40 protein-coding genes (2 of these 40 running past the window's edge) are annotated in these 57671 nt (G+C 70.5%); 22 read left to right on the forward strand and 18 right to left on the reverse strand.

Going from position 1 to position 57671, the window contains the following annotated elements; all coding sequences use genetic code 11:
* From WMF45_RS19150 to WMF45_RS19160, 3 genes are all read right to left on the reverse strand, one after another.
* Positions 1 to 275 carry the 5' end (the start) of a sugar ABC transporter substrate-binding protein gene (locus tag WMF45_RS19150; protein WP_437718318.1) on the reverse strand. It extends 889 nt beyond the left edge of the window, so 275 of the gene's 1164 nt are visible here — the first part of the coding sequence; its start codon is at positions 273 to 275; its stop codon lies off the left edge, out of view.
* A 367-nt stretch (positions 276 to 642) separates the two neighbouring features.
* Complete coding sequence (locus WMF45_RS19155; RefSeq protein WP_437718319.1) at positions 643 to 2049, reverse strand: DUF1552 domain-containing protein; 1407 nt, start codon at positions 2047 to 2049, stop codon at positions 643 to 645.
* A 35-nt stretch (positions 2050 to 2084) separates the two neighbouring features.
* Positions 2085 to 3722: a DUF1592 domain-containing protein gene (locus WMF45_RS19160; protein ID WP_437718320.1), complete on the reverse strand. Its 1638-nt coding sequence runs from the start codon at positions 3720 to 3722 to the stop codon at positions 2085 to 2087.
* A gap of 63 nt (positions 3723 to 3785) precedes the next feature.
* On the opposite strand from WMF45_RS19160, the gene WMF45_RS19165 reads away from it, so the two are divergent.
* The 3 genes from WMF45_RS19165 (at position 3786) to minE (ending at position 5350) form a co-directional block, all read left to right on the forward strand.
* A complete protein-coding gene (locus WMF45_RS19165) occupies positions 3786 to 4034 on the forward strand; it encodes a hypothetical protein (protein WP_437718321.1) in 249 nt (82 codons plus the stop codon).
* A gap of 158 nt (positions 4035 to 4192) precedes the next feature.
* On the forward strand, positions 4193 to 5020 hold the full coding sequence (gene minD / locus WMF45_RS19170) for a septum site-determining protein MinD (RefSeq protein ID WP_437718322.1): 828 nt from the start codon (positions 4193 to 4195) through the stop codon (positions 5018 to 5020).
* A gap of 12 nt (positions 5021 to 5032) precedes the next feature.
* On the forward strand, positions 5033 to 5350 hold the full coding sequence (gene minE, locus WMF45_RS19175) for a cell division topological specificity factor MinE (protein ID WP_437553500.1): 318 nt from the start codon (positions 5033 to 5035) through the stop codon (positions 5348 to 5350).
* An 8-nt stretch (positions 5351 to 5358) separates the two neighbouring features.
* Here minE and WMF45_RS19180 read toward each other — a convergent pair whose 3' ends face one another.
* Complete coding sequence (locus tag WMF45_RS19180) at positions 5359 to 6288, reverse strand: SWIM zinc finger family protein (RefSeq protein ID WP_437718323.1); 930 nt, start codon at positions 6286 to 6288, stop codon at positions 5359 to 5361.
* Positions 6285 to 9485: an SNF2-related protein gene (locus WMF45_RS19185; RefSeq protein ID WP_437718324.1), complete on the reverse strand. Its 3201-nt coding sequence runs from the start codon at positions 9483 to 9485 to the stop codon at positions 6285 to 6287. Before WMF45_RS19185 ends, WMF45_RS19180 begins: the two co-directional genes overlap by 4 nt.
* A 401-nt stretch (positions 9486 to 9886) precedes the next feature.
* Here WMF45_RS19185 and WMF45_RS19190 point away from each other — a divergent pair, with 401 nt between their 5' ends.
* The 8 genes from WMF45_RS19190 to WMF45_RS19225 all read left to right on the forward strand — a co-directional run bounded on the left by WMF45_RS19190 (position 9887) and on the right by WMF45_RS19225 (position 23568).
* Complete coding sequence (locus WMF45_RS19190; RefSeq protein WP_437718325.1) at positions 9887 to 12877, forward strand: kelch repeat-containing protein; 2991 nt, start codon at positions 9887 to 9889, stop codon at positions 12875 to 12877.
* A 192-nt stretch (positions 12878 to 13069) separates the two neighbouring features.
* A complete protein-coding gene (locus tag WMF45_RS19195; protein WP_437718326.1) occupies positions 13070 to 14692 on the forward strand; it encodes a DUF1552 domain-containing protein in 1623 nt (540 codons plus the stop codon).
* Positions 14693 to 14821: 129 nt separating this feature from the next.
* The gene (locus WMF45_RS19200) at positions 14822 to 15784 is read left to right on the forward strand and encodes an SMP-30/gluconolactonase/LRE family protein (protein ID WP_437718327.1); all 963 of its coding nucleotides are present in this window, start codon (positions 14822 to 14824) and stop codon (positions 15782 to 15784) included.
* A 528-nt stretch (positions 15785 to 16312) separates the two neighbouring features.
* A complete protein-coding gene (locus WMF45_RS19205; protein ID WP_437718328.1) occupies positions 16313 to 20095 on the forward strand; it encodes a serine/threonine-protein kinase in 3783 nt (1260 codons plus the stop codon).
* Between the two features lie 51 nt (positions 20096 to 20146).
* On the forward strand, positions 20147 to 20464 hold the full coding sequence (locus tag WMF45_RS19210; protein WP_437718329.1) for a hypothetical protein: 318 nt from the start codon (positions 20147 to 20149) through the stop codon (positions 20462 to 20464).
* A gap of 76 nt (positions 20465 to 20540) precedes the next feature.
* Positions 20541 to 20876, forward strand: a complete 336-nt coding sequence (locus WMF45_RS19215) for a hypothetical protein (RefSeq protein ID WP_437718330.1) — start codon at positions 20541 to 20543, stop codon at positions 20874 to 20876.
* A gap of 83 nt (positions 20877 to 20959) precedes the next feature.
* On the forward strand, positions 20960 to 22180 hold the full coding sequence (locus WMF45_RS19220) for a YcaO-like family protein (protein WP_437718331.1): 1221 nt from the start codon (positions 20960 to 20962) through the stop codon (positions 22178 to 22180).
* Positions 22177 to 23568 carry a TfuA-like protein gene (locus WMF45_RS19225; protein WP_437718332.1) on the forward strand — a complete coding sequence of 464 codons (1392 nt, stop codon included), beginning with the start codon at positions 22177 to 22179 and terminating at the stop codon, positions 23566 to 23568. The genes WMF45_RS19220 and WMF45_RS19225 overlap by 4 nt, the downstream gene beginning before the upstream one ends.
* 153 nt (positions 23569 to 23721) lie before the next feature.
* On the opposite strand, the gene WMF45_RS19230 is transcribed toward WMF45_RS19225, so the two are convergent.
* Positions 23722 to 25425, reverse strand: coding sequence for a S53 family peptidase (locus tag WMF45_RS19230; RefSeq protein WP_437718333.1), 1704 nt, complete (start codon positions 25423 to 25425; stop codon positions 23722 to 23724).
* A 413-nt stretch (positions 25426 to 25838) separates the two neighbouring features.
* On the opposite strand from WMF45_RS19230, the gene WMF45_RS19235 reads away from it, so the two are divergent.
* Positions 25839 to 27506 carry a sigma 54-interacting transcriptional regulator gene (locus WMF45_RS19235; protein ID WP_437718334.1) on the forward strand — a complete coding sequence of 556 codons (1668 nt, stop codon included), beginning with the start codon at positions 25839 to 25841 and terminating at the stop codon, positions 27504 to 27506.
* A 73-nt stretch (positions 27507 to 27579) separates the two neighbouring features.
* Positions 27580 to 28563 carry an asparaginase gene (locus tag WMF45_RS19240; RefSeq protein ID WP_437718335.1) on the forward strand — a complete coding sequence of 328 codons (984 nt, stop codon included), beginning with the start codon at positions 27580 to 27582 and terminating at the stop codon, positions 28561 to 28563.
* A gap of 390 nt (positions 28564 to 28953) precedes the next feature.
* Here the strand turns inward: WMF45_RS19240 and WMF45_RS19245 are convergent, their stop codons facing one another.
* The 7 genes from WMF45_RS19245 to WMF45_RS19275 form a co-directional block, all read right to left on the reverse strand.
* Positions 28954 to 30174, reverse strand: a complete 1221-nt coding sequence (locus tag WMF45_RS19245; RefSeq protein WP_437718336.1) for a hypothetical protein — start codon at positions 30172 to 30174, stop codon at positions 28954 to 28956.
* Positions 30175 to 30626: 452 nt separating this feature from the next.
* On the reverse strand, positions 30627 to 31082 hold the full coding sequence (locus WMF45_RS19250) for a nucleoside deaminase (RefSeq protein ID WP_437718337.1): 456 nt from the start codon (positions 31080 to 31082) through the stop codon (positions 30627 to 30629).
* A complete protein-coding gene (locus tag WMF45_RS19255; RefSeq protein WP_437718338.1) occupies positions 31079 to 32119 on the reverse strand; it encodes an aliphatic sulfonate ABC transporter substrate-binding protein in 1041 nt (346 codons plus the stop codon). The genes WMF45_RS19250 and WMF45_RS19255 overlap by 4 nt, the downstream gene beginning before the upstream one ends.
* Positions 32116 to 32961: an ABC transporter ATP-binding protein gene (locus WMF45_RS19260; protein WP_437718339.1), complete on the reverse strand. Its 846-nt coding sequence runs from the start codon at positions 32959 to 32961 to the stop codon at positions 32116 to 32118. Before WMF45_RS19260 ends, WMF45_RS19255 begins: the two co-directional genes overlap by 4 nt.
* Positions 32958 to 33803, reverse strand: a complete 846-nt coding sequence (locus WMF45_RS19265) for an ABC transporter permease (RefSeq protein WP_437718340.1) — start codon at positions 33801 to 33803, stop codon at positions 32958 to 32960. Before WMF45_RS19265 ends, WMF45_RS19260 begins: the two co-directional genes overlap by 4 nt.
* Positions 33804 to 33806: 3 nt before the next feature.
* Complete coding sequence (locus tag WMF45_RS19270) at positions 33807 to 34409, reverse strand: cysteine hydrolase family protein (protein ID WP_437718341.1); 603 nt, start codon at positions 34407 to 34409, stop codon at positions 33807 to 33809.
* 291 nt (positions 34410 to 34700) lie between these two features.
* Complete coding sequence (locus tag WMF45_RS19275; protein WP_437718342.1) at positions 34701 to 35675, reverse strand: PAS domain-containing protein; 975 nt, start codon at positions 35673 to 35675, stop codon at positions 34701 to 34703.
* 630 nt (positions 35676 to 36305) lie between these two features.
* Here WMF45_RS19275 and WMF45_RS19280 point away from each other — a divergent pair.
* Both WMF45_RS19280 and WMF45_RS19285 read left to right on the forward strand, forming a co-directional pair.
* Positions 36306 to 37223, forward strand: coding sequence for an SMP-30/gluconolactonase/LRE family protein (locus WMF45_RS19280; RefSeq protein WP_437718343.1), 918 nt, complete (start codon positions 36306 to 36308; stop codon positions 37221 to 37223).
* 114 nt (positions 37224 to 37337) lie between these two features.
* Complete coding sequence (locus WMF45_RS19285; RefSeq protein WP_437718344.1) at positions 37338 to 38327, forward strand: helix-turn-helix transcriptional regulator; 990 nt, start codon at positions 37338 to 37340, stop codon at positions 38325 to 38327.
* A 34-nt stretch (positions 38328 to 38361) separates the two neighbouring features.
* Here WMF45_RS19285 and WMF45_RS19290 read toward each other — a convergent pair whose 3' ends face one another.
* Positions 38362 to 39492 (reverse strand): pirin family protein, encoded by a 1131-nt coding sequence (locus WMF45_RS19290; protein ID WP_437718345.1) that lies wholly within the window; start codon positions 39490 to 39492, stop codon positions 38362 to 38364.
* Positions 39493 to 39701: 209 nt separating this feature from the next.
* Between WMF45_RS19290 and WMF45_RS19295 the strand changes: the two genes are divergently transcribed.
* The 3 genes from WMF45_RS19295 to WMF45_RS19305 all read left to right on the forward strand — a co-directional run bounded on the left by WMF45_RS19295 (position 39702) and on the right by WMF45_RS19305 (position 43777).
* Entirely contained in the window at positions 39702 to 40919 is a 1218-nt protein-coding gene (locus WMF45_RS19295) for an MFS transporter (RefSeq protein WP_437718346.1), read from the forward strand.
* Positions 40920 to 41037: 118 nt separating this feature from the next.
* On the forward strand, positions 41038 to 42834 hold the full coding sequence (locus WMF45_RS19300) for a sigma 54-interacting transcriptional regulator (RefSeq protein ID WP_437718347.1): 1797 nt from the start codon (positions 41038 to 41040) through the stop codon (positions 42832 to 42834).
* 358 nt (positions 42835 to 43192) lie between these two features.
* Positions 43193 to 43777, forward strand: a complete 585-nt coding sequence (locus WMF45_RS19305; RefSeq protein ID WP_437718348.1) for a hypothetical protein — start codon at positions 43193 to 43195, stop codon at positions 43775 to 43777.
* A 44-nt stretch (positions 43778 to 43821) separates the two neighbouring features.
* Here the strand turns inward: WMF45_RS19305 and WMF45_RS19310 are convergent, their stop codons facing one another.
* On the reverse strand, positions 43822 to 44901 hold the full coding sequence (locus WMF45_RS19310) for a hypothetical protein (RefSeq protein WP_437718349.1): 1080 nt from the start codon (positions 44899 to 44901) through the stop codon (positions 43822 to 43824).
* A 321-nt stretch (positions 44902 to 45222) separates the two neighbouring features.
* Between WMF45_RS19310 and WMF45_RS19315 the strand changes: the two genes are divergently transcribed.
* Positions 45223 to 48189: an nSTAND1 domain-containing NTPase gene (locus WMF45_RS19315; protein ID WP_437718350.1), complete on the forward strand. Its 2967-nt coding sequence runs from the start codon at positions 45223 to 45225 to the stop codon at positions 48187 to 48189.
* 173 nt (positions 48190 to 48362) lie between these two features.
* On the opposite strand, the gene WMF45_RS19320 is transcribed toward WMF45_RS19315, so the two are convergent.
* A complete protein-coding gene (locus WMF45_RS19320; protein WP_437718351.1) occupies positions 48363 to 49487 on the reverse strand; it encodes a WD40/YVTN/BNR-like repeat-containing protein in 1125 nt (374 codons plus the stop codon).
* A 319-nt stretch (positions 49488 to 49806) separates the two neighbouring features.
* Here WMF45_RS19320 and WMF45_RS19325 point away from each other — a divergent pair, with 319 nt between their 5' ends.
* Positions 49807 to 52740, forward strand: a complete 2934-nt coding sequence (locus tag WMF45_RS19325; protein ID WP_437718352.1) for an nSTAND1 domain-containing NTPase — start codon at positions 49807 to 49809, stop codon at positions 52738 to 52740.
* A 28-nt stretch (positions 52741 to 52768) separates the two neighbouring features.
* Here the strand turns inward: WMF45_RS19325 and WMF45_RS19330 are convergent, their stop codons facing one another.
* A complete protein-coding gene (locus WMF45_RS19330; protein ID WP_437718353.1) occupies positions 52769 to 53002 on the reverse strand; it encodes a hypothetical protein in 234 nt (77 codons plus the stop codon).
* Positions 53003 to 53734: 732 nt separating this feature from the next.
* Between WMF45_RS19330 and WMF45_RS19335 the strand changes: the two genes are divergently transcribed.
* Entirely contained in the window at positions 53735 to 54442 is a 708-nt protein-coding gene (locus tag WMF45_RS19335; protein ID WP_437718354.1) for a hypothetical protein, read from the forward strand.
* Positions 54443 to 54452: 10 nt separating this feature from the next.
* Entirely contained in the window at positions 54453 to 55463 is a 1011-nt protein-coding gene (locus WMF45_RS19340; protein ID WP_437718355.1) for a Uma2 family endonuclease, read from the forward strand.
* A 56-nt stretch (positions 55464 to 55519) separates the two neighbouring features.
* On the opposite strand, the gene pheT is transcribed toward WMF45_RS19340, so the two are convergent.
* On the reverse strand, positions 55520 to 57671 hold the 3' portion of the coding sequence (gene pheT, locus WMF45_RS19345) for a phenylalanine--tRNA ligase subunit beta (RefSeq protein WP_437718356.1). It continues 293 nt past the right edge of the window; the window shows 2152 of its 2445 coding nt (coding positions 294-2445); the start codon falls outside the window, past its right edge; the stop codon is at positions 55520 to 55522.

The following is a 57671-nucleotide window of genomic DNA, read 5'->3' on the forward strand; positions in this document are numbered from 1 at the left end:
CCGGTGGCGATCGGCTCGAAGAAGGTGGAGAGGTGCTTCAGCAGGACCACCATCTGAATCGGCTTGAGCCCGTTCTGGTTGATCGCGTCGATGAGGTGGTCGATCGTCTCCTCGATCTCCTGTGGCACGAACTCGGTAGGCGGGATCCGTTCTCGCCTGATCTTTATGACCTCCTCGGTCGGCTTGTCCGACGGGGAGGCGTCCTCTGCCGCGCACGCCGCTGTCATCAGCATGAGCCCGAGGGCCGTCATCCAGCATCGTCCTGTCATCTTCATGACATTCCCTCCTCGGCGGCCGGCGAGCACGATGCCCAGATGGGGGACGCGAGTCCCACAAGCATCCTGGTCTCCATACAGCGCGGCCGACATCTGCGATGAACGAGCACCATGTCGGTTCGACGGGCGCATTGCAACGTCGTGGGCGTCCTGAAACCCATGTTTGCAATTTTGAGATACGACGTCGACGAAGTGACTGTCAATAGGCACGGAAAATCGCCGATGAGGAATGGCGTGAAGGCGAGGTGGGAGCTCTCGGCCGAAGGCACCACGCGCAGGGGCGCCATGGAAGCGCGACTCCACGCCTCGCGCCGACGGCGCGTCACGGGTGAGGCTCCGCCGGCGGGCGGAGCGCCGGTGCAAGGGCTTACGTGAGCTCGCTGAGCGCGCCCGTGGTGAGCGCCGGGTCGGGCTGGGAGCCGAACGACTCGATCTCGACGCCGAACGCCTGGGCGATCGACACGAGGATCCGGCTGTTCGTGACGGGCGTGAAGGTGGTGTCCGTCTCGGCGCACCACGGCGCGTCGGCAGGGCAATCCGCCTTGAGCTTGATGCGCCGGCCCATCCTGAACTTCCCGTTCGCCCCGCCCGCCAGCAGCGTCGGCACGTTGCGCGTGCTGTGCAGGGCGGGGTTCCCCATGTCGCTCGACGCGTAGATCAGCGTGCTGTCGAGGGCGCCGAGCTCGTCGAGCCGCTGCATGAGGCGCGCGATCTTCGAGTAGCTGTACCGGTTGAACCTCGCGAGCGGCACCCAGGTCGCCGGATCGCCGTCGCCGGGGCGGCCGTTGTTGCCGACCGGCGAAGCGTTGTAGGTGTGCGCGACCGAGCCGTGGTTGTCCGTCGGCAACCCGAGCGGGTTGTTCGCGTAGGACAGGTCGTTCATGAACAGCGTGGCGAAGCGCGTGACGCCGCAGGCGAGCGCCTGCGCCAGGAGGTCGACGTGCGCGTCGGTGATGGCGTCGAAGTAAGGCTCGCCGCCGTTGTACTGCTTCACCGACGGGAACCTCGACGCGTCGGGCAGCGGCGGCACGACGCACGACGGCCCGCCGGCCGAAGGCGCGGCGTACTGCTTCTCCAGCTCGCGGAGCGACGTCAGGTGCTGGTCGAGCTTCTGCTGCTCGGCGGGCGCGAGGCGCGTGCGCAGGCGGTTGATGTCGCCGTGCACGAAGTCGATCACGCTCTGGCCGAGCTCGCGCTGCCGGGCCGCGCGGGCCTGGGCCTCGGGGTCGTCGCCCACGACGAGGCCCGCGAACAGCAGGTTGAACGCCTCCACCGGGTGGATGATCTTGGGCAGCGGCGCGCCGCCCGCGCCGAAGGACAGCGTCTGCCCGGACTCGGTCCCGTCCATGCCCACCCCGAGCGCGACGCTCGTGATGCGCGTGTCCGCGCCGAGGCCCCTCTCCACGGCGAGGTACTGGTCGAGCGAGAGGTTGAGCGGCATCTTCCCGTCGATGCGGCTGCCGGTCAGCATCGTGCCGGCCGAGTCGTGCCCGTTGGCGTTCGACAGGTGGTCGATGCCCTCGACGAGGAGGATCCTGTCCTTGAAGCTCCGGCCGTAGGTCGCCGCGTCATCGAACGGCTGGAGAGAGCAGTTCTCGTACGCGATGTCGAAGCTCGTCTCCGTGTCCCCCGCGCGCATGGCCCAGTACTCGGCGGCGATGCCGTGAGGGTGATAGACGGCGACGAGCTTGAGCGGCAGCTCCTCGCCGCCCGCGCGTGCGACGGAGTCCGCGAGCATGTTGACGAAAGGAAGCGTCGCGAGGCTCGCGCCCACGGCGCGAAGGAAGGTACGGCGGGTCGACCGGCGCATCACTGGGGCCTCCGATGGCTGAAGAGACTGCTCTTGACGTAGGTGATCAGCGTTTCGACGAGCTTGCCCTGCTCTGCCTCTGGGACGGCCTGCCATGCCTTCAAGAACGCCTCCTCGCTCTCCGCTGCGGCCTTGCCGCTGCGGCCCACCGAGGCGCGTAGCACGTTGCGGGCGAAGCACGAGCGCACCGTCGGGCTCGTGGACAGGGCCTGCGCGAGGGCGTTGCTGTCGGCGTACGCCCCGTCGAAGTCGGCGCCGATCGCGACGGTGACCGCGCTGTCGACCTTCTGTTCGTTGTCGAACTCACGGACCATGCCCATGCCGTCGAACCGCTCGAACGAGAACCCGATCGGATCGATGCTGTTGTGGCACCCCTTGCACGCCGCGTCGGTGGAGTGGATCTCGAAGCGCTGCCGCGTCGTCTTGCTCAGATCGGGCACCGGCGGGACGACGTTGATGTTCAGCTCGGTGGGCGACGGGATGCTGACGCAGGCGACGCGGCGCAGGACGGTCACCCCGCGCAGCACGGGCGCGGTCTCCGTGGCGTGCGCATACACGGAGAGGAACGCGCCCTGGTTGAGGATCCCCCGCCGGTCGGAGAGCGACACGCGCCCTGTGCCGGTGACGCCGTACACCTTCGAGAGCGGCTCATCGACGATGCTCCAGTCGGCGCCCAGGAGCTCGCCGACCGTCCCGGTGGAGCTCATCAGGACCTCCGTCACGAAGTCCTGCGTCTCGCGCTCCATCGACGCCCTGGCACCGGCGAAGTCGCCATAGACGTTGGAGTCCTTCGCCGTCATCGCGATCCTGTCGACGCCGAGCCACTCGCGGACGACCCGCACGATGCGCTCGCGCGCCGCCGACGTCTGGAGCAGCCGGCGCACCTCGGCCTCCCGGCCCTCGGGGGTCGACAGCGCGCCCGCGGCGGCTGCCTCCATCAGCGCATCATCGGGCGGGCCAGCGGTGATGAGGTAGGAGAGGGAGCTCGCCAGCTCATGCGGAGTCAGCGCCAGCGCGTCTCCGCCGGATCCATCGCCGATCTCCGTCAGGTAGAGAAAGCCCGGCGACTGCAGGACCGCGCGCGCGACGAGCTCGATGCCGTCCGCGTAGGTCGCGCCCTTCGCGCCGACCCGATAGACCGCGAGCAGCGCGTCGGCCTCCGCCGCGTCGAGCGGGCGGCGGTAGGCGCGCCCGCCGAACGACGTGATGAACGTCCTGGCGCAGCTCTCCGCCAGCGTCGCCGGATCGGCGCAGGGGGCGAGCTCCGAGACCTTGCCCTTCACCTCGGCCGCGAGCGCCTCCGCCGCGGCGGCGAGCTGCTTCGCCAGCACCGGATCGACGCGCTGCGCGTCGTTGACCGTGAAGCCGTCTTGCCGCGAATCCGGCGCGAACCCCTCGCTCGGGTTCTTGGTGGTCCCCGTCAGCGCGCGCACCGAGGCGGCATACTCGGCGTTGGTGAGCCGGCGGATGCGCGCTGGGAGGAGGCTCGCGCTCTCCGTCCCATCGGGCAGCGTGACGCCGCCTCCGCCCGACCCGGAGGCGCCGGGATCCCCCACGTCTCCCGTGCATCCGGCGATCGCTGCCAGCGTGGTCGCCAGCATGATCCCGTAAGAATGATAACCAAGTAATCGATCCATGGTTCATTTTATGCGCTCAGGCGCTCCTGGCTGCAACCGCCTGTCAGCTGACGCGACGCCGAGGTGGTCTCTCTCACGACCGTCGATCTGCTCCTCCTCGACGACTTCGTGCTCGATCCCGACGACTTCGTGCTCGAGGCGATGAACAAGGAAGAGCGCCGCGACGTGCACCAGCGCCTCGAATCGCCCCGCGCCCGGCGCGCACCTGCCGCCGGCAGGGTACACCTACATGTAGGTAATTTGGATCCAGATCGCCGCCGGGTTACGCTGCAAGTTTCGTCGCGAAAAAGTTGTTCGTTCGGTTCGCGATGACGTACCCAGTCGAGCGCGTCCCCGGCCTCAATGGAATCGGGTGGGCGCCGAGCTCCCATCACGTCGACGCCGCCCCCTCAACGCCGGGAGGCGGGCATCCGCGCGGGCTCGGCCGTAGGACAGGCCACGTCTCTCGAACCATCTCAAGGAGGTTTCTGGTGTCAAAGGTAGTCGTCGTCACCTCGGGCAAAGGCGGAGTCGGCAAGACCACCACGACCGCAAACCTCGCGTCCGGCATCGCGGCCGTCGGTTGCAAGACGATCGCCATCGACTTCGACGTGGGGCTCCGCAACCTCGATCTCGTGATGGGGTGCGAGCGGCGCGTGGTCTACGATTTCGTCAACGTGATCCGCGGAGAGGCGACGCTCCGTCAGGCGGTGATCCGCGACAAGAGGCTCGATTCGCTCTACGTGCTCCCCGCGTCGCAGACGCGGGACAAGGACGCCCTCACGCTCGACGGGGTCGGGCGCATCCTTGACGAGCTGCGGGGCGCGGGCTTCGAGTACATCTTCTGCGACTCGCCGGCGGGCATCGAGTGGGGCGCGCAGATGGCGATGTATTTCGCCGACGAGGCGATCGTCGTGACGAACCCCGAGGTCTCCTCGGTGCGGGACTCGGATCGCGTGCTCGGCCTCCTGGACGCGAAGACCCGCAGGGCGGAGCTCGGCGAGCCGCCCGTGAAGACGCACCTCCTGCTCACGCGGTATGCGCCGGCGCGCGTCGCCAAGGGCGAGATGCTGGCGCACCAGGACGTGCTGGAGCTCCTCGGCATCCCGCTGCTCGGCGTGATCCCGGAGTCGCCGGCGGTGCTCCAGGCGTCGAACGCCGGGACGCCCGTGGTGCTCGATCCGACGAGCGACGCGGCGCAGGCCTACCTCGACGTGGTCCAGCGCTTCCTTGGCGCGGAGCGCCCCCACCGCTTCCTGGAGCCGGCCAAGAAGGGGTTCTTCAGCCGGATTTTTGGCGGCCAGGCGGCGACCGTCTGAGGGAGTTCTGCCATGTCGATCATGGATTATTTCCGTAAGTCGCAGCCGAAGTCGGCGTCCGTGGCGAAGGAGCGTCTGCAGATCATCGTGGCGCGCGAGCGCGTGCGCCCGACGGGCGAGCCGGACTACCTGCCGCGGCTCAAGCAGGAGCTGCTCCAGGTGATCTCGAAGTACGAGCGGATCGACCTGGATCAGGTGAGCGTGAACGTGGAGCGGAGCGGCGATTGCGACGTGCTCGAGCTGAACGTCGTGCTCTCCGAGTCGGAGCGGGCGGCCGTGCGCGCCGCCGCCGCGTCCCGGACGGGCGCCGCCGCCGCGCGTAACTGCTGACGCGCGGCTCAGCCGCGTCCTCGCCCCCGCGGCGCGCCCTCCGCCATCGCGATCTCCCGCGCCCGCTCCGACGCCGCCCGGAGGAGCGGTCCGAAGAGATCCGCCGGAGAGCGCTCCTCGGTCCAGCTCGGCGGCGCGCCGAGCTGGGAGAGGAGCGCCGCGTGCGCCGCGGGCGGCTGGAGCGTCACGTCGAGCGCCGGCGGCGCCTCGCGCCAGGCGTCGTAGTCCTTCGCCGCCATCTTGCCGGGCGTCACCGTCGCGATCGCCGGCGCGTCTCCGGCGCAGGGGGCGCCTTTGCCGGCGCCCGCCCGCTTGGCCCGCGCGCACGGGGGGGCGCCCCGCGCGGCGCGGATGGCCTCGATCACCTGCGCGCGCGTGCGTCCGCGCAGCTCGAACAGCAGGAAGGGGTCCTTGTCGAACGCCTCCCCGAGCACGTAGTGCGTCGCCGCGACGTGCTTGCAGGGGTTCGCCATGTCGGGGCACGAGCAGGCGGTGGTGAGGTCCTCCGGCCGCTCCGGGAACAGGCTCGTCCCGGCGCTCCGGAACGCGGTCTCGATGTCCTCCGGCATCTGGCCCGCGAGGAGCTGCGCCGCGAAGCTCGCCCGCTTCGCCATGGCGGCGATCGCCTTCGCCCAGGTGGCATCGTCGAGCCGCGCGATCGTGAGGATCACCTTGTACGGCCTCGGCTGTGAGCCGGTCACGCGCGCGGTCACGAGGCCGGGCTTCACCGTGAGATCGTGCGTCCTCCCCGTGCGCGCGTACGTGCGCCCGCGCGCGAGGCGGCCCGCGTCGTCGGGGGCCATCCGCTCCAGCGCCTCCACCCAGCGCTTGCCCCACCAGGTCGCGCCGGCCCGCTTCATCCGGATGCCTCGCGCCGGCGGCGGCGGCTTCGGCCCGGTTTCCTGGCGGAACGGCGCCCATCGCGGCGGCGGGCTCATGTGGGCGCTCCTCCGCGCGCTCGGTCCACCTGGCGCCTCGCGCCCGTCCGCCGGCTCTCCACGCGGGGCACCTGCCGCGCGCGCGGCGCGTCGCAGCGCACGCCTGCCGGCACGCCGCGCCCGTCCCGCGCGGCGCCGCGCTCCTCCCCAGGTCCCGGCTCCGGCTCCTCGCGATCGTCCAGCTCGCCCGCGCCGGTCACGGCGTCCCTCGACAGCGCGAACAGCTCGCGCAGCGCCGCGTCGTCGAGCTCGGTGATCCACGCCTCGCCCTGGCCCACCACCTGCGCCGCCAGATCGCGCTTCTGCTCCAGCATCCGGTCGACCTTCTCCTCCACGGTGCCCGCGCAGACGAGCTTGTGGACCTGCACCGCGCGCCGCTGCCCGATCCGGTGCGCGCGGTCCGTCGCCTGGTCCTCGACCGCGGGGTTCCACCAGCGATCGAAGTGGAACACGTGGCTCGCCGCCGTCAGGTTGAGCCCCGCGCCGCCGGCCTTCAGCGAGAGGACGAACACGCGCGGCCCCCGCGGATCGTCCTGGAACCGCCGCACCATCTCGTCGCGCGCGAGCCTCGGCGTGCCGCCGTGCAGGAAGAGGACCTCCGCGTCGAGCGAGGGCGCGAGGTGCCGGACCAGCCGGTCGCCCATCTCGCGGAACTGCGTGAACACGAGCGCTCGATCGCCCGACGCGAGCGCCTCCTCGAGCATCTCGGTGAGCCGCGCGAGCTTGCCGGACCGGCCCGCGAGCGGCCCCGCTTCCCCGAGGCACTGCGCCGGGTGGTTGCAGATCTGCTTGAGCACCGTCAGCAGCGAGAGCACGAGCCCGCGCCGCTCGATGCCCTCGGCCTCCTCGATGCGGCGCATCGCCTCGTCGAGCGCCGCCTGGTAGAGCGTCACCTGCTCGCGCGTGAGCGTGCAGAAGACCCTGGCCTCGTCCTTCGGCGGAAGGTCCTGAAGCACGGCGGGATCGTTCTTGATGCGTCGCAGCAGGAACGGTCCGGCGACGCGCCGGAGCCGCTCCGCGGCCTTCCGGTCGCCGTAGCGCTCGATGGGCACCGCGTAGGCGCGGCGGAACGCCTCGAGCGGGCCGAGCAGCCCGGGGTTCGCGAACTCGAGGATCGACCAGAGCTCGGCGAGGCGGTTCTCGACGGGCGTTCCGGTCAGCGCGACGCGGTGCGAGGCGCGGAGCGCGCGCGCGGCGCGGGCGGTGCGCGACGAGGCGTTCTTGATGTTCTGCGCCTCGTCCAGCACGACCGCCGCCCAGTCCACGCCGGCGAGCGCCGCGGCGTCGCGGCGGAGCAGGCCGTACGTGGTCAGGACGAGCCCGCCTCCCGCGCGGCGCGCGCCGCCGTCGCCTCCCTCGGCGGGCCGCTCGCTCGCGCCGGACGCCCGCGACGCGAGCTCCTCGGCCGAGCGGGCGCGCCCCTCGCCGTAGTGCCGCACGAGGGGCAGGGCAGGGGCGAAGCGCGCCGCTTCCCGCTCCCAGTTGCCGACGACCGACGTCGGGGCGACGAGCAGCGTCGGGCGCGCGTCCCCGGGCGCCGCCGCCCGCCGGCTGACGAGGAACGCCAGCAGCTGGACGGTCTTGCCGAGGCCCATGTCGTCGGCCAGGCAGGCGCCCAGGCCGAGGCTCGCCATCGTCTGCAGCCAGGCGACGCCGCGCGCCTGGTACGGGCGAAGCGTCCCCACGAACCCCGCGGGCGGCGCGGCGGCGCGCTCGGCGCCCGACCGGAGCCGCTCCATCGCGCGCGCGAACGCGCCCTCGGCGACCACGGGGACGGCCAGGCCGTCGACGCGGGTCTCGCCCGCGAGCGCGCCCTCCAGCGCCTCGCGCGCCGAGATGCGGCCGCCGCCGGCCTCGAGGCGCCGCGCTATCTCGGCGAGCTCCTCGGGGACCACGACCACCCAGGCCCCGCGGTGCCGGACGAGGGGCGATTTCTGCCGCGCGAGGGCGGCGAGCTCGCGCGCGGAGAGCGCCTCGTCGCCGAGCGCCGCCTCCCACGCGAAATCGAGCGCCTCGTCGAGGCCGAGCCCGGCGCTGCCCGCGACGACGCCGGCGGTGCGGCGCCCCGCGCCGACGCGCATGCGGAGGCGCAGGCGGCGCTGCCCCGAGGCCAGGAGCTCGCCCGGCACGACCACGCCGAACCCGGCCTCGCCCAGCGCCGGCGCGGCCTGCGCGAGGAAGTCCCACGCCTCCGCGGGATCGAGGTCCACGTGCTCCGGCCGCGCCTCGCCGAGGGCCCGGGCGATCGGCGCGAAGCGCCGCGCGGCGGCGCCGAGCGCGCCGAGGAGGACCTCCTCGGCGCCGGAGAACGCGCGCCCGAGCGCCTTCAGCGTGCGTCCCTGGCTCTTCCACACGTCGGCGGCGGGCACGAGCAGGCTGGGATCGTCGGTCGCCTGCAGCAGGAAGCGGAGCACGAAGCCGCGGTCGCCCTGGGGCAGCTCCAGCCGGAAGCAGGCGCGCAGGGCGTCGCACGCGCCGAGCGCGGGCCGGACCCACGCGTCGAGATCGGCCACGAGCGCGCGCTCGGCGAGCCCTTCCGCGGCAAAGGCGCGCCGCGGGCCCGTCAGGGCGAGCACCAGCCGGCGCTCCCACGGGGCGTGCGCCGGACGCGGCGCGCGCGCCGGCCGGTCCGTGTCGCCGCCGCGCGCGAGCGCGTCGGCCGCGGCGTCCAGGAAGGCGCGCAGCAGGGCCTCCGCGGACCAGACCTCCACGGCGGCGGGCGCCCGGGAGCGCCCGCGGCCCTCGTGAGCGGGGACGGCCTGCGCGCCCGCCGGCACCGCGTGTGCGGCCGGCGGCATGGCCCTGGCGAGCGCCGCGACGCGCGCGGCGTCCTCCGGGGCGGCAAGCGACACCGCCCAGCGGGCCTCCGTGCGCCCCCCTGCGGCGCCGGCCGGCACCACGCGGGGCACGACCCGCTCGCGCACCACGAGATCGAGCGCGAGCTTGCTCGCCAGGCTCCACGCGGCGATGGACGGCGGAGCTCGCCCGAGGTCGTCCTGGGCCATGCTGGCGAGCGCCGACAGGCCGTCGAGGAGCGCCGCCGCCTCTCCGATCTTCCTCACGGCCCGGCCCGCCTCGGAGACAACGACCGCCTCCGCCGGGGTCGTCGCGCCGAGCGACCGGGCCGCGAGCCGCGGAGGGGCCGTGTCATCCCAGAGGAAGAAGCGGAGATCGCCGGGCAGAAAGACGAGCGGCATCGACGCGCAGATCCATTGCACAGCCGGCGACGGCGAAAAGGGGGCTTCACGCGTCGTGAGCCAAAAAAGCGATGGGCCGGCCGGGAGCGCTCCCGCTGAATCACGGGCTCAGCCCATTGCGTGTCATGGCTGCGAATTGCCAGAATTTGTTTGAAACCTCTGTTCTGGAGGGTTGGAGAACATCTCATGGAAAAAGATCGTGGCTCGAGTGAATGGGCCTCGCAGCGTGCTGCGCTGGGAGCGTGACGAGCTCGAGCGGACGGCTGACGCCGAGCGCGCGCAGGGGCGCCTGGGGCCGCCCGGGCGCCGCGCGGGCCTTGCGCCCCTTGGCCCCGACGGTGCTCCAGGAGCTGAACGTCGCGTGACCGGGAGGCATCAGACGGCGGCTAAGGAGAAACTGAATGCAAACGAGCTGGTACCTGGGCGTTGCCCTGGCCTGCGCGGCGGTGGTGTTGCCTGCGGGGCAGGTCTGGGCCGATGGAACGCCGTCCTGGGAGCAGTTGCCCCCGATGATCACCCCGCGCAGCGGGCATACGGCCACGTTGCTCCAGGATGGCCGGGTGCTCGTGGCGGGAGGCCACGGCAGCGGCGGGACCGTGCTCCTCCGGGAGGTCGAGGTCTACGGCCCGGCGAGCAAGACATGGACGCCCGCAGCGCCGCTTCGCAGCCCGCTCCGCGACGTCGCCGCGACTGCTGTCCTGCCGAGCGGGCTGGCCCTCACGACGGACGGCGAGCATGTCGAGGTCTATTCTCCTGAGCTCGATCTGTGGAGCGCGGCGGCGCCCCTGACGCCGGCCCTCACTGCGCCCCGCGCCGTGACCCTCCCGAGCGGCAAGCTGTTGATGCTCGGCCGCGCGTCGGGCGCCCTCGCGGGCAGCATCTATGATGACTCCGCCGGCACGTGGACGCCCATCCGGTCGCTGAGCGGCATGACCGCCACGAGCGCGACGTTGCTCCGCGACGGCCGCGTGCTCGCGGCGGGCTTCGGCCGCGGCAACATCTACGATCCAGAGACCGATTCCTGGACACCGGCCTCCGGGTATCTCGGCGGGGCCATGCAGTACCCCGCGACGCGGCTCGCCAGCGGCGACGTCCTCTTCGTGGGCGGATATCCGTTCGCGAACATGCACAACTCGCAGCTTTACCTCCCCGAGGAGAACCTCTGGGTGGCGATCCCGGGGCATGACCCGTTCTATTACCCGTATCCTGACTGCTACCCGCCCGAGGACTACGACGTGGGCCTGGGCGTCTCGCTGCTTCCCAGCGGAAGCGTCCTCCTGACAGGAGGCATGGTGACGTACCTCTGCGGAATCCAGGACGAAAATGGCGCCTACTTGAACGAGTGGCGCTACAGCGAGTTCAGCGCCGCGCTGGAGCTGTATGATCCGGCGAAGGCTTTCTGGGTACCCCTCGAGGTGGAGCCGCCGGAGACGATGGCGCGCGGGTATCACACGGCGACGAGCCTCGACGACGGCAGCGTCCTGATCGCCGGCGGGCTCGTCGCGTCCGGCTCGCCCGGCGGCGTGCCGGTGCCGACGGGCTCCGCCCTGCTGTTCCACGAGCGCGCGCCGCTCGGCGCGGCCTGCCAGGCTGGCGGCGACTGCGCGAGCGGCTTCTGCGCCGATTCGGTCTGCTGCGATGCGGCCTGCGCCGGTCCGTGCGACGCGTGCGCGGCCTCGGCGGGCGCCACGAAGGACGGCGCCTGCACGCCGATCTCGGGCACGCCCTGCGACGACACGGGCGCGTGCCTCAAGGGGGGCGTCTGCGAGGCGGGGACCTGCGCCGGTGGCACCCCTGCGCCCGACGGCACCCCGTGCGACGACGCCGAGGTGTGCTCCGCGACGAGCTCGTGCGAGGCGGGCGCCTGCGTCGCGGCGAGCCCGGCGAGCTGCCAGCCGCCGGACGGCTGTCACGAGGCTCCCGCATGCGATGCTGCGCTCGGGTGCTCGGGGCCCGCGCCCGAGAAGCCGGACGGCGCGCGCTGCGATGTCGCGGGGACGCCGGATGCCTGGCAGGCCGCGGCGCGGATACCGTACGAGATGAAGAGCGCGGGCATCGCCACGGTGCTGGAGGACGGCACGGTGCTGGTCATCGGAGTGGAGAGCAACTCCCCCCTGCGCTGGAGGTCGATGCGCTACGACCCGAGCATGGACCAATGGCAGCTCATCGGGGGGACTCCGCAGGTGCGGTCGATCGTGCACGCCACGCTGCTGCACGACGGCACGGTCCTCGTGATCAGCGGCGATCGCGTGGACCGGCTCAACCCGGCCACGGGAGCATGGGAGCAGGCCCCGCCCATGCTCCGGAAGCACAGCATGGGCACAGCGACGCTGCTCCAGGACGGCAGGGTGCTCGTCGCGGCCGGCAGCGACGAATCCGCGGAGGTGTATGACCCCACCACGAACGTCTGGACCCTGGTCGCGCCCCTGAATGTGCGGCGATTCTACCACACGGCGACGCTGCTCCAGGACGGCAGGGTGCTCGTCACGGGCGGCAGTAACCAATCGGCGAGCGCGGAGGTGTATGACCCGGCGGCCGACGTCTGGACGCCTGTGGCTTCGATGAGCCAGGCACGCGCGGTGCATGCGGCCACGCTGCTCCAGGACGGCAGGGTGCTCGTGGTGGGGAGAAGCCCCGATGGCGTAGCCCTCACGACAGCCGAGCTCTATGATCCGGAGAGCGACACCTGGGCGCCGGCGGCGGAGATGGCCGCCCGGCGATATGTCAATGCGACGGTGCTCCTTGCCGACGGCAGGGTGCTCGTGGCCGGTGAGCTGGAAGGCCCGTATTCTCTCGATTATACGGTTGAACTTTACGATCCGGCGACGGACATCTGGTCGCCGGGGCCAGCCTTGAACATCCCGCTCACCCATGGCGCGGTGGCGCGGCTGGATGATGGCCGCGTTCTGATGGCGGGCGGCGAGCTCGGCAGTGGGTACTACCGGTCCCCCCTCGTGCACTTCTATGTTCCTGGGCAGGGCCCGAGCACAGGGGTGTGCCAGGCTGGCGTATGCTTGCCGGGCGCAGGCGGAGAGGGTGGCGCCGGCGGCAGCGGCGGTGATGCCAGCGGCAGCGGCGGTGGTGTGAGCGGCACCGGCGGCGCTGCCACCGGTGCTGGCGGCAGCGGGGGCGACGCCAGCGGTGCTGGCGGCAGCGACGGCACCACGAGCACGAGCGCTGGCGCCAACAGCGGGACGGGCGAGGGGGGTAGCGCCGGTGACACCGGCGCGCAGAGCGGCGCTGGCGGCGGCGCGCCAGGCGGCGACAGCGGTGGCTGGCATTGCCAGATGGGGCCCGGAGTCCAGGGGACACCCACATGGCTCGTCCTCCTCGGGGGGCTCGCTGCCCTGGGCGTGCGCCGGCGCTCCGAGAGGATCCGCAGCGCTGCGTGAGCCGCTCGCGCAGCCCGACGTGACGTTCGGTCGACCAACGCGCCCGGCCGAGCGAATTCCAAATACGTTCACGGACCCCCGGAGATTAGGGGGGATGGAGCCGCGGCAAACTCGGGCATCCGAGGGCGTTCCGAGTGGCAGCCGGGCGTTTGTCTTCATTGAGGCGGGAAAAATACGACCATGTCAAAGCACATGAACCGAAGAATTTTCCTCCGGGGGCTGGGCGGAGCTTGCGTCGCGGCGCCGTTCCTCGGCTCGATCCTCGACCGCTCCGTGATGGCGCAGCCGGCCACGCCGCCGAAGCGGCTGATCGTGATGTTCACGCCCTATGGCTGCATCACGACAAGGTGGTTCCCGAAGAAGTCGCACGGCCCGCTCACCGCCGCGGACCTCCAGTCGACGACGCTCAAGCACCTGGCGCCTCACGTCGACAAGCTCCTCATGCCCCGCGGCATCCGCGCGATGAACGAGTGGACGACGACGCTGGCGCGGGGGCAAGGGAACGATCCCTACACGCAGGTGTTCGGGTCGTACTTCACCTGCCAGCCGGTGACTCCCAACAGCGACGACCCGTTCAGCTTCGACTCCGCGACGAAGTTCAACGCCAAGCCGACCGGTCCCTCGCTGGACCACGTCATCGCACGACAGCTCAGCCCGCAAGGCACTCCGTTGCTCTTGAACATGGCGGGTCAGAATGAGAGCCCTCAGTCGGCGATCTCCTACTCCGGCGCCGAGACCCTCTTCAGGGGCCTCAACGCGTCGCAGGTCTTCAGCAGCCTCACGGGCATCTTCGAGCCGGGGAAGCCGACGTCTCCGGACACCTACGCGGCGATGCGCGGCAAGAGCGTCCTCGATATCGTGAAGGATGATCTGCAGAGGCTCGAGCGGTTCGACATGAGCCGCGCCGACAAGCAGAAGCTCGCATCCTGGAAGGAGCTCATCCACGCGACAGGGAATGGGATGGCTTCTGCGCAGTGCAACACGGCCCTCGCCACGGCGCTCGGCGCGACGCAAGAAAACATCAACCTGTTGGGCACGTCCCCGAGCGGCGACGACCGGCTGACGCGGCGAATCTCGGACACTCTGGACGGAGCGGACCTCTGTTCGAACCTCGCCGTGCTCGCGGCGGCGTGCAACGCGAACCCCGTCATCTTCCTGAAATACCCCGGGAACTACCTCTTCAAGGGGCTCGGCGTGAACCACGAGAGCGCCAGCCTCTCGCATCGCCTGGACAGCGCGAACATGACGGGCACCTGCGTCCCGGGGGCGATCGACATGCTCCTCACGATCGACGACTACTATGCGAGGAAGTTCGCGCACCTCGTCGAGCAGCTGAGCCGCCTCGAGGAGGGCGACGGGACGCTCCTCGACAGCTGCGCGGCCGTCTGGTTCCAGGACGTGTCGGACGGCTGCGCCCGCAACCTCAACAACCTGCCGATCATCCAGGCCGGCAGCGCCGGCGGCTATTTCAAGACCGGCTGGGCCGTGAACGTCGAAGACGGCTCGTCGGATCTCACGACCGGCAACAGCGAGTTCACGTGCACCGAAGGCACCTCGAACCAGGTCGACGCGATCTCCCAGGAGACGGGGACCGATCCGTCGCTCGCCAACGCGCCCATCAACAAGTACTTCTGCAGCTTGATGAACGCCCTCGGGGTCAAGGCGGGCGCGGATGGTTTCCCGGCGCCGGGCGGTTCGGGGCCGGTGACCCACTTCGGCATGTACGACAGGACGGAAGACTTCATCGGCGGCGGGGTCAATCCCCCCACCATCCACGATCCAGGCGAGTTCACCGCGCTCAAGGCGAACTCCTGAGCGGTCTCGCTCCCGAGCTTGTCGGCGCGGGGCGGCGCGGCTGCTCGAGACGTCCCCGTCGGCGAGGGCGGTGATATGCTCGCGCGCGTCGAGAAGGCGCGGCGCGGCGCCGTGCCGGGAGGTCGCTGGATGTCATCTGTCAGGGGTTTCACCCTCGAGCTGTCTCGGATCGAGTACGTCGGGCAAGGCCTTGTCAGGCCGGAGTGCGTGATCGTCGAGCCCGGCGGCACGCTCTGGACCTCGGACGCTCGCGGCATCGCGACGCGCATCGAGCCCGATGGCCGGCAGGCGACCCTCGGCCCGGAGGTGCCCGAGCCGAACGGCATGGCGATGGATCGGCAGGGCAACCTCATCGTCGCCAGCATGTCCGGCGGCAAGATCCACAAGCTCCACCGCGACGGCCGGTCCGAGGTCCTCCTCGACTCCGTCGACGGCAAGCCGCTCGGCGCCGTGAACTTCTGCTTCATCGACTCGCGGGATCGACTCTGGATCTCCGTCACGACACGGCAGCTCCCGTGGTGGCCCGCGGTCGCGGGCAGCATCCGCGACGGGTACATCGTGCTCGTCGACGAGAAGGGCGCCCGCATCGTGGCCGACGGCCTCAGCTTGACGAACGAGGTGCGCCTCGACGCCGCCGAGCGGTTCCTGTACGCCGTCGAGACCATCCCCGGCCGCCTCCTCCGGTTCCCTGTGCGCGACGACGGGAGCCTCGGCGATCCCGAGCAGTTCGGGCCCGATAGCCTCGGCATCGGCGGGTACATGGATGGCTTCGCCTTCGACGCCGAGGGCAACCTCTGGGTGGTCGCCGTCTGTCGCAACGGCCTCGGGGTGATCTTCCCCGACGGCAGCTACCAGACCGTCTTCGAGGATCCGCGCCCCGCCGTCCTCGAGACGATGACCCTGAAGCAGAGGAACGGCACCGTCGAGCCGGCCGATCTCGGCGCCTGCGCCGGAAACACCCTGCAGCTGCCCACGAGCATCGCGTTCGGCGGCCCCGATCTCCGCACGTGTTACATGGGGTCGCTGGCGATGCCCCACCTGCTCACGTTCCGCGCGCCCGTCGCCGGGCTCCCGCTCGCGCACATGCGCTGACGCCCGGCGTCGGGTGCTGGGGTCGAGCCCGCCGGCGGACGACGGCACCGAGCCGGAGCCGGACAAGCTCGCCTCCGGCAGTGCGCACGACGACCTCGAGGTGGGCGGGCAGGGGGATCGCTTCGGGCGCCTTCCTCACCGGCATCTCGTCGAGCGCGGCGCCGGCCTCCTCGAGGACGCGCTCGCTGGCGGTGACGAACGGCGACGACGCTTCGGGCAGGCAGCGCGCCGGCGTCAACCTGTCCGCGATGCGTCGTGCCGCCATGCCCCTGCACGAGCGGGGCGTCCGCTCACCACGAGCGCCCCCGGCCGGGGACCATTTCCATCGACGCCATGAGCCGTGAACTGGTCAAGAGCGCGCCCCACCGGGGGCCACCCGGCGATATGTCGGCGATGTGTCCGTCGGCGATGTGTCGGCCGATCTGTCGCCGTCACGTGATCCAGGTCGGATCAATCCTACGCCCTTCGGTGCGGGACCGGCGTCCTAAGTACGGCACGCGTGTTGCTAAATGCCCCCAGCGGTGCCGGATGATCTCCGAAGCGCCCTCGCCCGCAGCCGAACCCGGTTGGGCATGTCTGCGAGCAGAGAGGCGTTTATCGATTCAGATGAGGCGAATTTTTTCACGTATAGCGCAGCGCTCGCCCTCGCATCCTCCAGGTGAGCGGCGCCCTCTCCCGGCGGGTACCTGCCTCGCGCTGTCGCGAAGCCAGGACGTACGTCGTGGGCTCCAGGCACGACGTGTCGGGGGACGTGCTTCGGGTACAGCGAATGGTGTACCATCGGCTCCCGTGGCGACACCGGAGCAACTTGCGAATGCCTGCCCCACGCAGATCGGTCCCTACCGAGTCGTTCACCTCGTTGGACATGGTGGGATGGGTGTCGTCTTCGAGGGCGAGCATGTTGAGACCGGCGAACCCGTCGCGATCAAAACGGTATTCACGCCCGCGGAGAGCTCGCTGAGCAGCATCCGACGCGAGATTCACGCGCTCCAGCGGATTCGCCATCCAGGCGTCGTGAAGATTCTGCAGCAGGGCGTCGATGGAGGTCTGCCCTGGTACTCGATGGAACTCCTGCGCGGGCGGACTTTCCGCGACCACATCGGCGACATCTGGAGACGACACGCTGGCACCTCTGACATCACGCTGCGCGATCCCGAGCAGACGATACCCAGGAACCACGACAATTGGTCGAGCCCGCAGCGGGTGCCGGTAGCGCGGTGCCGGACGCCGCCGATCCAGTCGACGCTCTCCCTGATGCGCATGCTCTGCCGAACGCTCGCGTTCCTCCATGGAAACGGGGTGGTGCATCGCGATCTCAAGCCCGAAAACGTGTTCATCCGGCTGGACAGCACCCCGGTGCTCGTCGACTTCGGCATCGCCGCGCGCTTCGGGGGCGCGAAGGGGCGCGAAACGCTGGAGCTGGCCGCACTTGCCGGCACCGCGTCGTACATGGCCCCGGAGCAGATCAGCGGTGAGCTCGTCGACGCGCGGGCCGATCTTTACGCGGTCGGGTGCATGCTCTTCGAGTGCGTGACCGGCAGCCCGCCCTTCCAGGACCCTCAACCTCATATGGTGCTCCGGCGACACCTCTACGAGCCGGCGCCATCCCCGTCGTTGCTGGTCGATGGAGTTCCACCGCAGCTCGAGGATGTGATCCTGCGGCTGCTGGAGAAGTCTCCGCAAGACCGGCTGGGGCACGCCGACGACCTCGCGGCGATTCTCGGCGACCTGGGCGCGTGCGACTGGGACACCCCACCTATGCCGGCGCCGCAGCCGTATCTATATCGCCCGACGTTCTCAGGACGCGGTGAAGCCCTTCGCGAGATCGAGGGAGCGCTGTCCCGCGTCAACATGCGGCAGGGAGCTTGCGTGTTCGTAGGAGGCGAGAGCGGCATCGGCAAGACGCGTCTCGCCATGGAAGCCTCGGCTGTCGCGCAGCGCCGTGGGTTTCTGGTGATCACGGGCGAGTGTGTCGCGGTGGCCGCCGAGGCGGGCAAGGACAGCGAGGTCCGGGCCGGGCCGCTGCACCCCTTCCGCTCGCTGCTCATCGCCGTGGCAGACCGCTGCCGCGCGCTCGGCGCAGCGGGGGCCGAGCGGCTGCTCGGCGCAGCGGGAAAAGTGCTCGCATCCTACGAGCCGGCGCTCCTCTCCGTGCCGTGTGTCGCGACCCAGGCTGATCCGCCTGCGCTGCATCCGGACGCGGCGCGCAAGCGCGTGCTGGATGGACTGGCGCAGGCGCTGTTCGCCCTCGCCCAGAACGACCGGCTGCTCATGATCATCGACGACCTGCAGTGGGCGGATGATCTCTCGATCGCGTTCGTGCAGCAACTCGCCGAGACGAGCATGGAGGGCCGCTCCATGGTGGTGCTCTGCACGTACCGGATGGAAGAGCTGTCGCCCGAGATCGCGGGGCTCGTGCGGACAGCGGGCGTTCGAAGCTTCATGCTGAGCCGTCTCGACGATGTCGGCGTGAGCGCGATGGTCTCCGGCATGCTTGCGCTCCGGCCGCCTCCCCGGAGCCTCGTGGAGTTTCTGGTCACGAGCTCTGACGGCAACCCGTTCTTCGTCGCGGAGTACCTGCGGACTGCCATCGGAGAAGGTCTGCTCACCAGGGATCGAGCAGGGCGATGGCGTCTGCACGAGCGGGCCGAAGAGGACGCCACGTTGAGGGCGTCCATGCGGTTCCCCCGCACGCTCGCCGATCTCGTCGATCGGCGGCTCGGTGCCATCGGAGAAGAAGCACGGAGCCTCGTGGAGCTCGCGTCGGTCCTCGGGCGGGAGTTCGACAGCGAGCAGCTCGCGGCGACATCGAAGCTCGACGACACCGTGCTGCTCGAGGCGCTGGAGGTCTTGCGCGTACGCCATGTCATCGAGGAGGCGGCGCTCGGGCGCCTGCGCTTCGCGCATGACAAGATCCGCGAGGTCGCATACGAGCGGATCCCGGAGGAGCGGCGTTGCTTGCTGCACCGGCGCGTCGCGGACGTCCTGACGGCGAGATGGCCCGGCGCGCCCGACCTTGACGCCACGCTCGCGCATCATTTCGCGAAGGCCAGAGCGCCAGAGAGAGCGAGCATCTACTTCGCTCGCGCCGGGGATCGTGCCCGCGCAGCGCACGCGAACGGCGAGGCAATTTCGTTCTACCGGAGCGCGATCGCCGAAGCGCACAGCGCGCGGGCAGAAGGAGGAGGCAAGTCGCTGGAACCGGAGGAGCGCCTGCACGAGAACCTCGGCGACCTTCTGGCCATCACGGGCGGACAGGAGGAGGCGAAGGCCGCCTATGCGTCAGCGCTCCGGTGCCTCCGCACGGACGACCGCCTCTCACGCGCGCGGTTGTGTCGAAAGGTCGGCAAGACGTGCGAGACGCATCACCGGCACGACGATGCGCTGCGCTCCTATGCGCTGGCGGAGGAAGCCCTCGGGCCGGAGCCTACGAGTGACGGCGAGGAGGCGTGGTGGCACGCGTGGATCCACGTCAAGATGGAGCGCACATGGGTACACTATTGGCTTGCCCAGGTGGATGAGCTCGGAGCGCTCGTCGAGCGGTTGCGACCCGTCGTGGAGCGGCGGGGGACGTCGCAGCAGCGGGCACAGTTCTTCCAGTCCCTGATGCACATGGATCTGCGCCGTGAGCGGTATGTGGCGTCGGCCGGGACCGTGACCTATGCGCGCGCCTCGATGGAGGCGAGCGAAGAGTCGAGAGATGCAGGAGAGATCTGCGGCGCGCGATTCGCGCTCGGGTTCACGTTGCTCTTCAATGGCGGTCTCGAGGAGGCCGAGGTGGAGCTCGGCGCTGCGCTGCGAGAGGCAGAGCGAATCGGCGACGTGCCGCTGCAGTCGCGGTGCCTGACATACCTCATGATGACGTTCCGCAAGCGTTGCGCGGTCGAGCTGACCCGCAGCTTCGCGGAGCGGACGCTCGCCGTCGCGACCGCCGGCAAGATGAAGGACTATGTGGGCGCGGCGCAGGCGAACCTGGGCTGGGTCGCGTTTCGCGCAGGCGAGATCACGAGGGCCGAGTCGCTCCTGCTGGCCGCGATGGAGACATGGCGCTCGCTCGCCTATGCCTACCCCTTCCAGTGGATGGCGCTCCTGCCGTTGCTCGACATCGAGCTCGGCCGCGATCGGCTCAGGGAAGCTGCCGATCTGGCTCGGGCCATGCTCGATCCGAAGCAGGAGCGTCTTCCCGACAGGCTGGTCGCGCCCCTCGAAGGTGCTGACGGCGATGCCGTGGCGCGTGCCGGGTCTGCTGGCGCTGCGCGGGCGCTCCTCGCGCAGGCCGTCGACGTGGCGGAGCAGCTTAGATATCTATAGGCCTGTGCCGGAGATCGAAAGAACGGACACCACTTGACGTGGAGCGATAGCATGAGCAATGAAGAGAGAGACGCCCCTTGTTACCTGCACGCCGTCGTCAACGTGAAGCCGGATCGGCTCGACGAGTTCAGCGGGTTGATGGTGGAGCTGCGGAGGATGCTGCACGAGACGTACGGTGTTCGTCTCGAGCGGAGTTATCGTTCGATCTCGAAGCACGTCACCTTCGTCAACCTCTGGGCCGTCCCCAGCGGCGCCGTGCTCGAGCAGATCATGAAGGCTTCCGCTGAGGAGCCGCTCATCCACCGCGTCGAAGCCTGCATCGAGAGCGAGCAGGTCGAGGTGGTCTGCGCCGTCGAGTGCGACGAATAGGGGCCACGTCACACGAGTTCGCGTTGGGGTCCGGATTGAATTGCGCCGGACGCTCACCGAGGCAAGGAGAATAGCCGTGAGTCATGATGATGATGATGATAAAGACGAGAGCGATGACAAAGAGCACGATGAGAGCCGTTCGAGAGTCGATCTCGCGAAGGAGCTGACGGGTGGAGAGGATGACAGTATCATCGTCGCCAGCGATGATGGTCGCATCTTTCGACTCGCCAAGGAACGATGGCAGAACACGGACTTCGAGATCCGCGGGCCGGCGAAGAAGTACGTTGAGAATCGCTATCTCAAGAGGGGGGTCGTCGCTGCGAACATGCCGATAAACATTGTCGAGCCGTTCTTCGCGTGCTACCTGCTCAACATCGCGATGATCAACAAGAAGATCCCCTCGCGCGAATGAGCGGGTTCAGCGAACGGAGCAGCGCCGCATCCGGGTCGCGGCGAGCGCCCAGCGTAGAGGACGCTCGCCGCGATGGCGCGGTCGTGAAGCAGTTTCGCGCAGGTACCCACCGCGCCGTGCCCCCCGCCGACACGCTGCAGCGGCTCTCGCCGCTCTTCCCTGTTCTCGGGATCTCCCGGGTAGCCAACGTGACCGGGCTCGATATCATCGGCATCCCGGTCGTGATGGTCTGCCGGCCGAACGCACGTTCGCTTTCCGTATCTCAAGGCAAGGGGCTGGACCTCGCCGCCGCCAAGGCGTCCGGTGTCATGGAGGCGACGGAGCTCTATCATGCCGAGCGCATCACCTCTCCGCTCAAGCTGGGGAGCTACAACGAGCTACGTTTCTCTCACCCGATAGCCGACGTTGAGCTCCTGCCCAAGCTCCGCGTCAGCTCGTTCCACCCAGGCTCGCCGCTGCTCTGGATAGAGGCGCTCGACTGGCTCCGCAATGAGCCGCTCTGGGTGCCCTTCGAGCTCGTGCACACCAATTACACGCTGCCGCTGCCCACCGGAAGCGGCGCATTCCTGACGAGCTCGAATGGGCTCGCCTCCGGGAACCACGCGCGCGAGGCGGTGAGCCACGGGATATGCGAGGTCGTCGAGCGCGACGCGGGCACGCTCTGGAGCCTGCTCGGCGATGATGCACGTCGCGCCACCCGTCTTGACCTCGGCACCGTAGACGACCCCGGCTGCCGCGCCTTGATCGAGCGCTGCGAGCAGGTCGCGATCGCCGTCGCCGTCTGGGAGATCACCTCGGACGTCGGCATCCCGGCGTTCCGGTGCATGATCGCGGAGCGCGCGACGGGCGGGCTGAGCTCGCTGTATCCGGCGGCGGGGATGGGCTGCCATCCCGCGCGCCACGTGGCGTTGATGCGTGCGCTCACCGAGGCTGTCCAGAGTCGCATGACCATGATCACCGGCACCCGCGACGACATGAGCCGCGCCGAGTACGAGCGGCGCCTGGATCCGGAGCTCCACCGCCGCGTCCTGCGCGAGATCTGCGACGAGAGCCCGGGGCGTAGCTTCCACGACGTGCCGACCTGGGAGGGCGAAACGTTCGAGGACGACATCCGCTGGGAGCTGCACCGGCTCCGATCTGCCGGGATCGAGCGGGTGGCGGTGATTGATCTGACCAAGCCGGAGCTCGGGATCCCGGTCGTTCGCGTCGTCATCCCCGGGCTCGAGGCGATCGGCGGCATCCCCGGCTACATCCCTGGTCCGAGGGCCCGTGCTCGCCTCGCGGCGCCGGAGCGCGACGTATGAAGATCTACGTGTTCACCGGGCCAACGCTCCCCGCCGAGGAGGCCCGCGCCGAGCTCGACGCGATCTACCTGCCCCCCGTCGCGCAGGGAGATCTCTACCGAGCCGCGCTCGATCGGCCGATCGCGATAGGGATCATCGACGGCTACTTCGAGCGCGTGCCTGCCGTCTGGCACAAGGAGATCCTCTCTGCGATGTCCCAGGGGATCCACGTCTTCGGCAGCGCCAGCATGGGCGCCCTGCGAGCCGCGGAGCTCGCCTCGTTCGGAATGGAGGGCGTCGGCGCCGTCTATGAAGCCTTTGCCGCGAACGAGCTGGAGGACGACGACGAGGTGGCCGTGGCGCACGGCGCTGCCGAGGAGGGGTATCGGGCTTTGTCCGAGGCGATGGTCAACATCCGCAGCACGCTCCACGCCGCCGTCGCGGCCGGAGCGCTGACGGAGGCGGCGCGCGCCACGCTCGCTCGGATCGCGAAGGAGCTCTTTTATGCTGAGCGGACCTGGCCGCATCTCCTCAAACGAGGGCTCACGGACGGGTTGCCGAAGGAGGAGATCGACGCGCTCGTCGCCTTCTTGCCCGGCGGCCGTGTGAATCAGAAGCGCCTCGACGCGCTCTCCATGCTGCGGGCGATGCGCGCGCGCTTCGAGGCGAGGGTCGAGGCCAAGCAGGTGTCCTACCAGTTCCAGCACACGGAGGCCTGGGAGCAGGCGCGGCGCGAAGCAGGGCGACGATCGCTCCGCCCTGCTGGTGCGCGTCCGATCGCGGGCGCCGCCGGGGAAGTCGCGCCTCACGACGCGCTCTTGGAGGAGGTGCTGGTGGCCGGCGTCTACGCTCGCGTGCGAGACGGTTCGATGACCCGGGCGCTCGCGCTGGAGATAGCCCGACAGCACAACGTCCACGTTCCTCCAGAGGCGCTCCGCAGCGCCGCCGAGTCCCTCTGCGCTGAGCGAGGGATATGTGACGACCTCGAGCTCCGGCGGTGGGCCGCCGAGCAGGGAGTGGCGGATCTCGAGCGCTTTCTCCGCGACGAGGCGCAACGGCGGTGGGCCGAGGCGATGTTCGAGCCCGAGGCCTTGGATGCGGTCGCCGATCACCTGCGCGCCAGCGGCGAGTACGCGGTGTTCGCCTCACGCGCGCTGGACAAGCAGCGCGAGCTGGCCTCACGCGGCACGATGTGCCCGAGCCTTGTCGACGTGGGTATGGACGAGGAGGAGCTCTTTCGCTGGTACTTCGAGGAGCGGCTCCGCCGGGCGGTCCCGCCTGACCTCGCCGTGCATGCGCGCGCAGCCGGATTCGAGGACGTGGACACCATGCGACGCGCTGTGCTCCGGGAGTTCATCTACGCGCGCCGGGCCGCGCCGGCAGGGCGATCGCCCGAACCCCGGGCCTAGGCTCGGCTCGCGCGCGGCGGAGGACGAGCAATGCGAGAGGCCACGCCGGAGCGGCCCGCGTGAAGCCGCCGCGGAGCGGCGCCGAAGTCCGGCCAACCCTGGCCGGACTCAGGCGGGTGTAGCTGGCGCCGCTCGCGACTCGTGGAGGCCGAGCTAGCGGCTGTTCGGCCCGCAGTATTTCCGGAGCGCCTCGAGCAGGCGCTCGCCGTCCGGACGCCCCAGGCCGGTGCACGCATTCCAGCCGGGGGCAGCATGGTACATGTCGATGTTGGGGCGAATGACGTTGTTTCCCATCGTGATCGGGCGCATCGCCTCACGCACCTCTTGCTTGTAGAGGACCGAGTTGAGTAGAGGGACGCTGCGCCCGAGGCCTTGATAGAGCCGTGCCGTGAGGCCTGCGAGGAGCTGTACGGCGGCGCTCGTGCCGAACGAGGTCGCGCTCACCTTGCCGAACCACAGCCACACGCCGGACTTCAACGCGGCGTTCGCGGATATGTCCGGCACGCCTCGCATCGCGCCCTTGACACCTGTCTGCCACTGGGGGCGCGTGAAGACGTTGCTGAACCCGCCGCTGCTCGCCAGCTGTTGCCCGATCGCGACCTCGTTCCATACGACCTCGTTGGGCGGTCGGCGGTATGCAGGCTCCATGGTGGTACCACCGCAGGCGACGACCCATGGGCTGCTCGCCGGATAGCAGGGCTGGAGCTTGTCCTGGTCCGAGCTGAAGGCGCTCGGGGTCGAGCCTCGGTCGCCGGACGCAAAGAGGAGGGTGACGCCCTTCTGGACCGCGTACTCGATCGCCCGCTCGATCTTCTCCGGCCAGTCGGGGATGTCACCCTCCGCGGCACCCCAGCTGCTGCTCAGGATGGTGACGCCGTCGTCCGCCGCCCTCAGGATGGCGTCGTAGACGCCCGGCAGGTCTGCGGGCGTGCGGTAGACCCGGATCTCTGCCCCGTTGGCGACCGCCCCGAGGATCTCGACATCCATCATGATCTCCATCGTGAAGAGCAGGTCCCAGCTTGCTTGGTCGGCGAGATGAGTCTCCGTTGTAGGGCGGGTCCGGGCCCGGGCCGCCTCCTCGGCGCCCTCGAAGTGCGAGTGCTGCTGTTCGAGCCCCCAATGCAGGACGAAGTCGCGGATATCGTCCAGGGAAGCCGGCTCGTTCTTCGCGCCGTCCACCTCGACGATAGTGAGGCTGGGCACCTTCAGCCCAAGGCGGGCGAAGTACTCGGCGAGCACCTGGACCGGCAATCCGCCGCATGGAATGATGATGCCGACCTTCTGACCGGACCCATCGAGACCCTGCGGGAAGTTGTACATGTGCGCCAGGTCGAGCGCGGTGAACAGCGTGCGGCCGGGCTTCGTAGGCAACGCGATGTGCTTCAGCTCGTGTGCGTCTGTGCGAGCCCTGCCGATACCGAGCGGCCCCACGACGGGCCGGGTATCGAACCCGAGGACGCCGACCACGTAGTCCGCGAGCTCCGGGGGCAGCTCGATCGCGCCAGTCGGCGCACGGTACTGCGTGGCACCGTCGCTGACCCTGCGGAGCTCGACGCCGAAGGCGGCGCGTATGCGACGAGCCGTACCGGACAGGGTCACATCGGCAGGGAGTTCGCGCTCAGCGTCCACGCGAAGGCCGTGCGTTGCAGCGAAGCGGCGGACCGCCGCGAAGCTCTCGTCGCTCGCACCGTGCAGCTTCGTCAGCGACTCCAAGGCCAAGGAGCGGCTCTCGTCATCTTGGAGGGAGCGCCTCACCTCTGCGCGCTTCTCCGCGGAGAAGCGGGACAAGAGCATGACGACATGGATGACTTCGTCGTCGTTAACCGGGCCGAGGTCTTTCAGAGTTCGGTAATCCATGGCTTTCCTTCCATCTACGAGGGACGCCTCTCGGACCTTCTATGCGGGGCCATACGGCCCCTGGGCCAGTGAGGTACTGCGGACGATTGCACCCAGCGTGCCAGAGAACGACGCTGGTTGAAACGCGTCCTGCGATCGGGCTGCGCGCGATGGGTTGAAGGCCCTCGGGATGTCCGGCGTGAACAACGACGCGGTGACGCCGTCGGGCCGGATGGGTGACCGAGCTCGGTTACATGCACACCGAAAAATATCGACGTGACCGGGTATGGGTATTGGTTACATGTGTGTCAGTGTGCGCCCCCCCCCCCTTGTGGCGCCATGCACGCGCGTCCAGGCGTTGGGCGCGACGGCATGCGGTGCCGGCGATGGACATGTCAGCGCATTCGGGTGATAAGTAACGATGTGACGATGACATGATCCTCGAGTCGACAATCCAGCCCACCCAGGCGTTTCGCGCCGCCGTCGGCCCTCCTCCCGTCCCTGCGCTCACGATCCTGTGTCATCCATGCCTCGATCGCGTCGGTGAGCGGGCGCTCCTTCTGGATACCGACTCGGCGAGCGGGGTCCACCTCTCACGACTAAGTCCGCTCTTTGGCGCGCCTGGCGCGACGCGGGGCGCACCGCTCGCCGACCCTCATCTGAGTCGGACGCCTCTATCTCTGCATACCAAAGGTGGTGGTGGACTCCGGCTCTCTGTCGGCCAGAGCCCCACGTCGGTCGCTGCCGATGGCGAGGTGATCCGGAGCGAGCGGGATTTCACTCCGGAGGACATAGATCGGGGCGTGGTGCTTGAGTTATCGGACCGTGTTGTGCTCGCGCTGCACCTCGCCGCGCCTGCGGAAGGAGGCGATGAGAACGACCTCGGCCTCGTGGGGAAGAGCCCGGCGGTAGAGCGAGTCAGACGCGAGATCTGTCGCGTCGCCGATCTCGATGTGCCGGTGTTGATCCGCGGAGAGACTGGTACGGGCAAAGAGCTCGTCGCGCGCGCAATTCACACGCTGTGTCCGCGACGACAGCGATCTTTCATCGCAGTCAACATGGCGTCGATCCCCCCCTCGCTCGCTGGCGCTGAGTTGTTCGGCGTCGAGCGTGGCGCGTTCACTGGCGCGGTCAGCAGCCGACTCGGCTATTTTGGCGCTGCCCGGGGCGGTACGCTGTTCCTCGACGAGATCGGCGACACTCCACCAGACGTTCAGGTGATGCTGTTGCGCGTTTTGGAGGCCGGCGAGATCCAGACCATCGGTAGCCACCGGACGCAGCTTTCCGATGTGCGCATCCTCGCGGCCACGGACGCGGATCTGGAGGGGCGAATCGCGGCCGGGACCTTCCGCGCGCCGCTCCTCCATCGCCTCGCGGGGTTCGAGATCGCGTTGCCTCCTTTGCGCGCGCGCCTGGACGACATCGGGCGTCTCTTCGTTCACTTCCTTCGTGAGGAGCTACGTCTGCTCGGCGAGCCAGATCGCTGGCGCGACCAGCCGCCGGGCGGTGGCCTGTTCGTTCCGGCGGCGCTGGTCGCGCGTCTTGCCCGGTACGACTGGCCGGGCAACATTCGTCAGTTGCGCAACGTCGTCCGTCAACTCGTGGTCGGCAGCCGCGGGGCGCCCGCGCTCGAGGCGGGTCCGGCCCTCGAACGGCTGCTCACCCGAGATCCGCAAAGCGGCGGTGCCTCCACGGCGCCTGCCGGCGAATGGCCTCTTGCGCAGGCCCACGCGGCCGACGCCGAGCGGCCGCGAGTCGATCGGGCCCGCCCCAGCAAGGAGCGGCGCAGGCCCGCGGACGTCACCGAGGACGAGCTCGTGGCTGCGCTGCGCGTTTGCCGGTGGGATCTGAAGGCTGCCGCGGATCGGCTCCGGATCTCCAGGACATCGCTCTACGCGCTCGTCGAGCGCTGCAGCCGCGTCCGCAAGGCCGGTGATCTTGCCCCGGAGGAGATCGCGCGGGCGTATGCGGAGTGTCATGGCGACGTGGAGATGATGGTCGATCGCCTCCAGGTGTCGCGGAAGGCGCTCTCGCGCCGCATTCGGGAGCTCGGGTTGGCAGAGATGACGGCGGCGTCGGTCGTCCGTACGGGTACCCGGTGAGGGAGCGACCCCCCGGACCCGAGGACACGAGGCCTGCGTCGGTCTAGGCTTGTCCCGCATCCGGAGCTACCCCATGCCTCGTGTTCATCTCGTCACCACCGGCGGCACCATCGCGAGCCGCGTCGATCCGAAGACCGGCGCGGCCGTGCCCGCCGTCCGCGCGGAGGAGCTCGTCGCCGACGTGCCCGCGCTCGGGCGCATCGCGGAGATCGCGGTCACCGAGCTCTGCCTCGAGAGCAGCTGGAACCTCGGTCCGGACAGGATCGCGGCGCTCGCGCGCGCCGTGCGCGACCTTCAGGTCGACCCCGAGGTGGCCGGCGTCGTCGTCACCCATGGCACGGACACCCTCGAGGAGACGGCGTTCGCGCTGGATCTCCTGCTCGACGGGGACACCCCGGTCGTGTTCACCGGCGCGATGCGGGACGCGAGCACCGCGGGGACCGACGGCCCGCGCAACCTCGTCTCGGCCGCGCGGATCGCGGCCCTGCCCGCGGCGCGGGGGCTCGGCGTGCTCGTGGCGCTGAACGACGAGCTCCACGCCGCCCGGTGCGTGATGAAGACCCACACGACCGCGCTCGGCACGTTCGCCTCGCCGGGCGTGGGGCCGCTCGGCTGGGTCGACGGCGAGGGCGTCCGCGTCCACGCGCGCCCCGCGAGGACGCCGACGCTGCCGCTCGCGCCGCCCGAGCCGCGGGTCTACCTCGTCAAGATGGCGTCCGGGATGGACGATCTCCTGCTGCGCGCGATCCTGGAGGCCGGCGCGCGCGGGGTGGTGATCGAGGGCTCGGGCGCGGGGAACGTCTGCGGGAGCTGGGAGGCGGCGATCGGCGCGCTGGTGCAGGCCGGCACGCCGGTGGTGCTGAGCTCGCGCTGCCCCGGCGGGCGGGTCACGCCGACGTACGGCGCGCCCGGCGGCGGGCGGCGGCTGCGGGATCTCGGGGTGATCGCCGCGGGCGCGCTCTCGGGGCCCAAGGCGAGGCTCGCGCTGATGTTCGCGCTCGGGGCGGGGCTCGACGGGGCGGCGCTACGCGCGTATTTCGACCGGCTTGCCGGGTAGACCCTCGCCCCTCGCCCCTCGCGCCCGGGCCGCGCCGCTCGTCGCCGGCGCCGCTCGACGCCTTGCGCTTCAGCTTCTCCTCGACCCGCGTGCCCTTGAAGAAGCTCGCGTTGGCCTCGGTGTAGAGCTTGTAACGGTCAGTCATGAAAGACTCCGGAAAGGGGTTGGGCGCGCCGAGGCCGCCTGTGGACGGTCGATGGCCGTGCTGGCGCGCCGCTCTTTTCAACACGCTCTTTTCAACACGCGTGCCCTGGCGCCGGCGCCGAGGGGTGTTGCGCTCTTGACCGCGGATCTCGGCGCCCCTCCGGCGCGCTCGCCGCGCGCGCTGCTCGGATCCGAGCAGCGGTTCAGCGCGGCTGCTTCCTCAGCAACACCCGGACGAAGCGCAAGCTAGCAGCTGCTCGCCGGGCCACCGCCGGGGCAGATGGTCGGGAGGCTGACGCCGGTGGTGGTCCCGTTGATCCAGTCCTTGTAGGTCGAGTGCTGCACCTCGTAGCCGATCCAGCCGGTCCCCTTGGCGAAGTAGTACACCTCGTCTTTTCCGGCGCCGTCGATGATGACCTTCTTGATCACGTCCGTGTAGACTTGACCGTTCGGAGCTGTGACGGAGGACAGGTGCTCGACCGTGTACCGCTGCCACGTCGAGCCCTCGTGCCACGAGTCGCAGGCGCCGCAGGTGGTCTCGCTCTGCGCGTCGACGTAGATGTCGAACGTGTAGGTCTGGACGCCGCGTGATTTGTCGAAATAGCGCGGCAGCACCTTCGCTCCTCCCCAGTCGGTGGTGTCCTTCGGGGCCTGGTAGGCGTAGCCGCCCGCAACAGGGTCTCCGCGCCACTGGTGCCTGCAGTCGGTCGGGCTGTGCAGCGCGCCGCACTGCTCATCGCAGTACGTCTGGATGCCGGTGTCGAAGTACGCCCACGAGGTGTCCTTCCACAGCCGGATCCACTGCTCGTCAGCCGTGTAGGACTCGTAATCGGCGCCGTTCCTGCCCTTCACGTACACGAACTGCCTGCGGCCCGAGGGGTCCTTGCCCTGCGGGACGTACCATCGAGCTCCGGTCACCTGCGTTGTGTACTGGGGGCCGCTCGCGCTGCATCCCGGCGTCATGTAGTCGAAGAGGTCGACGACGCTGGAGGCCCGGCAGGACGTCGAGGTCGTCCAGATGGGCCTGCCGGCGGTGTTGTAGATGACGAGGTTGCAGTCGTCCTGGAGGACGAAACGCGCGCCTGGGTTTCCCGCCGTCCTGGAGTTCCAGAGCGCGCGGGTGCCGGCGTAGAGGACCAGGTTCCCGTCGGTCTGCATGATGAACCTCGTCGTGTCCGACCGCGGCGCCGTGTGCGTGGCCCAGGACGCGCCGGTCTCGTCGTAGGCGACGACGTTGCCGTCCGTCTGATGCACGAGCTTCACCCGGCCGTTGCACGACCGGATCGACTGGCTTCGATCGAGAGACTCCCCCGAGGCGAGCCCGCCGCACGCGAGGGCGCCCTCGGCCGTCCCGGTGAGCTCGTCCTGCTCGGCGAGCGCGTCCGACTCCGACGAATGGCCGGAGCCACAGGCGGAGAGAGCTGCCGGAATCGCCACGAGGACCAACGGATAAAAGAATCGTTTCATTGCAAGTGTCTCCTTCTCGGAATGCAGCGCAGAGAGGACCGCGCTCGGTGCGCAGAGCCGCCACGTGCGGCCAGGGAAGGCGCCGAGCGTCTCGCCGGGGCAGCTTCGCCCCGGAGCAGGGAAGGGCCGTCTTCCTTCAGGCCCCGCTGCGCGGTCCGCGTCCCGTCACGTGTCCTGAGCACTGAGCACCCCGCATGCCAGTCAGCCACAGCGCCCTTCGGGCCGCGCGAGCGGCGCCTCGACCTCGGGTAGGCAACGGCTGCGTAGAAGGGACGAGTGGAGAACGCAGGGCTTGCTGAGGTAAGCAAATCTTGCTGGCGCCCCGACCGCCACCGGAAGGCCGGGCCGCTCCGGCCTCTTTCAGGCTGGGATGGGACAGCCGAGATCTGTGACGGGATTTCGCTCTACCTGCGCCGCGGGCGGGTCATGGCGGCGGAGCGCCGGCGAGCGGGTCACGCCGGGCCGAACAGCGCGAGGCACTGCGCGTCGAGGACGCCGCCGACGAGATCGAGCGGCGCGCCGGAGCTCTCGTTCATCCACTTCGCCGGGACGGCCAGCTCGCGCTGCGCGCCGCCGGTCGCCTCCGTGACCTCCCGCATCGTGCAGCCGTAGACGATGCGGCTCACGCGGGCGAGCCAGGCCGCGGTGAAGCACATCGGGCAGGGCTCCACGGTCGTGTACAGCGTGTATCCCTGCAAGTCCGGCCCGACGGCCGCGCAGGCGCGGCGCACGGCGCCGACCTCGGCGTGGTACGTGAAGTCGCGCTGGCCGTTCACCTCGTCGGTCGCCTCCGCCACGACGGCGCCGTCGGGGGCGGCCACCAGGGCGCCGAACGGCGGCTCACCCGCGCGCTGCGCGCCGCGCGCGAGCTCCAGCGCGCGCCCCATGAGCGCCTCGTCACGGCTCATCGGACGAGCCTCGGGTCGAGCAGCGACTCCGGCGGCGGCGCCTTCTTGACGAGCTTGGACTCGACAGCGAAGTCGACAACCGCCTTCATCGAGGCGTACACGGGGCCGGCCTTCTCCGCCGTGCCGAAGAGCTGCTTGTTGTCGGCCAGGTCGTAGATCTTGTCGCCGCTCAGCATGCCCTTCACGTCCTCGGGCGGAGCGTTCAAGTACTTGCCGACGATGGGAATCGCCTTGTCGGGCTCGCCGCGCAGGACGCGCACCCCCTGATCGATGGCGCCGATGAACCTCGTGCAGGCGTCACCGGACTCGGCGAGCCGCGAGCGGCGCACGGCCACCGCGTCCATGATGGTGTCGGGGACGCTGGCGCTCGAGAAGATCACGCGACCGCCGCCCTTGGTCGCCTTGGTGATCCACGGCTCCCAGGTGACCGCGGCGTCGACCTTCCCCGCCACGAACGCGGCCCCGGCGTCGTCTGCGCTCATGCTCGTGAGCTTCACGTCGTCCGTGGAGAGCCCGGACTTCTTGAGGCCGGCGAGGAACAGCATGTGATTGACCTCGCCGAGGGTGAGCGCGACCGTCTTGCCCTTGAGATCGGCCATGGACGCGACCCCCTCCTTCGCCACCACCGCGTCCGCGCCGTTCGAGCTGTCGATGAGCGCGACGGCCACGACGTCGGTGTCGCCGTTGCCGCTCAGCACAACCAGGTTCTGCAGGGTCGTCAGGCCGATATCGAGCTTCCCCGCGGCCAGCGCCGGCAGCGTGTCCCCGGGGTTCGAGAACGGCTTGAGCTCGACGTCGAGGCCAGCCTGCTTGAACAGCCCGAGCTCGTTCGCGATGAACACGCCCGCATAGCCGATCCACAGGTCGTGTCCCACGGTCAGCTTCACCGGCGCGTTCGCCGCGGCCCCGGGCTTCTCGCCCGGCGCGGCGGCGGCGGGCACCTCGCGCGCTGGCTCGTCCTTCTTCGAGCAGCCTGGCGACAGGAGGAGGCAGGCGAGCGCTGCCCCGAGCTCTAGCACGACGGTCCTTCGGTTCATGGATCCTCTCCCCTCGGCGTATTCGTGAGCCCGAGGAGCAAGCGGCGGCGCTGCTCCTCGGGGCGGGCCTTCCCCCGCAGGAGCGAGAGAATATCCCGTTTGAGGCGCAGCAACGCCTCGTCGAGCTTGAGGTCGGGCGAGCGATCCGCCCGGGGTACCGGCACGTCGATGGTGGCCACGACGCGGCCGGGGCGCTCGGAGAAGACCACCACGCGATCGGACAGGATCAGGGCCTCTTCCACGTCGTGCGTGACGAAGAGCGTCGTGATCCGGTGATGTCGGATCACATGGAGCAGGAGCCCCTGCATCTCCTCACGTGTCTGGGCGTCGAGGGCGCCGAACGGCTCATCCATCAGCAGCACCTCCGGCTGCGCGGCGAGCGCCCGCGCCAGCGCGGCGCGCTGCTGCATGCCGCCGCTCAGCTCCGCGGGCGCGCTGTCGCGGAAGTCCCATAGATCGACGAGGCGCAGCAGGCGCTCGACGCGGTCCGCCTCTCGCTCGGAGCCGGCCTGCCGCGCCCGGCCGCGGTGGCGGGCCAGCGTCATCGGGAAGCCGACGTTCTCCCGCACGCTGAGCCACGGGAAGAGCGTCTGTTGCTGGAACACGACGCCGAGCTCGGCGCCGGGGCCGAGGACGCGTTCGCCGCCGAGCGTGACGGTCCCGGTGGTCGCCGGCTCGAGCCCCGCGACGATGTGCAGCAGCGTCGATTTCCCGCACCCGGAGGGGCCCACGAGGCTCACGAACTCGCCCTCGCCGACGTCGAGGTCGAGCGGGCAGAGGGCGCTGGTCTCGCCGCGGCGGCCGCCGTACGCCTTGCTGACGCCGCGCACGGAGAGCGTCACGCGTCGCGCCCCCTGGCCCAGCGGAAGAGCCGGCGGTGCGCGGCGCCGAACGCCCAGTCGAGCCCCAGGCCGATCGCGCCCAGCACCGCCAGGTACGCGTAGATGCTGGGCGTCTGGATGAAGCGGTAGAACCTGAGGACGCGGAAGCCGAGGCCCTCGGTGGCGGCCACGAGCTCCGCGACGACGACGTAGCTCCACGCCCACCCGTTGCACATGCGCAGCGCGCTCCAGATGCCGGGGAGGGCGGCCGGGGCCAGCACGCGCCAGACGATCTCCCGCCGGGTGGCCCCGAGGCTCTGGCTGACCTGGAGCAGCGGCGCCGGGACCCGCCGTACCTCGTCCGCGGTCATGAGCAGCAGCTGGAAGAAGGTCCCCAGGAAGACGAGGAGGACCTTCGCGCCCTCGCCGATGCCCGCCGCGATCATGACCAGCGGGATCAGCGCCGGCACGGGGACATAGCGGAGGAACTCGGTCGGCGGCTCGATCAGCGCGGCGATCGATCGGAACGCGCCGGCCAGCACGCCGAGCGGGACCGCGAGGAGCGCGGCGGCCACGAACCCGGCCGTGACCCGAAGGAAGCTGTAGCGGACGTCGAGCCAGAGCTCCGCCGAGCCGAGCGCTTCGGCCGTCGCCCGCCCGATGCTCGCGAGCGTGGGAGCGAGGGCGCTGTTCACCCCGTCGCCGCCCGCGAACCAGGCGTACGCCGCGAGGGTGGCGGGGAAGCTCGCCGCGCCGAGCGCGAGACGGACCCGGGCGGGAACGGGGCGGCCGAGCGCGAGCCAGCGCGGCGGTGGTCGCTCGCACTGTCGCGACGGGGCTCGCGGCGCTCGGTCGCCGGGCATCCGTCAGCCGAAGAGCTGCATCACCGCGGCGCTCTCGGTGACGTAGGCGAACGCGTTGCTCATGCAGAGGATCGCGGCGTCGTGGAGCTCCTGTGTGGTCCCGGCCAGGGCGTCGACAGGGAGCAGCACGCGGTAATCCAGGTTCCTCGCGGTGAGGACGGTGCTGAGCACGCAGATGTTGGTGCACACGCCGCAGCAGATGAGGTTCTCCACCCGCTTGCTCCGGAGCAGCAGGTCGAGGTCGGTGCCCAGAAAACAGTCGTAGCGCCGCTTGGTGAAGATCCGATGATCCTGCGGCTCGATCCGCAGCCCATCGACCATCTCGGCGCCGCGGGATCCCTCGAGGCAGTGCGGCGGCTCGAACTCCAGCTCGATGCCGAAGTCGCACCCATCGGCCCTGTGCATCTCCTGGGTGAAGATGACCGGCAGGCCGTGCCCTCTCGCCCACGCGGCGAGCGCGTTGATGCGCTGTACGATATCGAGCGCCCCGCGCGCCTCGCAGGGCGCGCCCTCCTCGACGAAGTCCCTCTGCATGTCGATGACGAGGAGGGCGGTGCTGGCGGGGCGGACCTGGTCGAGGGGCAACGGGCGGATACGCGGCGTCATCGCTGGTCTGGACGTTCGACGCGCTGGGGACACCGGGCGCGTCGAGCTCGCTGAGGTGTGGTGAAGTGGTGAACCGACCGTCTCTACATCAGCCGGGAATGCAGCGTTAAAAGGCTGAACGGAATTTAGCCGGTGTATCGCCGAAGGGTCAAGCGAGACCTCGGTGCGTGAGCACTTCGAGAGGGCGTGAGGTCGCCCGCTGAGTGGAACAAGGTGCGAGGGAGGGAGAGGTCTGTCGGCGCCGCTCGCCGTCGCCTGACGTCTACAGCGGCGCCATCGGCCGCACGCCGGTCATCTCCTTCGCCGCGCCATCGCGTAACGCACGCCGGCCCGGAGATCTCTCAGCAGGACGATCCCCTCCAGCGTCTCGCCGAAGCTCGCGAGCGCCCCGGCGGTGCTGGCCGACATCCCCACGAGGACGCTCTCGGCGCCGAGCAGGCCCACGGCCTGCACCGCGCGCACGAGGTGGAGCGCGACGGCGCTGTCGATCATCGGGACGCCGGTGAGATCGACGATCACGAACTCCGCGTCGTGGCGCTGCACGCCTTGCAGGAGCGCCTCCGTGAGCTGGGTGCCCCGCATCGTGTCGAGATGGCCGATGAGCGGCACGACGATGACCCCGTGGTCGATGGGCAGGACCGGCGTCGAGAGCGCGGCTATCGTCTCGAGGAGGCGCGACTGGATGGCGAGGAGATCGGCCTCGGTGCTCCGCAGCGCCTCTTCCGTCCTCTTTCGTGCGGTCATGTCGACAACGACCCCGACCATCCCCATCACGCGCCCGCTCGCGTCGCGGAACGGGACGTTGTTCTCCAGCGTCCAGCCGTCGCTCCCGTCCTCGAGCTTCCACCGGAGCTCCACGTTGAGCCGCGGGATCCCCTCGGACATGATGGTCTCGTCGTTCTCGCGGTAGCTGCGCGCGACCTCGTCGACGAATATCTCTTCGTCGCGCTTCCCGACGATCCTGTCGCTCGAGAGGCGATAGTGCTCCGCATAGGCCTTGTTGACGGCGAGGTACCGGTGGTCCCGGGCCTTGAAGAACACCATCGCCGGGATCGCGTCGAGCATCGCGGCGTACCCCGAGGCCTCCGCCGCGAAGAAGCTGGCCAGGAGCTCATGCTCGTGGGCAACGGGCCGCGCCTCGCGTACGGCCGAGCTCGGCCGCTGCGCCTCGGCCAGAGCGTGCTCCAGGTCCGCGACGCGCCTGCGGAGCGCCGCGACCTGCTCGCGCAGCGACGTCTCGCTCTCTGGGTCTGAAAGACACTGCATTACAGGGTACCATGCGTCGGCCGGGCCACAGTGACCGCATGATTGTCGGGGGCGCAACACTTGTCAAGCGCTCGATGTCCGTTGTCGACTCACGGCGTGTCGCCGGTGGGGCCGGCAGGTCCCGTGGATGTCGACCAAGACGTTCCTCGCCCGTGCGGAGCGCGAGCGCGCGCCGTTACGCGCCGTTACGCGCCGTTACGCGCCGTCATGCGACGTTTACCCGCCGTTTACCTGCCGTTTACGCGCCGTTCAAGCTGGACCCGTGCTCATCTGGATCTGCGGAGGGCGGGAATCTGTCTCGTACAACGCGGACGATGGTTGTGCGTTGCGCGTGGCCGATGAAGCGGCGTGGACGTGAGATTCGTTGTCTCGCGCATCTCGATTCCTGGTCGGGTGGAACGACCGAGGCGTCTTGAACGATGGGCTCTCCCCTGGTCGAGACGCGCCGTTGCCCGGGGCCCCGCCGCCTGCGCGAGGCCTTGTGTCTTGGCCGGCAGCGGCGCAAGGCGCGGCGCGTGAGCGTTTCGGGCGTACCAATGAGCGCCGCGGGCGCGCGCCGCGCGGCGAGCGGGCGCAGGGTAGGCGCACGAGCCGGCGCGTCGCCGGCCCGTCACCACGAGAGAGCGCATCATGAAAACGCAACCGAAACGCCTCGCCGCGGTCCTCGCCTGCCTCGCCGCCGTCCTCCCGGCGTGTGCCGAGGGCGAGGCCCCGGCCGCGCCGGAGCTCCGCCGTGTCGGCGGCTTCAGCACCCCCGAGTCGGTGCTCCACGACGAGGAGCGCGACGTTTACCTCGTCTCGAACATCGTCGGTTCACCCGTCGAGAAGGACGACCGCGCGTTCATCTCGCGCGTCTCGCCGGACGGCGAGATCCTCGACCTGACATGGATCGACGGCGCGTCGGAGGGCGTGACGCTGAGCGCCCCGAAGGGCATGGCCATCGCGGGCGGCAGGCTCTATGTGGCCGATATCGACGTGATCCGCGTCTTCGACGCGAGCGACGGCGCGCCCATCGAGGACATCGAGGTCGCCGGCGCCGGCCTGCTCAACGACGTCGCGGCCATGCCCGACGGGTCGATCGTCGTCTCGGACTCCGGCGTGGCCATCGGGGAGGGCGGGTTCACCTCGATCGGCACCGACGCGCTCGTCGCGGTCGATCCGGGCGGGGAGGTCTCCCGGCTTATCGCGGATCCCGCGCTGCCGCACCCGAACGGCGTGGCGTGCGCGGAGGGCGAGATCTGGGTGGCTTACCTCGGCGCGGCGCGGGTCGACGCGCTCGACGCCTCGGGGAAGCTCCGGCGCGAGATCTCCCTGCCCGCTGGCACGCTGGACGGCCTCGTGCGCCTCGACGACGGCCGGCTCCTCGTGTCGAGCTGGGACGCGGGCGCCGTCTTCGCGATCGACCCCGCCGGGGACGCGGCGCCGCGCGTCTCCACGCTCGCGGCGGATCTCCCGAGCCCCGCCGATCTCGGCTGGGACCGCGCGAGAAATCGCCTGCTCGTCCCGCTCTTCAACGACGGCGAGATCGTCCTGCTCGACGTGAAATGAGCCGTTCGAACAGCGCTTTGGGCCCAGGGGCGGCGCGGTTACGCTGCGCCGCCCCGGCCGGCCCTGCGCTGTGTCCGCGCGGCGAGAGACGCGCCCTTCCCATCAGGAGCGACGATGAAGACCCAGCTCACCCGACTGCTCGAGCCCACCGATCAAGCCCAGGCCTGGGGCGCGCTCAGAGAGGCCATCTCCCGCCTGGAGCGCTCGTCCTCGGCGAGCGGCGCCGGCCTGGCCCGGTGGATCGGCGTCTTCACCCGCACGCGCGAGCGGATAACGATACAGCGGCTCTCCCGGCCCCTCGTCGTGCTCATCCTCGACGGCGCGAAGCGGATCTTCCTCGACGGCCCGGACGGCAACACGCGCCTCGTCGCCCGGGAGGGGCAGATCCTGCTCGTGCCGCAGGGCATCCCCCTCGAGCTCGTGAATGAGCCCGATCCCGAGCGCGGCGCCTACCGCTCGTTCACGATCGAGCTCTTGAGCGAGGTCGACGAGCGGCTCCAGCGCCGGTATCCCACGCTCTGCGTCCAGCGCGGGCTCGGCGGCTTCGAGGCGGATCGGCCGCACCTCCTGCGCTCCGCGATGCCGTCGATCCAGGCGCTGATCCACCTCGTGAACACGCTCCTCTTGCCCGGCGCGCACGCGCTGCTCATCGAGCACCGGCTGGAGGATCTCATCCTGACCCTGCTCCTGCAGCACCGGGAGCAGCTCGACGAGGCGCGCGCCGCCTCCTCGACGCTGGCGCTCGATCCGACGCTCGCGGTGCGGGCGCTGGTGCGCCGCGATCCGGCGCGCCCGTGGGCGGCCCCGGAGGTCGCGCGCGCGCTCGGGGTGAGCGACGCGACGCTGCGCCGCCGGCTCGGCGCGAAGGGGGTCTCGTTCAGGGCCCTCCTCTGGAAGGAGCGCCTCGATCTCGCCAAGGGGCTCCTGCGCTCGGGGCGCCACGGCGTGCTGGAGGTCGCGACGGCCTGCGGCTACGACTCGGCGTCGCGCTTCGCCGAGCAGTTCCGGCGCTCCGAGGGGGTCAGCCCCTCGGAGTACCGCGCGCGGCACCGGGCGAGCGCGAACGACTGCTCGAGCGACGAGCCCGAGCTCGACGCGACGTGAGGGATCGGCGCGCCGGGACGCGGAGGCGAGGGGCTCAGCCCGCCTTGTCGATGCGGCCGTCGGGGTAGCGCGCGAAGCGGCCTTCCGCGGGCCCGTGGACCGGGCCGTCGCTCGGCCACGGCCATCCGCCGAAGCCCGTCCGCCGGTAGTCGAGGAAGGCCTGCTGGACCTCCGCCATCGAGGTCATCACGAAGGGGCCTTGCTGCGCGACGGGCTCCCCGATCGGCTTGCCCTGGAGGAGCAGGATCTCGCCCTCGTCGGGGCCGTTCTCGAGCAGCGCTGCGGCGCCGTCGCGGAGCGTGATCCTGTGGGCCGCGGGGACGCGCCGGGGGCCGATACGGAGCTCGGCGCCGCGGAAGAAGTAGAGCGCGCGGTTCGTGCCGGGGGAGGCGGCCGGCAGCGTGAACCGCGCGCCAGGGGCCATCTTGAGCGTCCAGATCGCCACGTCGGACGCGGCGCGCGCAGCCCACGATCTCGGCGGCGGGGCCGGCGGGCGGAGCTCTCCGAGGCGGCCGGCGACGATCGTGATCTCGGTCGTCCTGCCCGCGGCGTCGCGCGCGATCTGCCTGGGGATCGTGTCGCCCCACATCATCACGAAGCGCGGTTCGGCGAGCTTGTCGGCGCGCGGGAGGTTGAGCCAGATCTGGAAGAGCTCGAGCGGGTTGGGCCCGTCCTTCTCGACGAGCGGGAACATCTCCGCGTGGACGATGCCGCCCCCCGCCGTGAGCCACTGGACGTCGCCGCGGCCGTAGCGCGCGGCCGCGCCGAGCGAGTCCGCGTGATCGACGAGCCCGCGCCGCACGACGGTCACGGTCTCGAAGCCGCGGTGCGGGTGCTGCGGGAAGCCGGGGACCACGTCGCCGTGGTACATGCGCCAGCCGTCCTTGCCCGCGAAGTCGCGCCCGATGGCGCGGCCCGCGAGCGAGGCGGCCGGCCCCATCCGCTCGTTGCCGGCCGGGTACGCGTCGTCGTGGTGGACGCAGAACAGGAAGGGGTCGAGCGTCTCCCAGGGGAACCCGAGCGGCGCGACGTCGCGGACGACGTCCTCCGCGGCGAGCGCGGTCTCGTCGGTGCGACCGGGCGGGGGCGCGGCGGGGTCGCACGCGGCGACGACGGGCGTTGCGGCGAGGGCGCCGAGGACGGTGCGGCGATCCATGGGGCTCATCGTCTCATCGTAAGGTGGACCTCATGGAGGGACAACGGTGCGAGCGCGCAACGTGGCGTTGCGCCGGCAGCAACGCGCGCGATGTGCGAGCCGCCGCGCGGGCTGCGTAGAGCAGGGGAGCGGTGAGGGTGCGCGTCCGGGCGCGAGCGCGGCGCTTTTTCGTGCGGAGGCGGGGCAGGCGCGCCTGGAGTCGACTAGAGTCGACCCTCGTGTCCAAACGGCGCTCCGAATCGAGCATCATCTTCCTTGTCGCTGCGGTCCAGTTCATCAACATCCTCGACTTCGTGATGGTGATGCCGCTCGGGCCCGACTTCGCGGTCGCGCTGGGCATCCCGATGTCCAGCATCGGCTTCATCGGCGGCAGCTACACGGCGGCGGCCGCGGTCTCGGGCCTCGCCGGCGCGTTCTTCCTCGACCGCTTCGACCGGCGCAGCGTGCTCGCCGTGGCGATGCTCGGCCTCGTCGCCGGCACGGCGGCCGGGGGCTTCGCCACGGGGCTCCCGAGCCTCATGGCGGCGCGCGTGCTCGCCGGGGCGTTCGGCGGGCCCGCGACCTCGGTCGCGTTCTCGATCGTCGCCGACGTCATCCCGCCCGAGCGGCGCGGCAAGGCGATGGGCGTCGTGATGGGCTCGTTCTCGGTCGCCTCGGTGCTCGGCGTCCCCGCCGGGCTGGAGCTCGCCCGCCGCGGCGGCTTTCCGCTGCCGTTCTTCGCGGTCGCGGCGCTCGGGCTGCTCGTCGCGGGGCTCGCGATCTTCCTCCTGCCGTCGATGCGAGATCACCTGACCGGCGCGCCGCCGTCGGGCAGCGCGCTCGGCGAGCTCGGCGCGCTCCTTGGCCGGCCCATCGTCCTGCTCTCGTACGCGACGACGGCGATCCTGACGGTGGCGTCGTTCCTGGTGATCCCCAACATCTCGGCTTACGTGCAGTACAACCTCGGATATCCGCGCGAGCGGCTCGGGCTGCTCTACTTCGTGGGAGGCCTGGTGAGCTTCGCCGCGATGCGGGCCGTGGGACCCTTGGTGGACCGCTTCGGCGCGTTTCAGACGGGCTCGGTGGGGGCGGTGGTGCTCGCGAGCGTCCTCTACGCGGGGTTCGTCTCGTATACGCCGGGGCTGCCGGTGCTCGCCATCTTCATCGTCTTCATGCTGGGCATGACGTTCCGCAACGTCTCGTACAACACGCTGACGTCGAAGGTGCCGCGCCCCGCCGAGCGGGCGCGCTTCACCTCGATGCAGTCGGCCGTGCAGCACATGGCGTCCGCGATCGCGGCGTTCGCGGCGGCCAGGATGCTCCACGAGCTGCCGGACCACCGTCTCGATGGCATGCCGGTCGTGGCGGGGCTGTCGATCGTGTTCACGATCGCGCTGCCGCTGCTGTTCCTCGGGATCGAGCGGCGCGTCGCGCTCGCTGCCGCGCATCGCGCCTAGCCGCGTTGTTGAGCGACTCACCCTCTACGCTTGAGCCGCGGAAAGCGCTGTGGCTCGTCGCTCACCCGCGAGGCTCGCAGCTTGCATGCGCGCGGGCTTCGACTATAGCCTCGGGCTGATGAGCGGCTCCGAGAGCTCGCCGTTGACGACGCAGACCTTCGATCTGCGGCAGTCCCCGGACAGCCCGGGAATCTACTCCTACCTCCTCGTCATCGGCGCTTCTTCATCGTACAGGCGCGTCCTGCCCGACGACGGCGTGCTCGTCGTGGGGCGCAGCGACGAGGCCGACGTGAGGCTCGACACAGCGGCGGTCTCCCGGCGGCACGCCGAGCTCGTCTTCTCCAGAGGAGAGATCCGGATCACCGATCTCGGCAGCCACAATGGGACGCTCGTCAACGGCGAGCGCATCGAGGGCTCGCGCGCGCTCGGCTCCGGCGATGTCATCACCATGGGGGATACGACGCTGATCCTCCGGCGCGAGTCGCCGCCCCGGGGCAGCGCCCTCATCGAGATGGGCCGGCTGCGCCGGCGCGTGGAGGAGGAGATCGAGCGCGCCGCCGACTCGGCGCGGCCGTTCGGCCTGGCGGTGGTGTCCCTCGGGTCCGTGCAGATGCGCTCGATGCTCGCGCATCGGGCGCTCTCGGCGCTCCGGCTCGTGGACATCGTCGCCTGGGACGGCGCCTCTCACCTGGCGATCGGGTTTCCCGAGCTCGGCGGAGAGGCGTCGCGCGCCGCGGTGCTCCAGGTGCTCGAGGCGATCGCGCCGCTGGCCCCGGAGGCGCGCGGCGGACTGGCCTCCTACCCGTTCGACGGCGGCGACACCGAGACGCTCCTCGCGGGCGCGCGGACCGCCGCGTCGATCGCGGCTCCGGGGGCGATCGCCTCCGCCTCGCAGACCGCCGTCCGGCACGTCATCGGCGATCGCACCATCGTTGTGGCCGACTCGGCCATGATCCGGCTGTTCGAGCTGATCCGGCGCCTGGCGGCGAGCGATCTGCCGGTCCTCGTCCTCGGCGAGACGGGGGCGGGCAAGGAGAACGCCGCCGCGGCCGTGCACCACTGGTCTGCGCGGGCGCAGAGGACGCTGATCACGCTCAACTGCGCCGCGCTCCCGGAGGCGCTGGTGGAGAGCGAGCTCTTCGGCTACGAGAAGGGCGCGTTCTCGGAGGCGCGGGCGCCCAAGCCCGGCCTGCTGGAGCGGGCGCACGGCGGCACCGTCTTCCTCGACGAGATCGGCGAGCTGCCCCTCGGCGCGCAGGCCAAGCTGCTCCGGGCGCTCGAGGCGAAGCGGATCACCCGCCTCGGCGACGTCCGCGATCGCGAGGTGGACATCCGCATCGTCGCTGCCACGAACCGCGATCTCGAGGCCGAGGTCCACGCCGGCCGCTTCCGTCAAGACCTGCTCTTCCGCCTCAGCGCCGCCGTCGTCGAGCTGCCCCCGCTCCGGCACAGGCGGCGTGAGCTGCCGATCCTGGCCCGTCTGTTCCTCGCCGAGGCGTGCGCTCGGATCGGGCGGCCCGCGCTCGAGCTCTCGGAAGCCGCGCTCGCCGCGCTCTTCGCGCACCCGTTTCCCGGCAACGTGCGCGAGCTCAAGAACGCGATGGAGTACGCGGCCGCCACGGCGGACGGCCCGGCGCTCGAGCCCTGGGGGCTGCCCGAGCGCATCGCCGGGCTCGATGTCCCGCCGCGGGCCGCGGTGGACACCTCGGCCCCGCCCGCCGCGGCGCCCGCCCGCTTCAAGCCCATCGCCGAGGAGCTCCGGGAGATCGAGCGCACGCGCATGCGTCAGGCGCTCGACGCCGCGGATGGGGTCCAGAAGCGGGCGGCGGCGCTCCTCGGGATGCCTGTCCGCACCTTCACCTTCAAGCTCAAGCAATTCGGTATCTCGGCGCGCGAGGGGAAGCGGAGCCCGTGAGGCTCGGGCTCGGAACACGAGCCGAGCCCTGCGCCCACCCTCGAGGCATGCCACCCGGGGTGTAGAGCAACGAGATCACGAACGCCGACGTCGCTGCACGACGGCGCGTGATGGCAATCCTTGCCGCGTCTTCCCCCGAGGGCTGGCAAGCTTTGCCACGACGGCAAAGTTTGCCTCCCTCGCGCTGGCCCATGGCGCGAGCGCGGCCGCGGGCTGATCGCTCGATTTCGCGGCCGATCCTCCTCGATCACGCGGTCGATCTCCCGCCGATGCCCCTCGTGCGCAGGGGCGGCACGCCGGATGCGATGACGCTCTGCCGACCCGGCTCGCCGGAGATGCGAGCGAAAGGTAAAAAATCATGAAAACGATCCAGAACATCCTCCTCTGCGGTCCCTTCGTCTCCGTCGTCGTGGTGGCCCTGGCGGGTTGTTTGAGCGAGCCCGCAGCACCGGCGAAGCCCGAGGAGATCCGCTGCGACAAGCTGGCCGAGTGCGGGAGGCTGAGCGAGGGCGTGGAGGCCGAGCAGTGCGCGGTCACGATGGGGCTACTCCACGACCAGGCAGTCAAGGAGCTGGACGTCTGCACGCCGGTCTTCCAGCGGATCGAGAGCCTCATCGCCTGTGCGGCGCAGCAGGAGGGTTGCGAGAGCGACGTCGGTATGGAGGCCGCCGATCTCCCGCAGGATCACCCGTGCTTCGAGGAGAACGAGAGCTACAAGAGGGCCTTGCAGGAGGTGGGGGAGCAGCGTCACGAGCCCGACACAGGGGCCCTGTGCGTCTTCTTCTATGAGAGGGCCATGGAGCTTGCGACGACCCCCGCGACGGGCAAGGCGTGCACGACGAGCAACGATTGTCCCGATGTCGAGTGTCCGGACCCGGCGCTCGGCAGGCACGGCTATTGCCAGTCTGGCAAGTGCAAGACGGCGATCGACATCTGCGGGTGAGCGCGCCGCTCGATCCTGCCGGCGTCGGGCGCCCCTCCACCGGATCAGAACACGAGCCAGGTTGACACCATCGCGGCGTCGGGCGCCGCGGCGGGCCGGATCTCGACCTTCACGCCACCTCGGTCCTGGGTGCGGTAGATCTGTGGCCTGTTCGTGAAGAGCATGGCCGTCGCCGTGACCACCGTCGCGCTGCCGGCGAGGAGGGTGCCGGCGGCCAGCCAGCTCTCGTTGACGCTGGCGTCGTACTGGAAGCCGGGGGACGGAGCGCACGACCGACCGCACTCGCGCACGCTCCGCTCCTGCGCATATCCATGAAGGTCGTCGGCCTGCCACATCAACCGGCCGCCCATGACGGCGATGGCCGCCCCAGCCCCGAGCGTGGCCCAGGGGAGCCAGGCGGGCCAGCGCTGCCTGGCGACGACGGTATCGGCGCTCAGGACGAGCTGGCCGGAGGCCTCTTTGCCTGCGACCATGAAGATGGGCCTGGCGACGGTGAAGTAGCCATCCTTTCTCGCCGTGAGGACATGCTCTCCGGGCGTGACCATCCGGCGCCGGGCGCCGGGTCCGACGAACCAGCGCTTGCCATCCATCAGCACGGTGGCCCCCGGCTCATCGCAGCGGATCTCGATGACGGCGAGCTCCTGCTCCACGAGCGCCCGCAGCGTCGCGCGCGCCTCCTGCTCCTTCTCGGCGTCGAGCGAGCCGGGCCCCCACCGCAGGGAGAGTCGCAGGTTGTCATAGGCCAGCACCGGCAGGCCGAGGCTCCTCAACACCCGCCCGAGATAGAGCCGGAGCTCGGGGTGCTCCCACGACGCCAGCGCCTCTTCGTACTTGGCCCGTGCCTCGGCGAACATCATGCGCCGGTGGAAATTCCGGGCCTCCTCGAAGAGCGCGCGGGCCATCTGCTTTCGATCCTCGGAGATGCCCTGATGCCATGGGGGCGCCGACGCTGCCGGGGGCGATGGCGACTCCGCTGTCGCCGGAGGATGCGGCGATGAGGACGATGACGGCGGCGGCGCCTGGGCGAGCGCAGGCGCGGCGCAGAGGGTGATGAGGGTGATGGGCAGGAGGAGCTTCGCCAGCGGAGGGGAGACGTGAACAGGTCGTCTACGGGTCGTCGTCATGAAAGCCAGTCGCTCTCCTCCGGCTCGCCCGTCATGCCACATCGAGCGTTCGCCGGGCTCGCCGGGCCGATGAGCAAGCTCCGCGGGCCAGGATATGCCCGCGCATGTCCTGTGTGAAGCGCGCCGGCGGCGAGTCTGTGTATACACGGCTCCGCTGGGCGCCTATGCTCTCGCCATGGCTCCAGCCGTCTCGGACGCGACGGTTTCGACAGGCGTGTCTTTTTACAGGTAGGAGAACCGGTGCCCACCGAGCGGATCACCCTGGAATCGGTCCGTCGATCGTCCGGCGTGGCGCCCGTCGAGCCTGAAGGGCGCTCTGGCATGAGCACCGAGAGCCTCGTGGACGTCGCCTGCGCCGGCGCGGCGCTCGCGGGCAGAGCGCTCCCGCGGGCTGCGCTCGCCGCCGCCGGGGCGACGGTCAGCATCGTGCCGGCCGGCGTTCACGGGGCGAGGCGCGACGCGGTGAGCGACGCGAGCGCTCCGCCGTCCTCGTCGATTCCCCGGACCGATCCGCCCCGAGCCGGCACCCGCATAGGCCACTACGAGCTCCTGCGCGAGCTCGGCCGGGGTGGCATGGGCACCGTCTTCCTCGCGCGCGACATCCGGCTCGCTCGCCTCGTCGCGATCAAGCTCCTCACAAGGCTCAGCAGGAGCGGACTACAGCGCTTCCTGATCGAGGCGCAGGCCACCGCGCGCTGCAAGCACGAGCACATCGTGACGATCCATGAGGTGAACGAGCACGATGGATACCCGTACATGGTGCTCGAGTACATCGAGGGGCAGAGCCTCCGCGCCTGGATGAGGCAGCGCAGGCCCGCGGACGCAGGCGAGGAGGTGTCGACGGCGCCGGTGCCGCCCGGCCTGGCCGTCGACATGATGGTCCCTGTCGTGCGCGCGCTCTCGCGAGCGCACGCGTCCGGCATCATCCACCGTGACCTCAAGCCCGAGAACATCATGCTGGAGGCGTCGGGGGCGATCAAGGTGGTCGATTTCGGCATCGCGGAGCTGCGCGAGGACGGGGCGAGCCTCGCGCTCGCGGTCGAGCGCGAGGCCGCCGAGCACAAGAGTACGCGCCTCACCGGCGAAGGCGCGCTCCTCGGAACGATGCCTTATATGTCCCCCGAGCAGTGGAGGGGAACGGACATCGACCAAGCCAGCGATATCTGGGCGGTCGGCGTCATGCTCCACGAGCTCGTGATCGGCGCGCACCCGCTCGCGCCCGTCAACCAGGGGACGCTCCTCGGCGTGGAGGACCTCGACGAGCCCATGCCCCAGGTCAGCGCGCGCCACACGGAGCTCGGCGCGCTCGGCGCGATCATCGATCGCTGCCTGCGCAAGCGGAAGTCCGAGCGTTTCGCCTCCGCGCAGGAGCTCCTGACCGAGCTCGTGCCGCTGCTGCCCGGGCGCCGGGAGATCCTCCTCGGCGCCGACGAGAGCCCGTTCGCGGGGCTCTCGTCGTTCCAGGAGGCCGACGCCGATCGCTTCTTCGGCCGCGCGCAGGACCTCGCGGGCGTGGTGGCGCGGCTCCGGAACCAGCCGCTGCTCGCGATCGCCGGGGCGTCGGGCGTGGGGAAGTCGTCGCTCGTGCGGGCGGGGGTGATCCCGGCGCTCAAACGCTCAGGCGAGGGCTGGGAAGCGCTCGTCGTGCGGCCCGGGCGTGAGCCGATGGCGGCGCTCGCGGATCTGTCCAGCCATGCCGCCGCGACGCTGGGCGCAGCCCCGCCGGCGCCCGTCCCGGAGGGCGGCGCGGCGGGCTCGGCCCTGGCCCCGCGGCTGCGCGCCGAGCCCGGCCTCCTGGGCGCGTGGCTGCGCGCGTGGTCGGACCGAGCGAAGCGGCGCCTCGTGCTGTTCATCGATCAGTTCGAGGAGCTCTTCACGCTCGGCGCCCCGGCCGGCGAGCGCGAGGCGTTCCTCGCGTGCCTCGCGGGGGTCGCCGACGACGCCTCTTCACGGCTCCGGGTGGTCCTCGCGGTGCGAGCCGACTTCCTGGAGCGGATGGCCGAGCACGAGCAGTTCATGGCGGCGATGATCCGGGGCCTCGTGTTCCTGCGGCCGATGGGGCGCGAGGGGCTGCGCGAGGCCTTGATGAGGCCGATCGAGGCCGCGCGGCACGAGATCGACGATCCCGGGATGATCGAGGGCTTCCTCGATGCGCTGGCGACGACGCGCGGCGCGCTGCCGCTCCTGCAGTTCACGGCGGCCCGGCTGTGGGAGATGCGCGATCGGGAGCGCCGGATGCTCACCATCGCGAGCTACGAGGCGCTCGGGGGCGTGGCGGGGGCGCTGGCGAGCCACGCCGACACGGTGCTGGCCGGGATGAGCGAGCGCCGGGCGAAGCTCGCGCGGGCCGTCCTGGAGCGCCTTGTGACGCCGGAGCGGACGCGGGCGGTGGCCAGCCTGGGTGAGCTCTGCGAGCTGCCCGGGGAGCGGGGCGAGATCGAGCGGGTGGTGGAGCTGCTCGCCCACGCGCGGCTCCTGGCGATCGAGACGGGGAGCGAGCGCGCGGGCAGCACGGTGGAGCTCGTGCACGAGTCGCTCATCGAGCGGTGGCCGACGCTGCGGCGCTGGCTGGACGAGAACCAGGAAGACGCCGCGTTCCTGGACCGGCTGCGCGCGGCGGCGAGGCTCTGGGACGCGAGCGGCCGCGCCGCGGACACGCTCTGGCGGGGCAAGGTCGCCGAGGAGGCGCGCGGCTTTCGCGAGCGCTACCGGGGCGCGCTGCCGGAGCGGGAGAGGCTCTATCTGGAGGAGGTGCTCCGGTTCGCCGATCAGCAGCAACGCGGGAGGCGGCGCCTCGCATCCGGGATCATCGCGGCGCTGTCGCTGCTGGCCTTCGCCGCAGGCGGCGGATACGTGAAGGTGACCCGCCAGTACCAGGTGATCATGAAACAGTTCGACGAGATCCGGACCGCGGAGATCACGTTGAAGGATGCGCTGGCGCGCGAGGAGACGGCCCGGAGCGTGGCGGAGCGGGCGCGACAGGAGAGCGAGGCGGCGCGGCAGGACAGCGAGGCGCAGCGGCGGCGGGCCGAGCGGCTCCAGCGCGACGCCGAGGAGGCCAGGGACCGGGCGGAGGCAGAGGCCGAGAGGGCCCGCGTCGCGGCCAACCAGGCGCGGATGGCGCGGGGTGAGACGCAGAAGGCCGAGGCCGAGGCGCGAAAGGCCGAGGTCAAGGCCACCGCGGAGGAGCAGAAGGCCAGGGCCGTCGAGGCGGAGCTGCGGAGCAAGAGCGAGCTGGAGCTGCTCATCGAGCGCGCCGTGGGGAAGATCGACGCGACGTTGAAGTAGCGGGGCGACCCATGGGAAGCGCGCCGCGGGCAGGCGCGCGCTGGTCGCCGCGTCAGGTCACGGATGCGGCTTCCGCTCGTCCAGGCGCGCGCGGAGCCCGATGCGGCGGCGCACCTCGTCGAGGCACCGCGCTTGGCCCCGGCGCTTCCGCTGAACGGGAGGTGGCGCTGTTGTTACCACGGTGACACGGATACGCTTTCGGAGATGGCCACGCCGTTGTCGCCGACGATATGAAACTTCAGGGTGTCGCCCCACATGGCATTGAGCGAAGCGTCCGCTGGGAGGCGGCGACTCCAGCCGAGGCTGTCGTAACGCAAGAGCATGCCCTCGTCTCCGACGACGTAGACGACATGCTGGGTGAGGTCCCACCTGGTTCCCCACACGAAATTCAATGATTTCTGTGCTGTCGACGCCGATGTCATGGCCGTCCAGCCGGCGCCGTCGAAGTGCAGGATGGTGCCGCCCTCGCCGACGACAAATACGTCCTGCGGCCCGCTTCCCCATACGGAATTCAATGTTCTTGGCGGAATCGACGCGTGTTTCACGGCTTCCCAGCGCTCGCCCTTGAAGCGCAGGATGGTGCCGTTTTCGCCGACGGCGAACATGTCTTGCGGCCCGCTTCCCCACACGGCGTTCAACGATGCTTGCGAGGCCGATTCGTGTGTTGCGGCCTTCCATTGTCCGTCTTTGAAGCGCAGGATGGTTCCCTTGTCGCCGACGGCGAGCACGTCATCCGGCCCGTTCCCCCACACGAAGTTCAATGTGATTCGCGGGATCGACTCGTGCTCCACGATGTTCCAGTGTTCGCCGTCGAAATGCAGGATGGTGCCGTTTTCGCCCACGGCGAACACGTCTTTGGGCCCGCTCCCCCACACGGCGTTCAGCGGATGCCGTGGGATCGGGTCGAGTGGCATGACCTTCCAGCGGCTGCCGTTGTAGTGAAGGATCGTGCCCTCCTTGCCAACGGCGAATAGGTTGTTCGGTCCGCTCCCCCACACGCTCTCCAGGTCCTCCTTCAAGCAGGAATTGCCGTCGGGTGTGATCGGGACGTCGCAGCGCTCGCCCGTGGCTTGTGCGAAGCACGTCGGGTTGCCTTCGCGGTCGGGGTCGCACACATAGCCGGTCGGGCAGAAGCTCGCGCCGCACGCGGATCCGGTGTCGAAGCACGCGTGGAGGGGGGCCATCAGCGCGATGAGGGACGCCAGCGCAGCCGCGTGGCAAAGCGCTCTGCCGCCGTGCCGGCGACCCGCGGCGTCCCCGTTCCGCTCGACGCCCCATCTCCGGATGAATGCGCGCATCCTCTGCTCGCTCCTCGGCTCGTCCAACCAACCCACCGTTCGCCCAGGTCGTCGCGGAGCGCTGGGCGCCCGCGGCGGGAGCGTACGGCGGGGCACCTCGTCTTGGGAAGGCCCCGCGCCGGGTCTCCGCTTCTCCTGGGAAGGCCGGGGCCAGGCACCGTCCCGTGGCGCGCCGGGGCCTCCCGCTCGACGGGCGCGAACTGGCGAGCCACGGGCTCCTGGAGCCGGCGGCCGCGCGCAAAGGCTGTGCTGGTGAACTCGGACACGGCTATGCTCCAAGGCCGGTGCGGCACCCCACGACGACAAGAAGCGTCCTGCGATGAGCGGCAGTTCGCCGGAGGACGCGGGCTACGCAAACACGGCGATCGCCGGCGCAGCGCTCCCCACCCCCGCGATGCGGGTCGAGGCCGACCGCGTGGTCACGGGCGCCCGCGAGGCGCAGCGCGACGCGGAGCCCGAGACGCTCGACCCGCCGCCCTCGTTGCTGGCGCAGGCCAGGCCGGCGCCTGCGGCCGGCACCCGCATCGGCCATTACGAGCTCCTGCGCGAGCTCGGCCGGGGCGGCATGGGCGTTGTCTTCCTGGCCCGCGACACCCGCCTCGCTCGTCTCGTCGCAATCAAGCTCCTCAACATGCTGAGCAGCGCCGGGGTCCAGCGCTTCCTCGTCGAAGCGCAGGCCACCGCGCGCTGCAAGCACGAGCACATCGTGACGATCCACGAGGTGAACGAGCACGACGGATTCCCGTACATGGTGCTCGAGTACATCGAGGGGCAGAGCCTGCGCGCCTGGATGAACCGGCGCAGGCCCGTGGACGCGGGGGAAGAGGTGTCGACGGCTCCTGTGCCGCCCGGCCTGGCGGTCGACATGGTGGTCCCCGTCGTGCGCGCGCTCGCGAGCGCGCACGCGTCCGGCATCGTCCACCGCGACCTCAAGCCGGAGAACATCATGCTGGAGGCGTCCGGGGCGATCAAGGTGGTCGATTTCGGCATCGCCAAGCTGCGAGAGGACGAGGCGGTCCTCTCGGCCGGTCGCGCCGTCGCCGGGGACACGGGCTTGACCCGCGACGGCGGGATCATCGGCACGCTGGCGTATATGTCCCCCGAGCAGTGGAGAGGAATCGACATCGATCCGTCGAGCGATGTCTGGGCCGTCGGCATCATTCTCCACGAGCTCGTGATGGGCGCGCACCCGCTCGCGCCGAGCGGCAAGATGGATCTCCTCGCGGTGCCGATCCTCGACGAGCCGATGCCCACCGCCGGCGCGCGCCATCCGGAGGCCGGCGCGCTCGGCGCGATCATCGATCGCTGCCTGTGCAAGCGGAAGTCCGAGCGTTTCGCCTCCGCGCAGGAGCTCTTGACCGAGCTCTTGCCGCTGCTGCCTGGGCGCCGTGAGATCCTCCTCGGCAGCGACGAGAGCCCGTTCGCCGGCCTGTCGTCGTTCCAGGAGGCCGACGCCGACCGCTTCTTCGGCCGCGCGCAGGACCTCGCGGGCGCGGTGGCGCGCCTCCGGAGCCAGCCGCTGCTCACGATTGCCGGCGCCTCGGGCGTGGGGAAGTCGTCGCTCGTGAGGGCAGGGGTGATCCCGGCGCTCAAGCGCTCCGGCGAGGGCTGGGAGGCGCTCGTCGTGCGGCCCGGGCGCGAGCCGATGGCGGTGCTGGCGGACCTGTTCGACCACCCCGCCGTGACCCTCAACACCGACGTGAAGGCGCTCTCCCCGCAGGGCGGCGCGGCGATGCGCGGGGCCCTGGTCGAGCGGCTGCGCGCCGAGCCCGGCCTGCTCGGCGCCGCGCTGCGCGGGGGGGCGGGCCGAGGGCAGAAGCGCCTCGTCCTGTTCGTCGATCAGTTCGAGGAGCTCTTCACGCTCGGCGCCCCGGCCGGTGAGCGCGCGGCGTTCCTCGCGTGCCTCGAGGGGATCGCCGACGATGCTTCCTCGCCGCTCCGCGTCGTCCTGTCCGTCCGGTCGGATTTCCTCGAGCGGATGGCCGAGCACGAGCAGTTCATGGCGGCGATGATCCGGGGCCTCGTGTTCCTGCGGCCGATGGGGCGCGAGGGGCTGCGTGAGGCCTTGATGAAGCCCATCGAGGCGGCGCGGCACGAGATCGAGGACACCGCGATGATCGAGGGCATCCTCGACGCGCTGGCGACGACGCGCGGCGCGCTGCCGCTCTTGCAGTTCACCGCGGCCCGGCTGTGGGAGATGCGCGATCGGGAGCGCCGGATGCTCACCATCGCGAGCTACGAGGCGCTCGGGGGCGTGGCGGGGGCGCTGGCGAGCCACGCCGACACGGTGCTGGCCGGGATGAGCGAGCGCCGGGCAAAGCTCGCGCGGGCCGTCCTGGAGCGCCTTGTGACGCCGGAGCGGACGCGGGCGGTGGCCAGCCTGGGTGAGCTCTGCGAGCTGCCCGGGGAGCGGGGCGAGATCGAGCGGGTGGTGGAGCTGCTCGCCCACGCGCGGCTCCTGGCGATCGAGACGGGGAGCGAGCGCGCGGGCAGCACGGTGGAGATCGTGCACGAGTCGCTCATCGAGCGGTGGCCGACGCTGCGGCGCTGGCTGGACGAGAACCAGGAAGACGCCGCGTTCCTGGACCGGCTGCGCGCGGCGGCGAGGCTCTGGGACGCGAGCGGCCGCGCCGCGGACACGCTCTGGCGGGGCAAGGTCGCCGAGGAGGCGCGCGGCTTTCGCGAGCGCTACCGGGGCGCGCTGCCGGAGCGGGAGAGGCTCTATCTGGAGGAGGTGCTCCGGTTCGCCGACCAGCAGCAACGCGGGAGGCGGCGCCTCGTGTCCGGGATCATCGCGGCGCTGTCGCTGCTGGTGGTCGCGGCGGGGGCGGGGATCGTGAAGCTGACCCGCCAGAACACGGTGATCACGGAGCAGCTCGAGGAGATCCGGAGAACGGAGGACACGCTCAAGAAGGCGCTGGCGAGCGAGGAGGCGCAGCGGAGCGCGGCGGAGCGGGCGCAGCAGGAGAGCGAGGCGCAGAGGAGGCGGGCCGAGCGCATGCAGCGCGAGGCGGAGGAGGCCCGCGAGCGCGCGGAGGCCGAGGCCGGGCGGGCCCGCGTGGCGGCGGGCGAGGCGAGGACGGCGCGGGACACGGCGCAGCGGCCCGAGGCCGAGGCGCGTCATGCCCAGGGCAAGGCCACCGAGGAGGAGCGCAAGGCGAGGGAAGCGGCCGAGGCCGCGCTGCGGAGCAAGCGCGAGCAGGAGCAGCTGATCGAGCGCACGGCGGGGAAGATCAAGCCGACGCTGAAGTAGCGGGCGCGCCGCGGGAGCGGCTGCGCTGCTACCGTGCCGGCGGCGGACCGATGTGGCGGTAGATCGCAGCGTCCTGGCCGACGACGAAGGAGATCCGGCCCTGGCCCCACACCGCGTTGAGCGTGGAGTTCGTCGTGGAGTTGAGCGTCAGCCAGGAGATGCCATCGTAGTGCAAGAGCGCGCCGCCCGAGCCGACCGCGAAGACATCGCGTGGCCCGCTCCCCCAGACGCCACCGAGAAGAACCGACGTTGGCGAATCCAAGGGGTCTCGATATTGTCCGGGCGCTCGTTTCGATGCCCCCCGCGTGGTCGCGACCAAGCGCAGAGGTCCCTCTGAAGCCGATAGACTGGTCGAGACCGTTCCATTTGTATGAATAGATCTAAATTGTTTGGTTGGGACCGTCTTTCAGGCTGAAAAGATCCCCCGCGATGGGTTGAGACCCCTCCTCGGCCTCACGACGAGCGCCGGCTCTGGGCACGACCTCCGTGGCACCTCCTTTTCTGCCGGCCGGGTTGGTCTCGCGCCGTCGCCAACTCGCCGCCAAGGAGAAGACGGCGCCGGTGCCGGCAAGCGGTATGGCGGGACGTCCGCGGGCGAGGCGCCGAGCCTGGAGGAGCCGGGGGAGCCGGCGGTGGGTGAAGAGGAAGAGGCGGGTGCGGGGGACGGCGAGTTCGTGAGCTGAGCCGACCGCCGCGAGCGTCGCGCGAGGCCAGCCACCGGCCGGCTTGCAGCAGAACGTCTCGCCCCACGTTGGCTTGATCTTCTCGCCATCCGCGATCCTCACCCGTCCGTATCCACACCCACGCTGGCGCTCCGCCGCGCGATCGGCTGCTGCGCCCGTCCGGCCTGCCTGCGCCCGCATCGGTCCGCCGGGCGGCCTCGCGTTGCGTACGGCGGCGTCGCGCGCGGCCACGCTGAAAGGGAAACCGTGGTAGGGTGAGGGCCGTGCATTATGGCTCTCGATTCGCGCCCGAAACAAGGAGAATTGTTGCCATGAGGAGAATCGTTCGTGTCAGAGTGCTCGCCTGCGGTCTGGCGATATCCGTTGCATACTCGACGACTCCGGGTTGCGTCATCCGATTGGGCCCGAGCACCGAGGAAGACACGACGGGCAACGGAACGGACACGGGCGCGACGCCGGAGAATCCGGTCACTCCAGAGCCCACGCAGGAGGAGGAGGCCGCCGAGGCGTTCGCTCAGGTGGATCCGGAACAGCTCGTGCTCGCCGAGGCGAAGGCGTCGCTGACCACGGCGTACCTGGTCGCCCAGGCGGAGTCTTCGGGCATCGATCCCAGCACGCTGGATGAGGCCGCGCTCGAACAGCTCATGCAGCAGTACCTCCCCGCAGCAGCGGCCGCGGCGGATGCATGGCTGGCGACGCTGGATCCGGCGACGTTTCCAGCATGGCATGAAAAAAGCGAATGCGAATTCGATGAGGGCTGCGCCTCTCGCGTGCCGTGCAAATACAATGCTCCGCCGGTAAGGCACTGGTGTTTCGTCACCGATTGTGGCAAGTCCAAGTGCTCGATTTGTCCTGACTGGGTGGCCGAACTCTTGAAGAGCCTGGTGCTCACGTCCTGGTGTGCGTACGTCTGTGTCGAGCTTGGGAAGCCTTCGCAGACCAGCGTGGTCGCGATCGGAGCGGGGGGGATTTCCGCGTTCAAAGGGTATTTCGTGGGTCCTATCTGTAAGGACCCTTGAGGATCGAGCCATGACGGACGAGCTCAAGAAGAATGCGCCGGATCAGGCCGCTGGGAGCGTGACGCCGAGCTCGCTGGGAGCGGCGGAGGATCAGGCCAGAGCGTTCGCGCTCGGCCTTTCGGCCGCGCTGAACGTCGCGGGGCTCCTGGCAGCGCCGCGTCTCCTTGCGAAGGCGATGCGAACGAAAAAGGAGGCGCCGACCGGCGAGGCTCTCTCGGCGGTGCTCGAGAATGCCTCGACGGCGTTTCGCTCCTCCGGCGATGCGACGGGGCTCGTCGCGTCGCTGTCCGAGCTGCGTGATCGCCTTTTGACCTGGGAAGGCCGGAGCCCCGCACCGGCGCCGATCGTCGAGGCAGCGCGCGGGGTGCTTCGCGCGCTGGATGTCGAGGAGCCCGAGGAGGGGTGGGACCGCTGGGAAGGTCCGGCCGAGGAGCAGACGGCGCCGCCCGCCCGGCAGATGCCGCGCATTCTCCGCGCCGAGCCCATGACGATCGAAGCGTGGCTTGCATTCGACGGCCCCGGAGAGCTTTGCGAAGGCGTTCTCGTCGAAGCGAAGACCTCGACGGCGCTGGAGGACGCGGTCGCAGCCTGGTTTTTCACGGTGCTGCGTGCGTGGGCGCTGCCGCGCGGAGGTGTCGTGTGTGGCCGGGGGCACAAGCTCGCCGTATCGACGGTATCGGGTCGAAAACCCGATGTCTGCGTTTATATGCCGAACGATCCGTCTGCCGAGACCGGCGCCCCCTCGACGCCGACGCTGGTCCTGGAGGTGGTCTCCGCAAACCCCGCGGACCAACGGCGTGCACGCTTGACGACCAGCAGGGAATACGGCGCGCTGGGCGTGCGATGGTACTGGCTCGTCGATGCGCTGAACCGCACGCTCGAGGTTCTCGAGCTCGGATCCGGAGGCCGCTACATCGTGTTCTTGGCTGCGATCGATGGGACGATGTCCCAAGTGGGTCCTGAAGGGCTTGCCATCGACCTCGACGCCCTCTGGGCCGCCGTCGCCCCGATGGGGCTTTGACACGCAGCCATCGTGCTTCGTCGGCTGGCACGTTGACGGGCGCGCGCCGCCGGCCCTCAGCGCTGCTGCGCCCCGAACCGCGCCTTCGCCGCGTCCACCGCGGCCTTCGTCCACTTGTCGACCTCGTCGTCCGTCAACGTCCGCTCGGCCGACCGGAACCACAGCGCGAACCCCAGCGAGTGCGTCCCCGCCGGCAGCTCCTCGCCGCGGTACCGATCGAACATCTCGACCTTCTCGCAGCGCTCCCCCGCGGTGGTCCGCAGCACCTCGAGCACCTCTCCCGCCGGCACGTCGAGCGGCAAGAGCAGCGCCACGTCGTGCCGCATCGCCGGGAACCGGCTCGGCTTCGCGGCTACCGGCGCCTTGTACGCCGCGGCCACCGCCGCGAGATCCAGCTCCGCCACGACGGCCCCGCTCGTGATCTCCAGCGCCTCGCGCACGTCCGGGTGCAGCTCCGCCACGTACCCGACCTCGCGGCCGTCGAGCAGGACGCGGGCGCCCTTCTTCGGGTGCGCCCACGGCGGCGGCTCGCCCGAGAGGTCGAACGCCGGCGTCACGCTGCCCGCGAGCTCCGCGATCACCGCCTCGACCGCGCCCTTGCCGTCGTAGAAATCGACGTCCTCGGGCCGCGTCAGGTAGCTGTCGCGCGGCCCCGCGAGGAAGATCGTGAGCCGCGTCGGCTCGTTCACCGGCGGCCGCTCGACCCGCGCCAGCTGGCCCGCGCCGCCCGCCTCGCCCTGCCACGGCAGGAACACCTGGCTCACCTCGAACAGCCGCACGCGCGGCACGTTGTACCGCTGCGAGCGCTGCACCACCGTGAGCAGCCCAGGGACCAGCGACGGCCGCATCACCGACTTCTCCTCGGAGAGCGGGTTGAGCAGCCGCAGGAGCGACCCGTCGTCGTAGCGCGCCGCCTTCAGCTCCTGGGGCGAAAGGAACGAGTACGTCACCGCCTCGTGCAGCCCGATCCCCGTGCAGATCTGCCGCACCCTGCGCCGCAGCCGGTAATCGCCGCGGGCGCCCGCCGGCGCGGCCCCGACGCGCGGCAGCCGGCTCGGGATCTGGTCGTAGCCAGCGATGCGCGCGACCTCCTCGATGAGGTCGATCTCCTCCGCGATGTCGGGCCGGTGCTCCGGCACCTCGACGAGGAGCCGGTCCGCCTTCTGCTCCAGCACCGAGAGCCCCAGCGTCTCCAGGATCTCGCGCGCCCGCGCCGGGGCCTCGGCCCCGATGATCCGCTGGTACCGCGGGAGCCGCAGCGTCAGGCGGCGCGGCGCGCGCGGCGCCACGTACGCGTCGATCGGCTTGCCCGCCGCCTCGCCGCCGGCGAGCTCGCAGATGAGCGCGCTCCCGCGGTCGCGCGACAGGGGGACCCCCGAGAGGTCCACCTCCCGCTCGAAGCGGTGCGACGCCTCGGTGTGGAAGCCGTACCGGCGCGCCGACCTGCGGATCCCGCGCGGCTCGAAGTACGCCGACTCGAGGAACACCCGCCGGGTCGTCGCGGTGACGCCGCTGTCCGCGCCGCCGATGACGCCTGCCAGCGCCACCACGCGGTCCGCGTCGGCGATGACCAGATCGTCCTCGTCCAGGGACAGCTTCTGCCCGTCGAGCGCGACGAACGCCTCGCCCGCCTTGGCCCTCCGGATCTCGATCGGGAGCCGCAGCGTGTCGAGATCGAAGGCGTGGAGCGGCTGCCCCCGCTCGAGCATCACAAGGTTGGTCGCATCGACGATGTTGGTGATCGGCCGGACGCCGAGGCGGCCGAGCCGCACCCGCGCCCAGAGCGGCGAGGGGCCGACGCCGACGCCCTCGATCACCTGCCCGTCATACCGGGGGCAGCGGTCCCCGTCGCGCACCTCCACGGCCGCGGGCGCTCCGGCGCCGTTCGCGCCGTTCGCTCGAGCCGCGGCGACGGCGGGCGGGTGGAACGGCAGGCCAAGCACAGCGGCCACGTCCCGCGCCACGCCGAGGTGCCCAAGCGCGTCGGGCCGGTTCGGGGTGACGCTCAGCTCGATGATCCAGTCCTCGAGGCGAGGCTCCCAGTCGAGCAGCGATTGCCCCGGGCGCCCGCCCTCCACCGTCAGGAGACCCTCGTGGCTCGACCCGAGCCCGAGCTCGTCCTCGGCGCAGAGCATGCCGGGCGACGTGAAGCCGGCGACCGCCTTCTCGGTCAGCGTCACGAGCGCGCCGGTGCGGTCGAGCACCTGC

The organism is Sorangium sp. So ce448, from assembly GCF_051520915.1.
In the GTDB taxonomy this organism is placed as follows: domain Bacteria; phylum Myxococcota_A; class Polyangia; order Polyangiales; family Polyangiaceae; genus Sorangium; species Sorangium cellulosum_B.

What these genes read in the sequence shown, in the direction of transcription:
- WMF45_RS19160 (WP_437718320.1), bottom strand. Translation starts at nt 3,722, where the DNA reads ATGGATCGATTACTTGGTTATCATTCTTACGGGATCATGCTGGCGACC.
- minE (WP_437553500.1), top strand. Translation starts at nt 5,033, where the DNA reads ATGTCGATCATGGATTATTTCCGTAAGTCGCAGCCGAAGTCGGCGTCC.
- WMF45_RS19180 (WP_437718323.1), bottom strand. Translation starts at nt 6,288, where the DNA reads ATGAGCCCGCCGCCGCGATGGGCGCCGTTCCGCCAGGAAACCGGGCCG.
- WMF45_RS19185 (WP_437718324.1), bottom strand. Translation starts at nt 9,485, where the DNA reads ATGCCGCTCGTCTTTCTGCCCGGCGATCTCCGCTTCTTCCTCTGGGAT.
- WMF45_RS19190 (WP_437718325.1), top strand. Translation starts at nt 9,887, where the DNA reads ATGCAAACGAGCTGGTACCTGGGCGTTGCCCTGGCCTGCGCGGCGGTG.
- WMF45_RS19195 (WP_437718326.1), top strand. Translation starts at nt 13,070, where the DNA reads ATGAACCGAAGAATTTTCCTCCGGGGGCTGGGCGGAGCTTGCGTCGCG.
- WMF45_RS19200 (WP_437718327.1), top strand. Translation starts at nt 14,822, where the DNA reads ATGTCATCTGTCAGGGGTTTCACCCTCGAGCTGTCTCGGATCGAGTAC.
- WMF45_RS19205 (WP_437718328.1), top strand. Translation starts at nt 16,313, where the DNA reads ATGATCTCCGAAGCGCCCTCGCCCGCAGCCGAACCCGGTTGGGCATGT.
- WMF45_RS19210 (WP_437718329.1), top strand. Translation starts at nt 20,147, where the DNA reads ATGAGCAATGAAGAGAGAGACGCCCCTTGTTACCTGCACGCCGTCGTC.
- WMF45_RS19225 (WP_437718332.1), top strand. Translation starts at nt 22,177, where the DNA reads ATGAAGATCTACGTGTTCACCGGGCCAACGCTCCCCGCCGAGGAGGCC.
- WMF45_RS19230 (WP_437718333.1), bottom strand. Translation starts at nt 25,425, where the DNA reads ATGGATTACCGAACTCTGAAAGACCTCGGCCCGGTTAACGACGACGAA.
- WMF45_RS19235 (WP_437718334.1), top strand. Translation starts at nt 25,839, where the DNA reads ATGATCCTCGAGTCGACAATCCAGCCCACCCAGGCGTTTCGCGCCGCC.
- WMF45_RS19240 (WP_437718335.1), top strand. Translation starts at nt 27,580, where the DNA reads ATGCCTCGTGTTCATCTCGTCACCACCGGCGGCACCATCGCGAGCCGC.
- WMF45_RS19245 (WP_437718336.1), bottom strand. Translation starts at nt 30,174, where the DNA reads ATGAAACGATTCTTTTATCCGTTGGTCCTCGTGGCGATTCCGGCAGCT.
- WMF45_RS19250 (WP_437718337.1), bottom strand. Translation starts at nt 31,082, where the DNA reads ATGAGCCGTGACGAGGCGCTCATGGGGCGCGCGCTGGAGCTCGCGCGC.
- WMF45_RS19255 (WP_437718338.1), bottom strand. Translation starts at nt 32,119, where the DNA reads ATGAACCGAAGGACCGTCGTGCTAGAGCTCGGGGCAGCGCTCGCCTGC.
- WMF45_RS19265 (WP_437718340.1), bottom strand. Translation starts at nt 33,803, where the DNA reads ATGCCCGGCGACCGAGCGCCGCGAGCCCCGTCGCGACAGTGCGAGCGA.
- WMF45_RS19270 (WP_437718341.1), bottom strand. Translation starts at nt 34,409, where the DNA reads ATGACGCCGCGTATCCGCCCGTTGCCCCTCGACCAGGTCCGCCCCGCC.
- WMF45_RS19275 (WP_437718342.1), bottom strand. Translation starts at nt 35,675, where the DNA reads ATGCAGTGTCTTTCAGACCCAGAGAGCGAGACGTCGCTGCGCGAGCAG.
- WMF45_RS19280 (WP_437718343.1), top strand. Translation starts at nt 36,306, where the DNA reads ATGAAAACGCAACCGAAACGCCTCGCCGCGGTCCTCGCCTGCCTCGCC.
- WMF45_RS19285 (WP_437718344.1), top strand. Translation starts at nt 37,338, where the DNA reads ATGAAGACCCAGCTCACCCGACTGCTCGAGCCCACCGATCAAGCCCAG.
- WMF45_RS19290 (WP_437718345.1), bottom strand. Translation starts at nt 39,492, where the DNA reads ATGAGCCCCATGGATCGCCGCACCGTCCTCGGCGCCCTCGCCGCAACG.
- WMF45_RS19300 (WP_437718347.1), top strand. Translation starts at nt 41,038, where the DNA reads ATGAGCGGCTCCGAGAGCTCGCCGTTGACGACGCAGACCTTCGATCTG.
- WMF45_RS19305 (WP_437718348.1), top strand. Translation starts at nt 43,193, where the DNA reads ATGAAAACGATCCAGAACATCCTCCTCTGCGGTCCCTTCGTCTCCGTC.
- WMF45_RS19310 (WP_437718349.1), bottom strand. Translation starts at nt 44,901, where the DNA reads ATGACGACGACCCGTAGACGACCTGTTCACGTCTCCCCTCCGCTGGCG.
- WMF45_RS19315 (WP_437718350.1), top strand. Translation starts at nt 45,223, where the DNA reads ATGAGCACCGAGAGCCTCGTGGACGTCGCCTGCGCCGGCGCGGCGCTC.
- WMF45_RS19320 (WP_437718351.1), bottom strand. Translation starts at nt 49,487, where the DNA reads ATGCGCGCATTCATCCGGAGATGGGGCGTCGAGCGGAACGGGGACGCC.
- WMF45_RS19325 (WP_437718352.1), top strand. Translation starts at nt 49,807, where the DNA reads ATGAGCGGCAGTTCGCCGGAGGACGCGGGCTACGCAAACACGGCGATC.
- WMF45_RS19335 (WP_437718354.1), top strand. Translation starts at nt 53,735, where the DNA reads ATGAGGAGAATCGTTCGTGTCAGAGTGCTCGCCTGCGGTCTGGCGATA.
- WMF45_RS19340 (WP_437718355.1), top strand. Translation starts at nt 54,453, where the DNA reads ATGACGGACGAGCTCAAGAAGAATGCGCCGGATCAGGCCGCTGGGAGC.